Source organism: Sphingopyxis terrae subsp. terrae NBRC 15098 (genome assembly GCF_001610975.1).
Classification (GTDB): domain Bacteria; phylum Pseudomonadota; class Alphaproteobacteria; order Sphingomonadales; family Sphingomonadaceae; genus Sphingopyxis; species Sphingopyxis terrae_A.
In genome coordinates, this window is sequence record NZ_CP013342.1 from 674,187 (window position 1) to 728,189 (window position 54,003).

Sequence of the window (54,003 nt, forward strand, 5' to 3'; positions counted from 1 at the left end):
TGGGCCTATGATTTCTGGAAGCGCCAGCAGCAGATCCACTGGATGCCCGAGGAAGTGCCGCTGGGCGAGGATTGCCGCGACTGGGCGCAGAAGATCAGCGACCATGAACGCAATCTGCTCACCCAGATCTTCCGCTTCTTCACCCAGGCCGATGTCGAGGTGCAGGATTGCTACCACGACAAGTACGGCCGCGTGTTCAAGCCGACCGAGGTCAAGATGATGCTGACCGCGTTCAGCAACATGGAAACCGTTCACATCGCCGCTTATTCGCACCTGCTCGACACGATCGGCATGCCCGAAAGCGAATATGGCATGTTCCTCGAATATGACGAGATGCGCGCCAAGCACGACTATCTCGGCACCTTCGGCGTCGACAGCGACGAGGATATTGCGCGCACGCTCGCGATGTTCGGCGGCTTTACCGAGGGGCTGCAGCTGTTCGCCAGCTTCGCGATGCTGATGAACTTCCCGCGCTTCAACAAGATGAAGGGCATGGGCCAGATCGTCAGCTGGTCGGTGCGCGACGAAAGCCTGCACTGCGAAGGCATCACGCGCCTGTTCCACGCCTTCGTCAAGGAACGCGACTGCCTGACCAAGACGGTGAAGGAAGACATCATCGATTGCTGCCAGAAGACCGTGCGGCTCGAGGATGCGTTCATCGACCTTGCCTTCGAACAGGGCCCGGTTCCCGGCATGACGCCCAAAGAGATCAAGCGCTACATCCGCTACATCGCCGACTGGCGCCTGGGACAGCTCGGTTTCCAGCCGATCTACATGATCGACGAACACCCGCTGCCCTGGCTCGCCCCGCTGCTGAACGGCGTCGAGCATGCCAATTTCTTCGAAACGCGCGCCACCGAATATTCGAAGGCCGCGACGCGCGGCGACTGGAACACCGTGTGGACCAGCTTCGACAGCCGCAAGAAGGCCAAGGCGAACGACGACCCGGCCGCCGCGAGCAGTGACGATGGCGGCGACGACATGTTCAAACAGGCCGGCATCGCCGCGGAGTAACCAACGAACCCCTCTCCTTCAGAGCCTGCCCCGACGCAGGCCGGGGGGAAGAGCAGCGAAGCTTGCCGGCTTGCTGGCTTGACGAAGCGGGGTGGGCCACACGGCCCGAAACGATAATCGAAAAGAGAAGTCGCAAATGACCGACAAGAAAAAACTGAAATTGCTGATCCTCAGCCAGCCGCAACGCGCCTGCCTGGAGGGTCTGTCGAACCGCCGCCCCCAACTCCTCACCGACCCCGTCCGCGACGAACTCGTCGAGCTGGGTCTGGTGGCGCAACAGGGCGCGAAATGGACGCTGACCCCGACGGGCAAGAAGGTGCTGGCGGCGGGGTCGAACCGGCGGAACAAGGGCGGGTTTTCGGTTTGATCCGAAACCTGCGACGGTTATTGCGGCAGACATGACATTATAGCCGACGCAATGGCCCATGGATGCCGGATCAAGTCCGGAATGACGATGGGGAGGAAGCCAGACCGCTTAGCGTCTTCGTGTGAAATCCGAAAGGCCCGCCCCCGGCCACCCTCAATTCACCGTGACCCCGCTCGGCACCGCTTTCACCCCCGCCGCCGCGAACAGCACGCCACCGCGCACCGCTTCGGGGGAGCCTTCGAGCAGCGGCAGCTTCACCAGCTCGCGCGTTGTCTCGCTGTCGTCGTCTACGACCAGCCGCAGCGAGGCGATGCCGATGTCACTGCGTTCAACAACCACATCGCGGATTGTCGCCAGAGGCCACGACAGGCTGTTGCCGCGATAGAGGCGCATACCGTCGTGAAAGATCCAGGCGTCGCGCTGGCGCCACAGGCGGAAACAGGTCGACAGGCCGATCGCCGCGGCGATCATCGCCGTCGTCGCCACCGCATCGCCGAAGACCAGGTTCCGCAGCATCGCGCCCATGCCGTCGCCGCGCACCGGCTCCGCCTGCCCCAGCGCCAGCGCCGCCAATATCAGCGCGCAAACGATCGCCCCCGCCAGCAGCGGTTTGGGCTTCAGCCGCGCGATCACGACGATCCTTCTGTCCCCATTGCTCATCAACCGCACAAATAGGGACAGCTGCGCCCCGACGCCAGCCCCGCCAGCGCAACCCCGCCGCTTCCCGTTTCCACGCCCCCGGCCCCGTGATCCCAGGCGAAGGCCGGGGCACACAGCAACAGTCCCACCCGATCCTCCCTTTGGCGAAGCCATGGGGAGGTGGCAGCCCGCAAGGGCTGACGGAGCAGCCGCTGGCGCTGCGCGCCGTCTGCGATTCTCCATCGCTGCGCGGCAGGGGGGATCGCGTACACGCCGCTTGCGCCCCGCCGAGTCCAGCCGTATTATACAAACAACACAGCAAGGAGCTTCGACCCATGTCCCTCGCCCTTCTCCTCGCCGCCGCACTGGCGCCCGCGCCGCAGGCCCCACCTGCACCCCCGCCCGCCGTCGCTGCGCAGTCCGCGCCGATGCCGACCGGCGCCGCGCTCGACGCGGCGATTGCGGCAAACGATGCGCGGCTGTTCTGGGCGGTGTTCGAAGGCTGCGATCCCGCCGCGCTGCCCGATCTGCTCACCCCGGATTACCGGATGCTCCACGACAAGGACGGGCTGGCTATCGCCGACCGCGCCGATTTCGTCGCGGGGATGGAGAAAAATTGCGCCGCACGCGCGCCCGGCGGTGCGCAGGCGGGCTATCGCAACCGCCGCCTGCTCGTCCCCGGATCGCGCGTCATCCGCGCGCTCGGCGACTGGGGCGCACTCGAAGAGGCGGCGCATGTCTTCTTCGAATGGAATGCCAAGGACGCGCGCTGGGACATGGTCGGCGGCGCGCGCTACATGCACGTCTGGCAATGGATGCCCGCCGAAGGCCGCTTCCGCCTGTCGGAAAGCCTGAGCTACGACCACGGCGCGGCTGCCCCCTATCCCCCGACCGCGGCCGACTGATCCGTCGTTCTTCCGAATCCGGGACCGCGCGCCGCCAGCCGGTCCGCCCCGCCCGCGGGGTGAGCGGTGCGCAGGCGGGCCGCCGCCATGCTATGCTGCGCGCCTGAAAGGAGAAAGCCCATGCAACCCGTGACCGAAGGCGACCGTCGCAAGGAACTCGGCACTCTCCTCCGCCAGATCGCGGCGCATCCCGAACGCGACTGGAGCGCGGCTCGGCGGCGGATCGCGACGCTCAACAAGCTGATCGCGCGGCGGCCCACCCCCGCCTGATCGCTCCGTCGCGCGCGCCGGTCGATCCGCCGCCCGTGCGGCAACGAACGCCCGGCGCGCCGGTTTGTCGTCGGCAAGGCCGTCCATCTCCCCTTCCCCCCTCCGGGCGGCCTTGATCGGACAATAAGGAGAAACCCGATGCGCAAGACCGTTATGACGCTCGCCGCTAGTGCCGCGATCGTCGCCGTTCCCGCCGTCGCGCAGGTCGGCCTTGGCGGCGCGGCCAATGTCAACGCGGGCGCCGCACTCGATCCCGCGACCACCGTCGGCGGCGTGACCGACCGCGTCGGCCAGACGGTCGCCAGCGTCGATGGCGCCGCGAACGATGCGGTCGATTCGGCGAAGCTGACGCTCGCAACGCGCGAACAGGTGCGCGCCGGTGCACAGGTGACCGACGCCAAGGGCGCGAGCATCGGCACGGTGCAGGGTATCGACGGCGACAATGCGATCGTCGTCGACGGCGGCAAGCTCTACAATGTCCCGCTTTCGGCGCTCTACAGCCAGGCCGACAGCGTGACCGGGCCGCTGGTGACGAAGCTGCCCAAGGCCGATCTGTCGGTCCGCGCGGCGGGTGCCGCAGAAGCGCGCTAATACGCTGTCGGCCTTTCGGGGCCACAATCGATGATCGCCGTCCCGTGGGTCGCGGGACGGCGACCGGAACGGAGCCGGGCGATGTGCCCCGGCTCCGTTTTTGACTCAGCGCAATGCACGCCGGCGCATTGGGGGTAAGATCGGCGGATTATCGAAGCAGGAGGAAGGCCCCATGTCGCATACCCCCCACGAACTGGCCGACGCATTTCCCGACGATGCCGCGGCAATCCACCGGCTCAAGGAAAGCGACGCACATTTTGCGGCGCTGGCGGAGCACTACCATGTCGTCAACCGCGCCATCCACCGCGCCGAGAGCGAAGTCGAGCCGGTGTCCGACGAACATGCCGAGGAACTGAAGCGGCAGCGGCTGGCGCTGCTCGACGAGATCGCCGCGATCATCGCGGCGGAGCAGACGACATGAGCCGCGGCGGTGACAGCTTCGCCTCGGTGCGCACCGGGCTGATCCTGCGCCTCGCCGACCTCAGAGCGCGCGGGGCGCGGGTCGCCTCCGACCTTACCGCGCCGATCAGCGCCGACGCCGAAGATGCAGCGATCGAGCGCGAGGATGACGATGCGCTGGCGAGCGAGGATGCGCTGCTGGCGCGCCAAGTCGCGGCGGTGACGGCGGCGATCGCCCGCATCGACGAAGGGAGCTACGGCATCTGCACCAGCTGCGGCAAGGATATCGGCGAGGAACGGCTCGCCGCCAAGCCCGAGGCGGCGCTCTGCATCGAATGCGCGCGCAAGCTTTCGGCCTGATGCGCACATGAAATGGCCCGCCCGGAGGCAGCTGGGCGGGCCAGTTTCGGTGCCGGGCGCCCGATTGCGTCCCGGCCATCTGTTATCGGGGTGTCGGTCAATCCGCCTCTTCGAACAAATCGGCCGCATTGGCGGCGGTCGCCGACAGGCGCACCGTATCGCCTTCGACCGCGGCGACGAGGCCGGCGGGCAGATAATGGTGCCCGGCGCCTTCGCCATCTTCGGCCTGGGGGCTGTCGGCCTTGGTCAGCTTGATGCGTTCGCCATCGACATGATCAACGGTACCGACATGGACGCCGTCGGCGCCGATGACGGCCATATGTTCCTTGATAGCGCTATGATCGTGTTCGGCCATGGTTCTTCTCCTTGCCGCGCCGTCGCCAGCTGATCCGGCGGCCGCGACGGGGATGATACGCATGGGGCGCCGAGTCGGGTCCATCGGCTTGGACGAAGCGCTCCGAAACCGCGCCGGCTTTCCAAGCGGCGACACGCGGGCTAGCCTGGCCGCCATGCGCTTCCCCCTTCTCCTCGCTGTTTTCGCCTGCCTCGCCACGCCGCTTCCCGCCGCCGCCTGCTCGCCCGCGCCAGGCTATGCGGTGCCGACCAACATGGAACTGACCGCCGAAGCCGAGTTGGTCCTCCTCGCCACCGTCACCGGCGGCACCCCGATGGACGCGGCCGGCGCCCCCGACAACATGCGCCTCGACATCCGGCCGATCGCGGCGCTCAAGGGCAATCTTGCCGACGCGCCGAAGACGCTTCCGATCGCGCTCGCCACCGGCCGCTTCGCCACGCTCAGCAATCCCTACGAGCTCCAGCACGCCCATCCGCTCGCCTATATCGGCGGCTGCGTCCGCTACATGGTGCCGCTCGGCTCGCGCCTGCTTTTCTTCCTTGACCGCCACGATGGAGAATGGGGGCCGGCGGGCGGCCCCTTCTCGCGCTGGGCCGAAGATGTGCCCGGCGACGACGCGCCGTGGCTTACCGCGGTGCGCTTTTACCTCGAGGTGATGGCGCTGCCTGAAGCCGAGCGCGCGGCGGCGCTGACCGATCGCCGCGATACGCTGCGCGCGCGCCGCGACGACCCCGTCGCGCAATTGCTGGCCGACGATCTCGACGCGCAGCTTGCAGGACCGAACAAGCCGCTGCGCGAGGCCTTACCCCCTGCGCCCGGCGGCGACTAGCACCACGGGCGCCGATACCCTTCCCACGGCCGCGCCAGCCCCGCATCGATGAGCACGCTGCCCACGCTCACCCCGTCGCGGGTGGCGATGCGCAGCTTGCGCCCGTAACGATCGCTGTCGCGTCCGTTTTCTTCGAGCCGGAAGGCCCCGGAATTGAGCCAATCGCGCAGCCGCTCGGTCGCCCGCGTCCCCAAACGCGCCTCCTGCGCGCAACGCGGCGGATGCGTCTCCGGGGTGTCGATGTCGGCGAGGCGGTATTTCTAGCCCTCGAACCAGAAGGTGTCGCCATCGACGACGCAATTGCGCCCGCCTCCGGTATGACAAAATCCGAAATGCGCCGAATGCGGTTCCGGCGCGGCAGTGGGCCATGACAGCTCGGCGTGGGCCGGCGCGGATGCCTGCATCTGCAAGCCGCCAAAGTTCCCGCAAAGGCTCCGGCTGCCGCCACCAGCACCCACATCCCCCCAGATCGGCGGGCGCGGATACGGCGACGACACGAAGCGGAACGGATATCTGTCGGGTGCGGCATGCAGGCGAATTTGCCAGCGCAGGCATACCAAAGTAATGACGAGTGCGGTCCGAACCGCCAGCGACGACCGGCAGACGCCGCCACTGCGGCGCCACATTGATCAGGATCAATGCCGCCGCGCCGCCGCTCATTCATGTCAGGGCTTCCGAACCACCAAGGAGCCCCAGACATGACCGATCCCTTGACCCAAACCCCCGTTCTTCTTTTCGCGCTGATGATGGTGAGCTTCATCGTCGTCGTCGGCGGCCTCGCGACGGCGGATATGATGCGCAAACGGCGCGATTGACGGGCTCGCGGGCTGGTGCAGCCTGAAGCGGAACGGTAGGCTGCGCCATCAATCCCGATCCGAGAGGAACCTCACGATGTCACCGTCCCGCCCGCTCGCGCTTGCCTTCGCTGTTGCCGGCCTTGCCCTTCTGTCGCCGTTGCATGCCGCTGATATGGGTAAGGCGTCGCCCGACCCGATGGCATCTTTTCATAGCGGTACGGCCATCCCGGCGTTCGGCAAGGTCGCAAGTGTCACCGACGCCGATATGCGCATTCCCCCCGGAACCGAATTTCACATCGCGTTCGACGTTGCCACGGCGAAAGAGGCGACACTCAATCGCACGCTGGAATCGGCCGCCCGCTTTCTCAACATGCAGGTCGAAGCCGGGGTACCGGCGGAACGCATCCATCTCGCAATTGTCGTGCATGGCCCCGCAACCTTCGATGTGGCGGGCGCCGAAGCCTATGGGCGTAAGTATCCCAGCGCGGAAAATCCCAACGCCGCGCTTGTCGATGCCCTGATCAAGGCCGGTGTCCGTGTTATCGTGTGCGGCCAAAGCGCGGCGGGACAGGGCGTCAAAAAGACCGATCTGCTCCCGGGCGTCGAACTGGCATTATCGGCGATGACCGCCCACGCGCTGCTTCAGCAGCAGGGCTATACGCTCAATCCCTTTTAGGCCGTAGACTCATAAACGCGGAGCCAAAGCCGCATTGACGCAAGTTGGACCATGGCCAGGAAGTTTTCGGCGAGCTTGTCATATCGGGTGGCCACCCTACGGAAGTGCTTCAGCTTGGAGAAGAAGCGCTCGATCAGGTTGCGCTCGCGGTACAGCCATGTGCTGAAGTACGGTTTCGACCTCCGGTTTGCCTTGGGCGGGATATTGGCGAACGCTCCTTTTCCGTGGAGAGACGCCCGAATGCGATCGGCATCATATGCCTTGTCCGCCAGCACGATCGTTCCGGCGCTGACATGATTGAGTAGTTCGTCAGCAGCTTGGCCGTCATGGCTTTGCCCGGCGGTCAGACTCAGCCGGATCGGGAGGCCTTGCCCATCGACGACCGCGTGGATTTTGGTCGTGAGGCCGCCTCGGGAGCGACCGAGACAATGATCTCGATCCCCCTTTTTGCCGTCGCAGCCTGCTGGTGCGCCCGGATGGAAGTGCTGTCGATCATTTGAATGTCGCCATCATGCGCGGCGGTGATGGCGTCCATCATCCGATCCCACACGCCAGCTTTCCGCCATCGTATGAAGCGGTTGTAGCAAGTGGTGCGTGGACCATAGCGTTCGGGCAAGTCTCGCCACGGCGCACCGGATCGCAGCACCCAGAAGATGCCGTTCAGCACCCGCCGGTCATCAACGCGTGGCACGCCCCTGGGTTTGTTGGGCAGCAGCGGCTCGATCACGCGCCACTCGAAGTCGGTCAGGTCATATCGGCTCATGCCGACGCTGAATCAGAGAAACTCCCTGAGGGAAAGATCTTCCGTTCAAAAACCGTAGGCCTTTGGGTTGGCGAGTACGGTGTCGACCGTAAAATGCGGATCAGTAACTTCCACTTGCTCCAGCAGCGCGAGCATCTCCTGCCGATCTCGCCGCCTCACCGCAGCATCCCACTGACCGAGAATGCCACCATGAAATAGCCGCTCATTGACCGTCATACCCATCAAGCTGGGATCGTGCTGCTCATCCATAAATGCAGGGTGGCACAGCCGAGCCCCAACGCCAACGTTTTATGGGTTCACGGCCTAGTACCGCCGATATTCAGGGAGCGCCGCGCGGTTCGTCGTCTTCTACCCCGCCCGGTCCCAATTCGTCATCCTCGTCATCGTCGCTGCGTTCGCCGCGATAGGCGTCCATGTCGATGCGGCCCGATCGTTCCATCTGCCGCATATGATCGACCAGATCCTGCGCGTCGTCGCCCTCGTCGCGCGCGGGCACTTTCCGGCTGTCTTCGAGGGGACGCGCCTGCCGCGCCGCCGCGGCGACAGTTTGCGCCTGTGCGGGTTCGTCATCCTGTTCGCGGTTGACCATTTCGGGGGCATCTTCGTCGGGGGAAGCGGGCATCGAACCATCTCCTTGATTGCGCCTATCGGCCCCAATAGCCTGTGCGGCGGGAATGGATCGAAAACGCCCGTGCGGCGGGGACAGTTCCTCAGGCGGCGCTCGCCAGAACCTTGTTTTCGATGACCCGAATGAAGGCTTCGGAATCCTGTGCACCAGGGATCAGCATGCGGCCGCCAAGGATGAAGGCCGGAACGCCGGTGACATTATTGTCTGCCCAATAAGCCTCTTCCATCCGCACCATCTCGGCATAGTCGTCGCCGTCCAGAATCGCGGCGGCGCGAGCCGCGTCGAGTCCGACCGAGGCCGCGACATCGATCAGGACGGCGGGATCGCCGACGTCGCGATTGTCGGTGAAATGGGCGCGGAACAGCGCGAGTTTCAGCGCGGTCTGAACGCCGGTCGCTGCCGCCTGATCGGGCTCTTCCAACGCTCCGGCCCAGGTGAGCAAACGATGCGCATCGAAGCTGTTGCGCATCCGAAAACCCGGCCCCCGATTGAATGCAAAGCCGAGGTCGGCCGCAATCGCCGCCAGTCGCCCGCTATTGGCCCGGCTCTGTTCTTGGGTAATCCCGTATTTCCGGATGACGTGTTCGACCGCGTCTTCGCCCTCGGGGGGCATGTGCGGATTGAGTTCGAAAGGGTGCCATTGGACACGGAAGGCCAACCGTCCCTCAAAATGCGCCATGACCTTCTGAAACTTCAGCCAGCCGATAATGCACCAGGGGCACATCACGTCGGACACGATATCAACGCTGAGGCGCGGCAATTCTGTTCGGGTCACGGTCATTCTCCTGAACCGTGCCGCCAGCCTGCCCGATCGGTCAGCCCCCGGTACGGCGTTCCTTGCCCGACCGCCGGTCGCCCTGACGGCGCTCGGGGCCATTGTAGTCGGGATCGTCCGCGACGCGCCGATCGCTCTGGCGCCGGTCCGAACGGTCCCGCTTGTCGTCATCGGATGTCATGTGCGGCCCCTTTCACACAGGAAACAGAAGCGCGACCCGATATAAATTTACGCATAAACCGGCCCGCAACACAACAGGACCGAATTTCTCGTTACCGATCAGCTCATTATGACGAAATCTCGACCCCCGAAGCCGCAGCCGAGGCGCGCGAGAGCATATAATAGGCCGTGATCATCAGGCCGACCGACAAGGCTTCGATAATCATCGCCTGCACGATGCCGCCATTGACCATGTCGCCGCTCGCCACCCCGATCAGGCGGCCGACTAGCGCAGTGCCGTAAAGCGCAGCGGGAACCAGCAGCGCGCGCGACCAGCCGCGCAGCAGCCCCCCGAGCGCCGCGCCACCGGCGGCCACGAGGAAAAAGGCCGACATGTCGGCACGCACCGTGTTCGCGGCGACGCCATCGGCAATGATTCCGAAGGTTTCGGTAAAGCTGGCAGGGTTCAACACGCCGCGAATGCCGACGATGAAAAAGAGCAGCGCCCAGAGCAGGACCGCGCCGCGCAACACCCAATTGACCATGATCGTCTCTCCCCTTGCTTAGCGCCGAAGCTGCGGCATCGGGACAGAAAGTGCAATCTATTCCGTCGGCTCGGCCGCGAAGCTTTCCTCTATCCAGCCGCCGCCGAGTACGCGCGTGGGTTCGGCTGCATCATAGAGCACCGCCGCCTGGCCGGGCGCAACGCCATATTCGGGCGCGGCGAAGACCAGCCGGTCGCCGTTCATCTGCGCCGGCACGGGCTTCGCCATGCTGCGCACCTTTGCCAGAACCGGGCGACGATCGACCTCGGCAAGCCAGTTCGCTTCGCCGATCCGCGCGCCTGCGACGGCCAGCGCGCGGCGCGGCCCCACGATGACGCGCTTTGTCGCCGCATCGAGGCGTATGACATAAAGCGGTTCGGTCTGCCCGCCGATGTCGATGCCGCGGCGTTGGCCGACCGTATAATGGATAAGCCCCTTGTGAGCGCCCAGCACCGTGCCGTCGATATGCACGATCTCGCCGCGATCTTCCGCCTCCGGACGCAGCTTGCGCACCAGCGTCGTATAGTCGCCGTCGGGGACGAAACAGATATCCTGGCTGTCGGGTTTGCCCGCGACGCCAAGGCCAAGATCTCGGGCGATTTCGCGCACCACGCTCTTTTCGAGCCCGCCGAGCGGGAAACGCAGAAAGTCGAGCTGCTCCTGCGTGGTGGCGAAGAGGAAATAGCTTTGGTCGCGGGCGGGATCGACCGCCCGGTGCAGCTCGGCACCGGCCGACCCCATGATGCGGCGGACATAATGGCCGGTCGCAAGGCAATCGGCACCCAGATCTCGCGCGAGCTGGAAAAGATCGGTGAATTTCACACCCATGTTGCAACGGACGCACGGGATCGGAGTCCGGCCCGCGAGATATTCGTCGGCGAACTGATCGATCACCGTATCGCGGAAGCGGCTTTCATGGTCGTGGACATAATGGGCGAAGCCAAGCCGGTCGGCGACCGCGCGGGCGTCACGAATATCCTGCCCCGCGCAGCAAGCCCCGACGCGCTTGGCCTTGGCGCCATGGTCGTAAAGTTGCAGCGTCACGCCGATCACCTCGGCGCCCGACCGCGCGGCAAGCGCGGCGACGACGCTCGAATCGACTCCGCCCGACATCGCGACCACGATTCGCCGATCCTTTAACGGACCGGCGAGCTGGAAGTCGGCCTGGGCGAGGCCCGCGGGTGAAATTACGGTTGCCATGATGCGCGCCATCTAGGGAGCGATCAGGCAAAATGCCAGCTTTTCCGCGGCGGGTGTCAAGATATTGACGCGAGTTAAGCTTCGCTAACAAGCGATGAAATGGGCATTTACTGGACCTTAGGCCGCACGCGCTAGACAGGCAGCATGAACTTGCTTCCCTCCGACCTTCCGCATCCAGCCGATGCGACGAGCCTGTCGAAGCCCGGCTTCGACATTTTGCTCGCGGTGTCGCGGGCGCGGCAGGCAGCGCTTCCGACCGTTCGCTTGCTGCGCGAGCGCGAGACCGACGAATCGCATGCCGCAGCGGTCGGCGCGGTGCGCGAAATGCTGGGCGGCGGGGTGCAGGCACTGGACGACGGAATGCTTCGTCCCGCGCGCTTCTTCGACTTGTCCGACGAAGCGAACGGGCTGCCCGAAACTGTGAACAGCGCGTTTACCAGAGGGTTTCAGCCGATGTTGAACCCCTCTTCTATAAAAGCACGGACGTCGGCTTTGCCGATCCCCCACGACGAAGATTTTATGGAATGAGCATGATCGAGAATCAGAAAATCCGGCCCGCCCAGGTCATCGGCCCCCTTGGGGAACCGCTGACGCTGGACAGTCTGCCGCCTGCGAACACCACGCGCTGGGTCGTTCGCCGCAAGGCGGAAGTGGTTGCAGCCGTCAATGGCGGCCTGTTGACCGTGGACGAAGCGTGCGAGCGCTATTCGCTGACGCTCGAGGAGTTTGCCGGCTGGCAGCGGTCGATCGACCGCAGCGGCATGCCGGGCCTGCGCGTCACGCGTATCCAGCACTACCGCGATCTTTACGAGCGCCAGCAGCGCTTCTGATCGCATCGCGTGCGATACATGATGAAGGGGGCGCCTGCGGGCGCCCCCTTTTTTGCGTCGGAGCGGGACAGGAGCGGCGTGGAATCAAAAAATAGCATTGCGAAAGCATAGGCTTGCAAATTTTGTTGCAACCGATGCCAGCGGCGCGGCGTTGCCCCCCCTGTAACAAGGGAGAACTGTTATAATGCGCAAGATTGCTCTTACCCTCACCGCCGCTTCGGCTCTCGCGCTCGGCGCTTGCCAGAGCCCCGCCGCCGACAGTGTCGAGGATCAGGCCGAATCGCGGGCCGACGCCATTGATGATCAGGCCGACACCATGCCCGATGGCCCCGCCAAGGAAGCCATGGAAAACAAGGCCGACCGGGTCGAAGAAATGGGCGAGGAAAAAGCCAACGCGATGGACGACAATGGCGAGGTTGCCCCGTCCGAAACCGGCGTCGGCGACACGCAGAAGAAGTAAGACTGTCCCCGACCTGCGCCCCCCGCGGGTCACGGACAGCCTGGAAAGGGCGCCAGCGCATGCCGCTGGCGCCCTTTCGCTTGTTCGCGACATAAAAGATTGGCCCCTGTGACGCCGGTCACGGTGACGTCATGGCAGCGCCGCTAGAGCGATGTGCGTGGGACACGGGAGCTCCGACACCCGCGTTCTTCACCTTCCCGCCGCCGGTCGCGACCCCCGGCGGCGGGGAGGACCACCGGCCTATCCGGCACCGAGCTGCTTCAGCACATCCTGAACCCCGCGTGCGTCCGCGTCGCTGCGCAGCGCCTCCAGCGCCGCCGCGACGTCGATCACATATTCGGCGACGCCGCGCGATTCCTCCTTGCGCGTGCCGCCCATCGCCTTGATCAGCCCCAGTGCGGCGTGATTTTCGGACAGGATATTGACGTCGAGCGTCGTCAACCCTTCGGCGAGACAATCGACGAGCAGCGCCGCGGTCATCATCCGGGCGAGGCCCTGGCCGTGAAAGGCGTCGAGGATTGCGATCGAATATTCGCCGACACGCATCTCGCCCCCGCCGGCCCCTGCCTTGTGCCGGACGGCATGAACCGCACCGATCGCCGGCTCGCCTTCGCATTCGGTGCAAATCGCGCCCCAGGCGATATGGTCGTGGCCATCGACATCGACCAGCCGCTCGATCACCGCATCGGGCATGGCCGGCGCAGGCGAAAAGAAGCGCAGATAGCGCGATTCGGCCGAGAGTTTCTGGATTCCGGCGCGGAGCAGGCCGGCGTCGTCGGGCCGGATCGTCCGCAGGCATACCGCGGTTCCGTCGTTGAGCACGCTGTGCACGACGATGTCGTCGATCGGCCTTGCGGGAGCGTGCACGCTTCGTCCTTTCCCGGCTGTCGTCGGTGTTCGGCAAGCTATCGCCGCCCGGGCCGAAAGACAATCGCTCCTGCCGGAGGGTGCAGCCCCTTATTTTTGCGTGAGAAGTTGAAAGTAGCCGGTGGCGGGCTTTGATATTCGGGGCGGCCAAAAAGCAAAAAAGGCCGGGTCGTGTATATTATGGATCTCAATCCCCTCAAAACGTCGGGGGCGGCAGCCTTTCCCGAAACGCTTGGCGGGCGGCTGGCGCAGTTGCGCAAGGCGCGGCAGCTGACGCAGCGGGATATTGCCCGCCAGCTTGGCGTTGCGGTGACGTCGGTCTGCTATTGGGAGCAGGACCGGTCGCGCCCCAAGCCGGCGCGGCTGCGCCGGCTCGCCGATGTGCTCGGCACCCCGCTTGCAGACCTGAACGGCCTCGACGGTCCGCCTCAGTCGGCGCATCTTGGCCAGTTGGTCGCGCAGGCGCGCCGCGAGATCGCCGAGGCCGCCGGCACGACGCCGGCGAAGGTCAAGATCATCATCGAGATGTAGCGCGCACCCTCAGGCGTCGTCGCCCATTCGCAGCGCCGCGATGAACGCCTCCTGCGGGATGTTGACGTTGCCATATTCGCGCATCCGCTTCTTGCCCTCCTTCTGCTTTTCGAGGAGCTTTTTCTTGCGGGTCGCGTCGCCGCCATAGCATTTGGCGGTGACGTCCTTGCGCAGCGCCGCGATGGTTTCGCGCGCGATCACCTTGCCGCCGATCGCCGCCTGGATCGGGATCTTGAACATGTGGCGCGGGATCAGATCCTTGAGCCGCTCGCACATCCCGCGCCCGCGTGCCTCGGCGCTGCCCCGGTGGACGATCATGCTGAGCGCATCGACCGGCTCATTGTTGACGAGGATGCTCATCTTGACGAGATCGCCGGGGCGGTGGCCGATCTGGTGATAGTCGAACGAGGCATAGCCGCGGCTGATGCTCTTCAACCGGTCGTAGAAATCGAACACGACTTCGTTGAGCGGCAGTTCATAGGTGATCTGTGCGCGGCCGCCGACATAGGTCAGATTCTTCTGGATGCCGCGGCGGTCCTGACAGAGCTTGAGGATCGAACCCAGATATTCGTCGGGGACATAGATAACCGCCTCGATCCACGGCTCCTCGATTTCCTCGATCCGGTTCGGATCGGGCATGTCGGCCGGATTGTGGAGCTCCATCTCGGTGGGGCCGCCTTCCTTCGACCGGGTGAGCTTGAGCTTGTAGACCACCGACGGCGCCGTGGTGATCAGGTCGAGGTCATATTCGCGGGTCAGCCGCTCCTGAATGATCTCGAGGTGGAGAAGACCCAGAAAACCGCAGCGAAAGCCGAAGCCCAATGCGGCGCTCGTCTCCATTTCGAAGCTGAACGACGCATCGTTGAGCCGCAGCTTCTGGATGCTTTCGCGCAGCTTCTCGAAATCATTGGCATCGGTCGGGAAGAGGCCGCAGAAGACGACCGGCTGAACCTCCTTGAACCCCGGTAGCGGCGCCGCGGCGGGCCTTTTGGCGTCGGTGACCGTATCGCCGACACGCGCCTGCGCAACGTCCTTAATCTGTGCGGTGATGAAACCGATCTCGCCCGGGCCGATCTCGACAAGGTCGGTCCGCTTCGGGGTGAAACAGCCGACGCGGTCGATCAGATGGGTCGTCCCCGCCTGCATGAACTTGATCTGCTGACCCTTTTTCAGCACCCCGTCGACGACGCGGACGAGAATCACGACGCCGAGATAAGGGTCGTACCAGCTGTCGACGAGCATCGCGACGAGCGGCGCCGCGGCATCGCCCTTCGGCGGCGGAATCCTGGCGACGATGGCTTCGAGCGTTTCTTCGATGCCGATCCCCGACTTGGCGCTGGCCAGCACCGCATCGTCGGCGGGCAGGCCGATGATATCCTCGATCTCCGCCTTCACCTTGTCGGTGTCGGCGGCGGGCAGGTCGATCTTGTTGATGACCGGCACGATTTCATGGTCATGCTCGATCGACTGATAGACGTTGGCGAGTGTCTGCGCCTCGACCCCCTGCGCCGCGTCGACGACGAGCAGCGCGCCCTCGCACGCCGCCAGGCTGCGCGAGACTTCATAGGCGAAGTCGACGTGGCCGGGCGTGTCCATCAGATTGAGCTGATAGGTTTCGCCGTCGTGCGCCTTGTACGTCAGGCGCACCGTCTGCGCCTTGATCGTGATCCCGCGCTCCTTCTCGATGTCCATATTGTCGAGAACCTGCGCCGACATTTCGCGCTCGGTCAGCCCGCCAGTGAACTGGATCAGCCGGTCGGCGAGCGTCGACTTGCCATGGTCGATATGCGCGATGATCGAGAAATTACGGATATGCGAGAGAGGAGTCGTCATCGCGCGCCGTTAGCAGGGGAATTGCGCGCTGTCAGCACCGCCGCGCAGCCGCGCGCAGCCACCGGCGCGAAAGGCGCAGAAAAGCGTGTAACTTCACACGCGATTGCAGCGCTCGCAGCGTCCCGAAGGCGCCGCAGGACCGGGCGATGCCCGCGGCGCGGTGCCATTCGAAAAATGGCGGAAAATTGCGCTACTTCACGCGCGATTGCACCGGGCAGGCCGTTTCGGGGCGGAGACGCTGCGGCAGTGCGTAGGGCGCGAAGCCGCAGCCGCCGCGATGGTCGCGCAGGAAAGGATGGCACGGAAGGCATGCGGCGAGGCTGACACGCCGGAACAATGCAGGAAAGCGATTTCAGGCCGCCGGGTGCGGCGGTTCAGCCCGTCGTGCCGCGGTTCAGGCGGTGCAAAGTGCTGAGCGCGGCTTCGAGCGCGAAGTCGATTTCTTCGTCGGCATCTTCGTTGGCGGCGACATCGGGCACCGGGACTGCGGCGGTTGCCGTCCTGGTTTCGCGGCGCCGGGCGAGCCCTGCCTCGAAGCGCGCAACCATCGCGCCGAGCGATTTGTCGGCGGGATCGGGCATCGCCGGTCCAGCAATCTTCGCGGGCTGAAGCCAGGGTTCGTCACCGGGTGTTTCAACCTCGACGGGCGCAAGATCGGCGAGGATCAGTTCATCCTCTTCGTCCGGCGCAGCGTCGGCTGCGGGCGGCGTGTAGGGTGCCACGGCCGCTTCGACGATCTCGACAGCGTCCACATCCTCGACGACATCGGCACCGGCGAGCGCGTCGGGTTCATATTCAAGAAGATAGTCCGCCGCGACCTCGGGCGCCGCATCGACCGGCCCCAGCCCCTGTTCGGGAAGGTCGCGTCCGGCGCGCAGCGGCGCGCGCGGCAGATCATCGGGGTGGAGGTCGGCGCGGCGGCGCACCGGAATATCATCGTCGACAGCCTCCTGGCGGCGGCGCAGACGGCGCCCGAGCGCGGCAAGGCCCGACGCCTCGGGCTCGGCGATCAGCAGCGCGACAAAGGCCGCAACCAGCGCGGCGACAAGCGCCATGCCAAGCGCCAGCGCGAGACGGGCGCCATTGCCGACCGGCGGCACGAACAGGTCCGACAGACGGTCGAGATAGAGATTCCAGCCAATGCCGAATACCCAGGCCATCGGCATGATCGCGGCGAAGAGGAAGGTCAGCGCCGCGGCGCCGATGACCGCCGGCATCGCCGGGCGGAGCGCGCGCATCCAGGCGGCGGCGCGGGCCTTGCGATGCGAAACCTTGTCGGAGCCGTCGGCGCTATCGTCCATATCGTCCAAATCCGTCGCTCCCGAAGAGGAGCCTGTCCTATATCATCAAGCCGCGAGCGATGCAGCGCCGCGGCGCAACAATCTCTGGTAAACGGGCTCGTAACGCAAAATGTTTGACGACCAGTTACGATCGGCCTCGACGAACGCCCGCGCGGTCCGGCGGCGTTCATCCCAGATGTCGCGATCGCGCAGCAGCCCGGCAAGGGCCGCGGCGATTGCCGGTGGGTCGTCGGGCGCGAACAGCGTGCCCGTGACGCCGTCGGCGATCAGTTCACGGTGGCCGCCGACATCGGATGCGGCGACGAGCTTGCCCTGCGCCATTGCCTCAAGCGGTTTCAGCGGCGTGACGAGATCGGTAAGCCGCATCTTCTTGCGCGGATAGGCCAGGATGTCGATCAGCGAATAATAGCGCTCGACCGCCTGGTGCGGCACCCGTCCGACGAACAGGATGCGGTCGGCGACGGGCGACGCCGCGGCCTGGGCCTTGAGCGCCGCCTCCATCGGCCCGCCGCCGACGAGCAGCAGCCGCGCGCCGGGTTCGGCAGCGACGAGCGCGGGCATCGCGGCGATCAGATCGTCGATCCCCTCATAATCATAGAAGCTGCCGATGAAGCCGATCACCGCGTCGCCCGGCATGAGGCCGAGGTCGGCGGCGAGCGCATCGTCGCGCGGCGGCGGGTCGCCGAACAGGTCAAGGTCGACGCCGTTGGGCGACACGACGATCTTGGCGGGATCCACCCCGCGCGCGATGAGGTCGCCGCGCAGCCCTTCGCAGATCACCGCGACGGCGTCGGCGGCGCGGACGGCATGACTTTCGAGCTGACGGGTCAGAAAATAGCGCGCGCTGCCCTCGCGGCCCGTGCCGTTACCGACCGCGGCATCCTCCCAGAAGGCGCGAATTTCGTAGATCACCGGAATTCCGAGCCGTTTGCCGACGCGCAGCGCCGCGAGCCCGTCGAGGACCGGTGAGTGGGCGTGGAGCAGATCGGGGCGCCATTCGTCGACCAGCGCCGCGACGCGGTCCGCCAGCGCGCCGATTTCGCGCCATTCGCGCCACGGCGAGCGCGCGGGCGCGATCGGCGGCGTGCGATAGAAGGTCAGCCCGTCGACTGTTTCGACGGGCGGTCCGGGGTCGGGATGGCGGACCCCCGTCACCCCAGCGACCGCCCACCCCTTCGCCGCCTGCGCCTTCATCAGCGCCCGGGTACGAAAGGTGTAGCCGCTGTGCGCCGGCAGGCTATGGTCAAGGACGTGCAGGATCCGGGTCATCGGCCAAGCCTTTGCCATACAAGCCTTAACGCCGCGTCAACCCCGATCGGGTAATGCCGCCGAAACGGGCCTGCGGGCCGGAGGGGAAGCCAGGTGCGCAGCAGATGATCGACAATTTTGCGATTGCCCTGACGCATGTGCTGATGGCGATCGCCCTCTGGCGCCTGCTGCACCGCGACGACCTCGACCGTGAGGTCGGCCCGCGCATGCTGTGGCAGCAACAGCGCGACGCCGAACGCATGGCGGCGATGGCGGCCGAGGCCGCGGAGGATCGCCGATCCGATGCGTGACCTTGCCTTCGTCGCCTTTCTGTTCGCCTTCATCGGGGTCGGCTTTCGCAAGCCGTTCCTGTTCGTGCTGTGCTTTTGCTACATCGACATCGTCGCACCGCAGCGGCTCAGCTATTTCCTGATCAATTCGATTCCGATCTCGCTGATCGTCTTCATCCTCGCGATCATCGGCTGGCTCGCCTTCGACGACAAGCGCGACACGCGCTGGTCGGGGCGGCAGACGTTGATGCTAATCCTGCTCTTTTATTGCTGGATGACGACGATGAGCGCCGACTTTCCGGTCGAGGCGCTCGATAAATGGGGATGGGTTTGGAAGGCGCTGGTCTGGGCGATCTTCCTGCCGCTGACGCTGCGCACGAAGCTGCGCATCGAATCGCTGTTGCTCTTCATGCTGCTGTCGGCCGCGACGATCGCGATCGCGGGCGGGATCAAGACCGCGGCGGGCGGCGGCGGCTATGGCGAACTGCAACTGCTGCTGTCCGAAAATTACGGCCTGTACGAAGGCAGCACCATGTCGACGGTCGCGGTGTCGATCATCCCCGCGATCCTGTGGTTCCGCCGCCACGGCACCGTCTTTCCGCCCGACTGGCGCGTCTCGCTGTTCTGCTTCGCGCTCTGCTTTGCCTGCATGCTGCTGCCGGTCGGGACGCAGGCGCGCACGGGGCTGATCTGCCTCGGCGTGCTCGCGCTGCTGTCGCTGCGCGCGGTCAAGCACCGGCTGCTATATATCATGGGGGCGGTGCTGCTCGTCGCCGCGGCGATCCCCTTCCTGCCGCAAAGCTATACCCAGCGCATGGAAACGCTGCAGGATTATCGCACCGACCAGTCGGCATCGACGCGCGTCGCGGTGTGGGCGTGGACGTGGGACTATGCGAAGGACCATCCGTTCGGCGGCGGGTTCGAGGCCTATATGCAGAACCGCCTGCGCGTCGAAACCACCGGGTCGAACGCCGATGCGGGTCGTCCGGGCGCGGGCGATCCGGTGATCCATGACGAACAGTCGCGCGCCTATCATTCGGCCTATTTCGAAATGCTGGGCGAACAGGGCTATCCCGGCACGCTGCTGTGGCTGCTGCTCCACATCACCGGCATCGTCCAGATGGAGCGGGTGCGCCGCCGTTACCTCAAGACACGCCGCGCCGAGGAGCAATGGATCGCGCCGCTCGCGACCGCGCTCCAGCACGGCCATATCGTCTATATGGTCGGGTCGCTGTTCGTCGGAATCGCGTTCCAGCCTTTCATCTACATGATGCTGGCGCTCGAAATCGGGCTGTCGACCTATTGCCGCCGCCGCGAGCAGGAATCGGGACGCAACTGGATGCGGCCGCGCGCGCAGGGATTTGCCGCATGATCGCGGCGCAAAAGCCCCGCATGCTGCCGACGCTGACCGGGGTGCGCGGCTTTGCGGCGCTCGCGGTGCTGTTCTATCATATCCGGGGCGGCATGGCGGGCTATCTGCACGGCGCGGTCATCGACGGTTTCGCGCACGGCTATCTTGCGGTCGATCTCTTCTTCGTCCTGTCGGGCTTCGTGCTGTGGTGGAATTACGGTCCGGCGTTCGTTGCCGAGGGGACGCGCGCCGCGCCGCGCTTTCTGGTCCGCCGCATCGCGCGTATCTTTCCGCTGCATCTCGCGATCCTGGCGGCGATGGCGCTGTTCGCGGTCGCGCTGCTCGCCAGCGGGCGCGATCCGGGGCCGCATTACGGCTTTGCCACGCTGCCCGCGCACGCGCTGCTGGTCCAGAATTGGGGCTTCACCGCCGATCTGCGCTGGAACGACCCGGCCTGGTCGATCTCGACCGAATGGGCGGCCTATCTGCTGCTCGCCGCGACCGGCGGCTGGGCGGCGCGATTGCCCGCGGGGCGGTGGAGCTTTCCGCTCTTCGCGCTGCTGCTCGCGGCAGCGCTCGGCGGCTGGTTCGCCGCGACGGGGCGCGCGGGGATCGGCGACGATATCGCGGCGACCGGCCTCGTCCGCTGCCTCGCCGAATTCTTCCTCGGGGTCGCGCTCTGCCAGTGGTGGACGGCGCAGCGCGCGCGCGGCGACGGGAGCCGGGTCATATATGCGACCGCGGCGATCTTCGCGCTGCTCGCGGCGCTGATCCTGTTCGCCGGCCTGCCCCAGCCTGCGGCGATCCCGCTGGCGATGGCGGCGGTCGTCATCACCGCGCTCCAGGCGTCGCTCGCACCGCATCCGCTGCTGTCGGGACGGCTCGCCCAGTGGCTCGGCGACATCAGCTACGCTGTCTATCTGTCGCACTTCTTCCTGTGGATCCTGTTCAAGCTGGTCCTTGTCGACGATCCGGCGATGGTCGCGCCGATAAAGATCGCCGCCTTCGTCGCGCTGACGCTCGCCGTCTCACACCTGCTCCACCGCTGGCTGGAAGTCCCGGCGCGGCGGATCGTCCAGCGCGGCGGCGACGCTCTCTTGTCGCGGCTGGCGGCCGGGCGGCAGGCGCAAACCCGCCAAAGCTGACGCCTGCCCGCTGCGCCGGCGGAGGGAACCATCGCCCGGCCAGGACGCTTAACAAGGCATGCCGTCGCCGCGTGCCGCCCCCCGCCTGATCCATGTCGACGACAGCCTGCCCGGCATCCGCCGCGAACGGGCCGCATCGGGCTGGCGCTATCGCGACGCCGCGGGCAAGGTGATCCGCGACCGCGCCGAGATCGAGCGCCTCAACGCGATCGCGCTGCCCCCCGCCTATGAGGATGCCTGGTTCTGCCCGGCCGCGAACGGGCATATCCTTGCGACCGGCTATGACGCGCGCGGGCGCAAGCAATATCGCTACCACCCCGATTTCCGGGCCGCGCGCGAGGCGGACAAATATGATCGCTGCGCCAGCTTCGGCCAGGCCCTGCCGCTGCTCCGCGCGCGGCTGGAAAGCGATTTGCGCCGCCGATCGCTGTGCGCGGATCGCGTCGTCGCGGCCGTCGTCCGCCTGCTCGACCTCGCCGCGCTGCGCGTCGGCAACGAACAATATGTCGCCGCAAACAAGAGCTTCGGCGCGACGACGCTGCGCCGGCGTCACGCGCGACTGGAGGGGCAGCGCCTCCGGCTCCGCTACCGCGCCAAGGGCGGCGCGCGGCGCGAGGTGACGATCAGCGACCGCAGCCTGGCGACCCTGGTGCGCCGGTTGCAGGACCTGCCCGGCCAGCATCTTTTCCAATATGAGGATGCGGATGGCCCGTGCGCGGTCGGGTCCGACGAGGTCAACGCCTATATCCGCGAGGCGATGGGCGCCGATTTCAGCGCCAAGCATTTCCGCACCTGGTGGGCGAGCGTCGAGGCGTTCGCCTGTCTGTACGACGCCGAAGAGCCACCCTCGCTCAAGGCGATGCTGACGCGCGTCTCCGACCGGCTCGGCAACACGCCCGCCGTTGCGCGGCGCGCCTATGTCCACCCGGCGATGATCGCCGCTGCGCAGGATCGCGGAGATTTTGCCGCGGTCGCGGGGCGCCTGCCGCGCGCGACCAAATATCTTTCGCGTTACGAACGCGGATTTTTGACCTATCTGGAGCGCGCGCCCGATGCCGGCGCGCTGCTCCGTTCCGCCTGACCGACCGACCAGACCAAGAGGACCGACGTGACTTTGCCTTTCCTTGCCACCGCGACCGCCAACCCCGCCGCGCAGATCCGCGCCTGGTGGACCAGCAGCGTCGCGTGGGTCGATACGCACTGGCTGCAGATCGGCATCGCGATCGGCGCCGGGCTCCTCATCTATTTTGCGCTGTCGCTGATCCGCGGTTTCGCGCTCAAGAAAGCGCAGTCGGCGCCGGGGCAATTCACGCTGACCGACATTGTCGGGCGGGTGATCCACAAGACCAAGTCGCTGGTGCTGGCGATCGTCTCGGTCCGACTGGTCGCGGCATCGGCCAATCCGCCGGTCGTCGTCCTGCATATCATCCAGTTGGTCTTCACCGTCGCGGTGGTGCTGCAAGTCGCGATCTGGGCGCGCGAGATCGTCCTCGGGCTGATCCAGCGCCGCGCCGCCGATGGGCATAACGAGACGCTGGTCAACGCGATGGGCATCATCCGCCTGCTCATCAGCATCGCGCTGTTCGCGGTCGCGGCGATCGTCATCCTCGACAATATGGGGGTCAATGTCACCGGCCTGATCGCCGGCCTGGGCATCGGCGGCATCGCGATCGGCCTTGCCGCGCAGGGCATTTTTTCCGACCTGTTCGCGTCGCTGTCGATCATCTTCGACCGGCCTTTCCGCGTCGGCGAAGCGATCAAATATGACAATAGCGTCGCGACCGTCGAGCGCATCGGGCTGAAAAGCACGCATCTGCGGTCGGTCAACGGCGAGCTGCTGGTCATTTCCAACACCAATTTGCTATCGAAGGAAATCACCAACTATGCCCATCTCGAACGCCGCCGCGTCCAGTTCGCGATCGGTGTAATCTATCAGACCACGCCCGCGATGCTGCGCGCGCTGCCCGACCTGCTGAAGGCGCAGGTCGAAGCCGAGGGGCATGAGTTCATCCGGTCGAGTTTCATCGGCTTCGGCGCCTCTAGCCTCGACTTCGAACTGGTCGCCGACATTCCGAGCGCAGACTATAACGAGGTCATCGCGGCCCGCACCGCGATCGGCATCCGCGTCTTCGAAGAGATGACCAACGCCGGCTACGACTTCGCCTATCCGACGCAGACGACCTTCACCGCGGCGCCCGACGGGACGATGATTCTCCCCTATGCCGAAAGCGTCACGATGAAGACGCCGAAGTCCGCACAGTCCTGACGCTACGGCGCCGTAGCGCAAAGCCCTAGGCTCTTGTGCTACCCCGCCCCGCGGGCCTAGAACGCGCCCCTCGACAGACATAGAGGGGATAAAGGATGAGCGCGATGACGCCGCAGGAAATGAAGGAACTGGTCGGCAAGCCGCTCGGCACGTCGGAATGGGTGCTGGTCGATCAGGAGATGATCAACAAGTTCGCCGACGCGACCGGCGATCATCAGTTCATCCATATCGACGAAGAAAAGGCTAAGCTGACGCCCTTCGGCGGCACCATCGCGCACGGCTTTCTGACCCTCTCTCTTTTCCCCATGTTGATGGCCAAATCCGACTGCCCGCGCCCCGCAGGCGTCAAGATGGGCGTCAACTATGGCGGCAACAAAGTGCGCTTCCTTGCCCCCGTGCGCTCGGGCAAGCGCGTGCGCGGCCATTTCAAGCTGCTCGAGCTCGACGAAAAGCGTCCGGGCCAGTGGCAGCAGACGCTGGAATTCACGGTTGAGATCGAGGGCGAAGAAAAGCCCGCGCTGATGGCCGAATGGATCAGCCAGTTCTTCGTCTGACATATAAACCGGCATTCCGGCCGAACCTCCCCCGAAAAGACAACCGGAACCAAGCAGAAGGAAGTTTATCATGCGTGACGCCGTCATCGTTTCCACCGCCCGCACCCCGCTGACCAAGGCGGCGCGCGGATCGTTCAACAACACGACCTCGCCGACGCTGGGCGCCTATTCGGTCGCCGCCGCGGTCGAACGCGCCGGGGTTGAAGGAGGCGAGATCGACGACGTCCTGTTCGGCGCCGCAATGCAGCAGGGATCGCAGACGATGAACGTCGCGCGCCTAATCGGCCTGCGCGCCGGCCTGCCCGTCACCGTCCCCGGCATGTCGATCGACCGCCAGTGCTCGTCGGGCCTGATGACGATTGCGACCGCCGCGAAGCAGATCATCGTCGACCGCCAGGACATTTGCGTCGCCGGCGGCGTCGAAAGCATCTCGAAAGTCAGCGGCAGCGGCAAGACCTTCTTCGAGGCCGACCAGGAACTGCTGGCGATGCACAAAGACATCTACATGCCGATGATCGGCACGGCAGAAGTCGTTGCAAAGCGTTACAATATCAGCCGTGAAGCGCAGGACGAATATTCGCTCCAGTCGCAGCAGCGCACCGCCGCGGCCCAGGCCGCTGGCAAGTTCGACGACGAAATCGTCCCCTGCAAGGCGACGATGGCGGTGGTGAACAAGGAAACGAAGGAAGTCACCTTCAAGGATGTCGTCGCCGACAAGGACGAGTGCAACCGTCCCGACACCACGCTCGAAGGTCTGCAGAGCCTGAAGCCGGTGATGGGCGAAGGCCACACGATCACGGCAGGCAACGCCAGCCAGCTTTCGGATGGCTCGTCGGCCTGCGTCGTCATGGAGGCCAAGGTCGCCGAAAAGCGCGGGCTTCAGCCGCTGGGCCGCTATGTCGGCATGGCCGTTGCCGGCACCGAGCCCGACGAAATGGGCATCGGCCCCGTTTTCGCCATCCCGAAGCTGCTCGAACGCTTCGAGCTCAAGATGGACGACATCGGCCTTTGGGAACTCAACGAAGCCTTTGCCGTGCAGGTGCTCTACTGCCGCGACAAGCTCGGCATTCCGAACGACCTGCTCAACGTCAACGGCGGTTCGATCTCGATCGGCCACCCCTTCGGCATGACCGGCGCGCGCTGCGTCGGCCACGCGCTGCTCGAAGGCAAGCGCCGCGGCGTCAAATATGCCGTCGTCACCATGTGCATCGGTGGCGGCCAGGGCGCAGCAGGCCTGTTCGAGGTCTTCTGATTTGCGGCTGAAAGCTCCGCGTGTCGAGCCGGTCGATCTCGACCGGCTCGATGCCGACCAGCGCGCGGCGCTTGAACCCTTTCTTGCCTCCGATGGCGGCAAGGTGGGCGGCGGCAGAATCCTCAATATCTTCCGCACGCTGGCGCAGGCGCCCAAGGCGCTGACCGCTTTCCTCGGCTGGGGCAATTATATCCTGTCGAAGCGCAATGCGCTTACCCCGCGGGATCGCGAGCTCGTCATCCTGCGCACCGGTTATAATTGCCGGTCGGGCTATGAATGGACGCAGCATAAGCGCATCGGACTCGACTGCGGCCTGACCGAAGACGAGATCGAGCGGATCAAGGCCGGACCCGACGCTGCGGTCTGGAGCGATATCGACCGCGCGATGCTGCGCGCGACCGACGAGTTGACCGCGAACCATTTCGTTGCCGACGCGACCTGGGCGGCGCTGGCGCCGCTCGGCGACAAGGGACGCATGGATCTGGTGATGACCGTCGGTCAGTACACACAGGTTTCGATGATGCTTAACAGCTTCGGCATCCAGGTCGAGGCGGGCTGGGAGGTCGATCCCGACCTGCACGCCTAACCATTTGAGCCTGACTATTTTCTGGGGAGAGACGATATGAGCGGAATCGGCATTATCGCCACGCTGCGCGTGCAGCCGGGCAAGGAAGCGGAATTCGAAGGCGTGTTTGCGGAGCTGGCCCCCGCGGTGCGCGCGAACGAGAAGGGTAACAGCTTCTACAAGCTCTTCCGTACCGCGGAAGCCGGCGTTTACAAGGTGCTCGAATGCTATGACGACGAGGCCGCGGTCGCCGCGCACCGCGCGTCGGACCATTTCCGCACCCTCGGCGCGAAACTCGGCCCCTGCCTCGCCGGAGCACCTGAAATCGAAAGCCTGCCGGGGGTCTGATCGCTCAGGGTCAGAGCGTCAGCCATCGTTCGCAATCGTCCCTGACCCGCGCATCGGCGTCGCGCCGGCCGAGCTCGAGCGCCGCCGTTCGCCCCCTTATCGTCTGCGACAGCAGCGAGCGCGGCGATGGCGCTGGCGCGCGCCCGCGGAACCGGATGGCTGACCGCCATATGGTCGGCGATGTCGCGGGCATTGTCGGTCAGGCGGATTGCGCAGCGGAGCAACGCTTTGGGGGGCGTCAGCGTCGGCCGGCTGGCGATCGTGCCCCACCGCGCGGCGTCGCGCCGGCGGCGGCGCGAACTTCGGGGCGCGGATCGGCGTCGGCCATCGCAGCGGCGTGCAGGGTGGCCGGTTCGAGCGCGACATGGCGTGCGATCCGGGCCGACGCAGAGACAGTACACCGCGTCAGCGCGCGGACAGTTGCAGCCGACCGTCGCGATGGTCACGGCGATGTCAAAGACCGACCCGTCGGCCGTCGATCCGTACAGGCCCGCCGCGGTGTCGAGCAGCGGGAGCGCGTCGATGGCAATGGGCGGAAATTCCATAACCTCTCCTGGCTGAAACGGCGGCGACGATGCCGCCGGCGACAGGGCTAGGAAGGCGACTGAGCGAAGCCCAATTAGCTTCGCGTAATCGCCGATGCGAGCCAGAGCGACAGGCCGGGGGGCGGATCGGCGGGCGGCGTTTCGGTGCAGTGTCGCACCGCATCGGCTCGCGCGCGGGCCAGGATCGCGGGCGGAGTCGCAGCGGGGTGGAAGATATGATCGGCCTCGCCCAGCAGGCGCGCCGCGCGCAGCGTCAGATCGTCGGGATCGTCGCTGGCGAGCGCGATCATTTCAAGGCGCGCGGGCGCCGCCAGATGATCGGCGGCGAGCCAGGCAGCGACAGCGCCTTGGTCCGGCCCGGCAACCGGATCTAGCGCGCCGCCGGGCGCAAGCGCGGCATCGATGGCGCGGCGGCGGTCGGCGGCATCGGGCCAGCGCGCTTTCATCGCACCGCGCGCCGCGAACAGGGCGGCGGCGAGATTGCCGAGGGTGGCGGGCAGCAACGCCTCAATCCGCTGGCGCACCGCCTTGGCAAGCCCGGCGGACGCGCCGCCGGTGCCGACCGCGATCGTCACCGGCGCGCGATCAACGATCGCGGGGGTGGTGAAATCGCAAAGATCGGGCCGGTCGACGACATTGACGAGGAGGCCGCGCGCGCGCAGCTCCGCCGCCGCTTCTTCAGCTCCCTCGTCCAGCGCAACAAAGGCGATCGCCGCGCCGTCTTCCCACTGCGGCACGATCCGCCCGCCGGCGCGCGCAATCAGCCGCGCCTTCGCATCCGCAGCCTCCCCCTCCCCGACCAGCACGACCGTGCGGCCTGCAAGGTTCAGGAAGAGAGGAAACTGGCGCATCAGTCGATCCAGTCGGGGACGCGTTCGGCCGCCATGATCGTACCGGCGGCGATGCGATCGGCGACGACGATATAGCGGTCGCCGTCGACGAGCACTTCGGGAACCAGGCTGCGGCTGTTGTAGGTCGATGCCATCGTCGCGCCATAGGCGCCCGCGGTACGGAAAACGGCGAGATCGCCCGCCGCAACCTTGTCGATCACGCGGTCGCGCGCGAAGGTGTCGCCGGTTTCGCACACCGGGCCGACGATCGAGGCGGTCATCGTCTCGCCGCTCGGACGCACTGCCTGGAAATCGTGCCACGCATCGTAGAGCGCCGGACGTGCCAGATCGTTCATGGCTGCGTCGACGATGACGAAATCGCTCTGCGCTCCCGGCTTGACCCACAGCACTTCGGTGAGCAGCACGCCCGCGTTGCCGGCGATGACGCGCCCGGGTTCGAACATCAAGGTGACGTCCCAGTCGCGGGTGACGCGCGCGACCATCGCGCCATAATCGGCGGGGCTCGGCGGGTTGTCGCCCTCCTTGTAAGGAACCCCGAGCCCGCCGCCGAGATCGACATGGGTGATGTCGTGTCCCGCCGCTCGCAGATCGGCGATCAGCCGCCCGACGCGGACGAACGCCGCCTCGAGCGGGTCGAGGCTGGTGAGCTGACTGCCGATATGGAGTGCAATGCCGCGCAGCTTGAGGCCAGGTAGCCGCGCAAGGCGGTCGAATATTTCGGGCGCGACGTCGATGCCGACGCCGAACTTGTTTTCGGCCTTGCCGGTCGAGATCTTGGCGTGGGTGCCCGCATCGACGTCGGGATTGACGCGCAGCACTGCCTGCGCGGTCATTTCCTTTCGTGCGGCGATCTCTGCGAGCGCGACACCTTCGGGTTCATGTTCGATGTTGAACTGGCCGATGCCGCGGTCGAGACCGAGCGCCAGTTCGGCCCGCGTCTTTCCGACGCCCGAAAAGACGATATCTTCGGGCGCCATCCCCGACGCGATCGCGCGTTCGAGCTCGCCGCCCGACACGACGTCGGCGCCATAGCCCTGCCGCGCGAGGACACGCAGCACGCCGAGGTTGGGGTTGCACTTGATCGCAAAGGCAATGTGCTTGCGCGGAATGTCGGCAAGCGCGTCGCGAAACACCTGCGCATGGCGTTCAAGCGTCGCGCGCGAATAGACATAGACGGGGGTGCCGATTTCCTCGGCAATGCGCGGCAAGGCGATGTCTTCGGCGTAGAGAACGCCGTCACGATAAGCAAAATGATCCATGGAAAAGGTCCTGAACTCAGCCCGGAGGCGGCAAGTCGAAATCGTCGGGTTCGCGCTTTTCGGATCGTTTAAGAAGGTCGTCGCTGCGCGCGGGCCGGGCCTGCGCGTCAGGCGTCGTGAGCTCCTCCGTGGTCGGCTGGCGCTGTGCCCCGATGGGTAGCGCGGGCGGGGCCGAACCCGCCACCGGCTTCAGATCTTCCTTCTTGCCGCACGCGCCAAGCGCCACGAGCGCAGCGCCCGAGGCGGCCAGCAAAATCGTCGTGCGGATCTTTGCCATCACCTAAATCTCCAGCGCCGCGCGCGCCGCGGCAACAGCCTGCCTTACCCGTTCGGGCGCGGTGCCGCCATAGCTCATGCGGCTGGCGACCGACGCCTCGACGGTCAGCGCCGCGAGCGCGGCGGGCGTGACCGCGGCATGGATCGCCGCCGCTTCGTCCGCCGGAAGCGCCGACAGTTCAACGCCGAGCTCTTCCGATCGTTTCACGCAGGCACCGACGATATGGTGCGCGTCGCGGAACGGCACCCCCGCCTCGCGCACCAGCCAGTCGGCCAGATCGGTCGCGGTCGAAAAGCCCGATGCGGCGAGCGCGCGCATCCGGTCGGTGCGAAAGGCCAGCGCGTCGACCATGCCGGTCATCGCGGCGAGCGAAAGCGCTAGCGCGTCGAAGGCACCGAAGACCGTTTCCTTATCGTCCTGCAAATCCTTCGAATAGGTGAGCGGCAGCCCTTTCACGATCACCGAAAGCCGCTGGAACGCACCGAGCAGCAGGCCTGCGCGGCCGCGCACCAGTTCGGCGGCATCGGGATTGCGCTTTTGCGGCATGATCGAGCTGCCGGTCGACCAGGCGTCGGGCAGACTGACGAAACCGAAGGGCTGGCTGGCCCAGATCACGATCTCTTCGGCGAGGCGCGAGAGGTGAATCGCGGCAATCGAGGCGGCGGCACAAAATTCGAGCGCGAAATCGCGGTCCGATACGGCATCGATACTGTTCGCCATCGGCCGGTCGAAACCGAGCGCCGCCGCGGTCGCCGGACGGTCGAGCGGGAAGCTGGTGCCCGCAAGCGCCGCGGCGCCGAGCGGCGATTCGTTGAGCCGCGCGCGCGCATCGCGGAAACGGCCGCGATCGCGGCCGAACATTTCGACATAGGCGAGCAGATGGTGGCCGAGCGTCACCGGCTGTGCGACCTGCAAATGGGTGAAGCCGGGCATGATGCTGTCCGCATGTTCATCGGCGCGCGCGAGCAGGGCGCCCTGAAGCGCCTTCAGGCCGGAATCGATACGGTCGCAAGCGGTGCGCACCCAGAGCCGAAAATCGGTCGCGACCTGATCGTTGCGCGAGCGCGCGGTGTGGAGCCGCCCGGCGGCTTCGCCGACCAGTTCCTTGAGGCGCGATTCGACCGTCATGTGAATATCTTCGAGCGCAAGATCGACCGGCACACCGTTCGCGGCGAACTCGTCGGCGATCTGCGCCAGCCCGCGATCGATGGTCGCCGCGTCGGCGGCGGCAATGATCCCCTGCGCGCCGAGCATCGCGGCATGCGCGCGGCTGGCGGCGACATCCTCTTCCCAAAGACGTTTGTCGACGGGGATCGAGGCGTTTATCTCTTGCATGATCGCCGCAGGTCCGCCACCGAAGCGGCCGCCCCACATGCTGTTGCTATCGGGAGTATTCGCCATCCGCCGCGTTCCAAATCTTCGTCTTGCCGTGCTGGCCCTGCTGATCGCCGGTTCCTTCGCGGGGTGCGATAGGCAAAAGGAGGCCTCGGAGCAAGCAGGCGCGGGGCAAGCAAATATTTCGCCCGGCGAAGCGGCGCATGGCCGCGACCCCGCCACCTTTCAGCATGTCGTCGAGCGCGGCAACGCCGGCAAGGCCGGACCGGCCGCCGTCTTTCGCGGCCCCGACGACGCACCGGTGACCGTCGCGTCGTTTCGCGGCAAGCCGCTGCTGGTCAATCTGTGGGCGACCTGGTGTGCGCCCTGCGTCGCCGAAATGCCGACGCTCGATGCGCTTGCCGCGCAAAAGGCAGGCAAGCTGACGGTCGTCGCGGTGGCGCAGGATCTGCAAGGCGCTTCGGTCGTCGATCCCTGGTTCCAGAAGGCGGGGCTGAAGGCGCTGCAACCCTATCTCGATCCGCAGAACACTTTGTTGGACGCAGCGAATACCGCGCTGCCGACGAGCATCCTCTACGATGCGAACGGGCGCGAACTGTGGCGCGTGGTGGGCGCCATCGACTGGCAGGGCGAGGAAGCGAAGGCGCTGCTGGCGGAAGGCGGAGTGTAGAATGAAGACGGCGGACGCATAGCGCCCGCCGCCTTTTGAAACTCATTTCGACGATCAGCCTTCGATCGAGACGCGCCCCACAGGGTAGCCCTTCTTGCGCATCACCTTGGTATAATCCTTGTCGGCGTCGACGACTTCGGTCGCCCACTCGTCCCATGCATCCCAGCGATCCTCGCGATCGGTTGCGCGGCCCAAGTCACTCTTGAGCTCCTTTTCAGCCTCCAGAATATCGGTGCGATAATTGTACCAATATTTATTATAGACCCCCGCAATCGGCACGCTGCGAACCGGTGGGCGATCGAAACCCGGCGGAATCGACCCATAGGGAACCGTCGCCATTGCAGCACCGGCGGGAAGAGCCATAAGCGCCGCCAAAGTCGTCCTTTTTTTCATCGTTCGTCTCCTTGGTGGACCCTGCTGGTCAGGAGAAAGAACGAAAGAGAACCGGCTTTTCTTCACGGACCGACGAGGATTCGACACGCCTTGCGGCGGAACCGTCCACGGCCGTCCCCGCAGGCAAGGCGGCGCTTTCATCCGACGCCGAAGCTGACGGCGGCATCGACGATTGCCCCTACCCCGGATGCGCCTCGTCACCGACGCTCGATTTGAGCAGCCCGCGGAACACATCCTGCGCGGTCCGTTTGCCCTGCGTCACGTCGAAGACGTCGCGCGCGATCGGCATCGCGATGCCGTGACGGTCGGCGAGCGCCATCACCGTGGGGGCGCTTTTGACGCCTTCGGCGACCATGTGCATGTCGGCGATGATCGCGTCGATATGGCGCCCCTTGCCGAGTTCGACCCCGACGTGGCGGTTGCGCGACAGCGGGCTGGTGCAGGTCGCGATCAGGTCGCCCATGCCCGTCAGACCGGCGAAGGTTTCCGGGCGCCCGCCCATCGCGACGCCGAGCCGGGTGATTTCGGCCAGCCCGCGCGTCATCAGCCCGGCGCGCGTATTGTCGCCCGCGCCGAGCCCGTCGCCCATGCCGACCGCAATCGCGATGATATTCTTGAGCACCCCGCCGAGTTCGCAACCGAGCAGATCGGTGTTGGTATAGACGCGGAACAGCCCCGAATGGAAAAGCGGGTGCAGTGCGCGCACGACGATTTCATCCTCCATCGACAGCACGCTCGCCGCCGCCTGGCCGCTCATGATCTCACGCGCGAGATTGGGGCCGGTGAGCACGCCGACGGGGTGGCCGGGCAGCACCTCCTCGATCACCTCGGTCATCCGCTTGCCCGTCGCGAGTTCGAGCCCCTTGGTCAGGCTGATCACCGGCACCCAGGGACGCAGATGATCGCGCGCCTCCTCGAGCACCGCGCGAAAGCTGTGCGACGGCACGCCCATGACGAGGACGTCGGCGCCCGCCACAGCTTCGCCGAGATCGGCCGTCGCGCGCAGCGCCGCGGGCAGGCGGATGCCGGGCAGATATTTGCGGTTTTCCTGATCGCGGTTGATGCCATCGACCATTTCGGCGTCGCGCGCCCACAAGGTGATCGGCGCGTTGCGCGATACCGTCGCGGCGACCGTCGTCCCCCAGCTCCCCCCGCCGAGCAGGCCCACTTTCAGGCGCATAGCCCCTCCTTCTCCCTGCCCGTCATTGCGAGCGAAGCGACGCAATCCAGTGCTGGCTCGAGCCAGTCTGGATTGCTTCACCCGGCTTTGCCGGGTTCGCAATGACGCATGGTTTGACCAGCGGATCAAGTCCGACGTAATAGGCGGCTAATCGAGCGGCCCGAGAAAATCCTTCATCAGCGCGGCGGTGGCCTTCGGATCCTCGACCATCGGGACATGGCCGACATGATCGAGGACATGCGCGCGGCTGTTTGCGATACCCGCTTCGAGCACGGGGACGCAGCTGATGTCGATCAGCCGGTCGTGGCGGCCCCAGATGATCAGCGTCGGCACCGTCACCTCGCCGAGCCGGTCGTTGAGCGGGCGGTCGCGCATCTCGGTCGCAATGACCCAGAAGGCGGTGTCGAGCTGATCGCGATATTTGAGCGCGTCGGCATAGAGCACCGGCTTCAATCGCGACGGCACGAAGGGCGGTTTGTGGACGACCATCGCGACGAGGCGGTCGGCATCCTCGATACCGGCCAGGACGAGCGGGTTATAATCCTCGTTCGCCGCCTGTTTCTGAAGATCGCTCTCGTTCGCGCCCGCCACCCCGGCATTGTCGATCAGGATCAGGCTGGCGAGCGCATCGGGAAAGTCGAGCGCGTAGCGCAGCGCGATCCAGCCGCCCATGCTATTGCCCGCGATATGCGGCTGCCGCAGTCCGAGCGCATCGACGAATGCCTTCAGCCGCGCGGTCTGCGCTTCGATGTCATACGCAAGATCGGGGTTGCGTTCATTCTCGCCAAAACCGGGGAGATCGGGTGCGACGACGTAATAGTCGCGCGTCAGAAAGGGCGCGAGAAAGGACCAATTATCCTTGTCGCCCGAAAAGCCATGGACGAGCAGCAGCGTAGGCTTGGCGGGATCGCCGCCCTCCAGATAGGGCCAGGCGCGGCCGTCGACGGTAACGCTTTTCTGCACCGTGCCGCCGCGCCGGCGGAGCAGCGCGCGACCGATCGCGACCAGGCGGCCGGGGAATACGAAATAGAAGATCGCCAGAGCGATCAGCGGAGCAAAAAGCAGAATGAGGAGGAGCTTCATGACGTGCGGAATTTCCCTGTCGATCCGTTGGCTTCAGGCTGACACATGCGCATCGAACCAGCCGATCAGATCGTCCAGCACCGCATCGCGTTCGGGCTCGTTATAGATTTCGTGGAACAGGCCGGGATAGATTTCGAGCCGCTTGTCGGTCGATGCGACATGGTCGAACAGATAGTGCGAGCCCGCCACCGAGGCGAGGCTGTCATGGTCGCCATGCTGGAGCAGGATCGGCAGCGTGATTTTCGGTGCGCATGCCTGCGCAACCGCCATCGCGTCCATGAATTCCTTGCCGAGCCGCGCGCCGATCTTTCCCGTATAGACAAGCGGATCGGCAAGATAGGCGGTGACCACCGCCGGATCGCGGCTGACCCCGTTGGGATCGAGCGCCAATACGCCGAGGCGCGGAAAAAAGCGTGACAGAAAGCGGCTGATCCAGACGGTGAAGCGCGAAGGCGGCGTACCGGGGACAATCGCCGGGCCGGACAGTGCGGCGGCGACAAAGGCGTCCTGCCGATCGATCAGGAACAGCGTCGCGATCAGGCCGCCCATGCTGTGTCCGAGCAGCAGGCGCGGCGCGCCCGGATGGTTGACCTCGACGAGCGTGAGCAATTCGGCCATGCCGTCGGTGAAAGCCGAGAAGCGCGGCACATAGCCCCCCTCGCCATCCGACTTGCCATGGCCCCAATGGTCGACCGCATAGACGGCATAGCCGGCGTCGGTCAGCCGTTTTGCCACATGGGCGTAACGCCCGGCGTGCTCGGCATAGCCGTGCGCGAGGAGCACCACGGCCTTGGGCGCCGCAGCAGGAAGCCAATGGGTGACGTGCAGCGTCGCGCCCGCGCCCGCCGATCCCGGCGGCAGCATCACGCCCGCCATGCTCACCGGACCGGCTTTTTCAGCGCCGCGCTGCGGTGGCCGGGGCCGTCGTCGCCGCCCTTGTCGATGCGCGCCAGGATGGCGTCGAGCGCGCGGCTTATCGCGGTCTGGGTGCGCACCATCTCGATCTTCGGCCAGGCGGTGCGCATGCCGGTGTCGATCAGCTCGTCGATGTCCTCCTGCGACAGATCGGACAATATCTTTGTGGGCGACCAGAATTTGGGCGGCCGGATGATGTTGATGTCGCCGGTATATTCCTGATTGATCAGCGAGCGCGCCATATTGGCGAGGCTGTTGAGCGGCGGCACCAGTTCGAGGGGCTTCTGGAATATCACCATATTGGCGTTGAGCCATGCCTTGAAGGTCGCCATCGAGGCATGCTGAATGGCCTCTATCGGCGCCATCTGCTTGCGCGTGTCGGTCGCGAAAGGCAGCGCGAGCGGGTTCGCCTGGCTGACGATATGATGGTTGACGCCGTAGAGGCGTTCGAGCCGCTTGGTCGGGATGTCGTGCGTCACCGACCCGTCGACCCAGCGCCGGTCGGGCTGATAGGGCACGCGCTTGCCCGCTTCGTCGCGCGCCATCAGCATCACCGGCGGAAAGACGCCCGGCACCGCGCACGAGGCGAGCACCGCTTCGCGGATCAGCACATTGGGCGCGGTGATCGCGTTGAGCAGGCGGCCGTTCTGATATTTTTCGGCGGGCGCGACTGACACGTTGAGATGTCGGCCGCTGACCTCATAGGCTTCCTGAAAGGTCAGGTCGGGGATGAGCTCGGCGAGGCGCGCGGCGACCTCGTCAGGGGCGAGGCGGCGCACTTCGGGATCGCGGTCGGCGCTGGCAAGCTTGTCGCTGGCCAGGAAGGCGCCGACCTCGGCATCCTTGCGCGTGCAGACGACCGCGGCGACGATCGAACCGCCGCTCGATCCCGCGAGGATCGTCGGCAGCACGCCCTCCTCCCACAGCGCTTTCACGACGCCGACATGGAAATAGAGAAAGCTGCCCGACCCCGACAGCAGCAGCGCCGAGCGGCCGTAGCAATGCTGGGCGCGGCGGAAGAAATCGCGCTTTTCGTCGCGCGGGATGCTGCGCGCCGCGGCGATCTTGCCCAGCGCGGAGACGACCTCTGCCACATAATCCTCGATCAGCCTTTTGGTGCCGAAGCGCGCCTTTTGATACAAGCGTTCGTGGCCCATGCCGTCGATATTGCCGTGAATGCCTTCGTTGAGGACGAAGAGCAGCCCCTTCACATCGCCCGCCGCCGACAGCTTGCGCAGCCGTTCGAGGCGGGCGCGGATCGCGCGATAGTCGAAATGCTTGCTTTCGTCGGCGTCGCGCCACGCCTGCATCCCCGATTTGCCGTCGGCGGCAATCGCCGCTCTGATCCAGGCGGCATAGTCGGGCGCCTTCGCCAGATCGGCGTCCACGCTGAGCGTCGGGGAAAAGATCATTCGGTGGTCCTGCACTATTTCTATTTTCAGTGATTCTTGCGGGTTACGTTGCCTTTGGCAACTGTTTTGACGCCAGCTTCCACACCTTCGTCATCCCGGACTTGATCCGGGATCCATTGACCCGGCGCCGCGCGAATGGACCCCGGATCAAGTCCGGGGTGACGAAGGAGGTGATGCCTTCTTCCGCTTCGTCGGCGTTTTTGGTTTCGCTTTCGCCTTGGGTGTCGTTTTGGATGAAGTCTTTGTCTTCGAAGCGGGCTTTTCTGCAGGCTTCGGTTTGACCGCCGCCTTTTCGGGCTTAGGCTGCGCGGCGAGCAGGTCGGCGAAACTTTCGTCGATGCACGTGCGAAAGAAGGCGATGTCGGGCATGATCGCGCGTTCGGAGATGATCGAGAAGCCGACCTGACCGTTATAGCTGGGGGTCGCGATGAACAGCCCCATATTGTTGGCGAGCGGGCCTGCGCCGTATTGCTGCACAAGCTGCGCCCCCGCGAGATAGAGCGGCACCTGCGCGCCCGGGACGTTCGAGATGAAAAGATTGGTGCCGCGCACCGCGAAGCGCTCGCTCGTCAGGATGCGCGCAACCGCCGCCATCGTCGCGCCCGGAATATGCTGCGACAGGTCGGTCATGATCCGCGCGCTGACGCCCGCCTTCGCCTCCTTCGCCTCCACCGTATAGTCACGGATCGCCGCGAGCCGCTTCAGCGGGTCGGCAATGTCGGTGCGCAGCGGCACGCTCATCGCGGTCACCTGATTGCCGGGACTGTCGGCCTTGCCGCCCTTGCCGCGCCGGTTGATCGGGGCGACCGCGACGACGCTTTCCTTGGGCAGTTCGCCATGCGCCTGAAGATATTTGCGCAGCGCGCCCGCGCAGGTCGCAAGGATGACGTCGTTGACCGTCGCGCCGGGCACCTTTGCCCGCACCTTCGCGATATCGGCGAGCGCAACCCGGGTCGCGTCGAACATCTTGTGCGGGCCGACGGGTGCGTTGAAGCGCGTTTCGGGGACGCCCGCGGTCATCCCCTGATCGCTGAGCATCGACTTGCGCGCCGCGGTCATCAGCGAGGGCGACACCTTGAGCAGCGCGTTCATGAATTTGACCGGCGATTGCATCGACGCGGTCCAGGCGCGCGTGGCGACCTCCGCGCTCGACGGCGCGCGCCCGAGATCCTCCACCGGCGCGCCGGGGATTGCCGGCGTCCCCTTGGCGTCGATGTCGCTCATCGCGATGAAGGCATGCGCGCCCGATGCGCCGTCGACCGCGGCGTGATGGACGCGGTGGAGCATCGCGAAGCTGCCCTTCGGGATGCCGGGGATACGGTCGAGCCCCTCGATGATGTAAATGTCCCAAAGCGGCCGGTTCATATCCATCGGCTTCGAGAAATAGCGCGCGACCGCGATGCAGAATTGCCGCCAGTCGCCGGGTTCGGGCAGGCGCGCGTGGCTCATATGCGCTTCGATGTCGAAATGTTCGTCCTCGACCCAATAGGGGTGGTCGAGATCGAGCGGCAGCCGGTGGAGCCGGCGCTTGAACAGCGGCGATGTGTCGACGCGCGACTGGACGTGCGCGATGATATCCTTGAACCGCACGAAGCCGCCTGGCGCCGTCGACGGATCGTAAATGTAGATACCCATGATATGCGTCAGATTGTTCGCGGTCTGGGTATAGAGGAACTGGGCGTCCTGGGCGCTGAGTTGCTTAAGCATGCGAACCTCCATCCAACATCGATGATCCCGTCCTTGCGAGCGGAGCGAAGCAATCTCCCGTCACCGGCCGGGCGCCGGGACAAAGGCGAGCGATTGCCGCATCGCCTGCGGCTCCTCGCCATGACGAACGCGGTGTCATGTCATTCTCCCGTCCCCGGCAATCGGTCGGCGAGCGCGAGCGTGGCCAGCCGCATCGATTCCATGACGTTGGCGAGCCCGCGGAGTTCCACGAGCAGTGCGCGGCGCGCGCGCAATCCGTCAGGGGTCGCGGTTTCCGCCAGCCCCATATGGCGCATCTGCGACAGGGCGTTGGCGAAGAGCAATTTTCCGATCGACGCTTCGCTGCTGATCCGGCGCAGGAGCCAGGCCTGACGCCCCTCGATCAGCGCGGCGTCGAGCAGCGCCTTTTCATCGACCGGATCGCCGGGGCGCGCGCGCGCCAGAATGTCGGCAACGACCGAATAGGCCTCGGCAAAGGGTAGCAGGATCGCATGGCCGACCATCGGCTGACAGCGGCGAATGAGCTGCGCAACGCCGCGGTCGCCGCTCGCCAGTCGCTTGGCCCAGGCAGGGTCGATGCGCGCAAGTTCAGCCTCCAGCGCGGCCAGATGTTCGCCGCGCGGCGGGTAGAAGAATTCGAATTTGAACAGATCGCGCAGCCGGTCGATCCGCGCCCAGAAGGCGGCGGTCGAATCCTTGCTGTCGGCATCGCGCAGCTCGAACAGCGCCAGCTCGATCATCGCGCGGTCGAGGAAATGATGCGCGATGATGTTGCGATAATAGCTCGCCATCGGATGCTTGGCGGGGTCGATCGAATAGACGGTCTCGCTGCCGGCCTCGAACCGCGTGAGCAGGCCGCCCTCGACGAGCGTGTCGAGCGTCGCCGCGAGCGCCGCGGCGTCGCCGCCTTCGAGCTCGCGGCTGAGGCGGATGCCGCGCTCGCGCGCCCAGGCGGTGATGCGCGCGATCGTCGCGATCATCTCTGCCTCGGTCACGCCGCGCGGCGCGGTGCCGAGCAGGATGAGGCACATGACCGAGGTGACGGTAAGCGGGGTGACGCGGTTCGCCTCGACCGCGACGGCGAAGGCGATACGCTCCAGCGCGCGCCGGTCGTCGGGGGCTGGCGCCTCCGGAATGACGACGGGCTCGCCGATGTCGAGACGGATGCGCCCCGACGGTTCCTTGAGGCTCTTCATATAGCCGATGAACCAGGCGAGGCTTTCGGGTTTCTTGGTCCGCCCGGTCTGTTCGGCGGCATATTCCTCGACATCGCGGATCAGGTCGAAACTGGTGACGAAGGGCACGAAATGTACCCCCTGCGTCCCGGTCGCATGCGCGGCGTCGAGGACATATTTCATCAGGCCATATTTGGGCGGCATCAGCTTGCCGAGGCGCGAGCGCGTCCCTTCGAAGGCCCAGGACAGCGGGAAGCGCTTGGCGAGCAGCCAGGCGATATAGTGGCGCAGCACCAGCTTGTAGACCGGCTGATCCTGAAAGCTGCGGCGAATGAAAATCATTCCCGAGCGGCGGAAGAATTGGCCCATGATCGCGAAGTCGAGGTTGGCGCCGCCAAAGCTGTGCAGCATCGGCAGGTCATTTTCATAGGCGAGGCGGCTGGGGGTCGCGCCGTCGATATAGGTTTTGTGTGTGAACAGGATCGCGGTCGGATGTTCGCGCAGCACCGAGCGCAGCTTTGCAAGCTCGGCCGCGTCGACCTCCATCTCGGGCGCATAGCCGCCGAACATCATCCGGTCGAGCCGCGCGCGCAGGTCGAGGAACAGCGCACTGGGGGTCGCGATGACCTCCTTCATCAGCGGGCGCGCCTCGCGGTAGAGATCCGCGACGGGACGGCCGAGCTGGCCGGCAAGATCGGCAAGCGCGGCGCGGAATTTGGGGTTGGTGCGCAGCGAGTCGGCAACGAAGCGCGGCACCTTGTAGCGGCTGCCGCGGATGCCGCGTTCGGCGACGTCGAGCGCGAGCCCCGCCTGCCGCGCGACGAAGCCGGCAAATTCGCTGCTTCCCTCCTCGCAGCCGTCACCGCCGCCGGTCTGCGCGAGATAGCGTGCCTTCAGCTCTGTCTGTGTTGCCGCTTCGCCGACCAGGATCTGCGCCCGGCGCCGGTCGCGCCACAGGATGAACCGCGCGCGCAGCGGCCCCGGACGGCGCGGGTCGCCGAAGATCAGATGCCGGAATTTCAGCGCGCGATCGCGCTCGAAACCGGGGATGCGCCACGCGACGCGCAGCGGCACCACCGTACGCGCAGGGTCGCCCGCCAGCCGCGCCTTGAGCGCATCGAGGTCGAGGGCATGATCGTCATCGGCGATCGCGAGGCTGACCCAAATCGGCGCGCCCTCCCCGCCCGGATCGACCGAGGTCGCGTGGATCCAGTCGAGCAATATCTGCCGCTCGATCCGGTTGTGCGCGTCAATGATGTAGAGCCGGTCGGCCAGCTGCTCCGCGACGAATTCGCTGCGGGGCGTGCCGTCGGCCATGGCCTTAAACCACCGTCATTGCGAGGAGCGTAGTGACGCGGCAATCCAGCGCGGCGTAACCCGCCCTGGATTGCTTCGCTTCGCTCGCAATGACGAGGTGAAACATGGGCTAGGCCTTCTTTACCTTTCGGGGCGTCGGCTTTTTCTTGGCGGCAGGCTTCTTGGTAGCCGCTTTCTTCGGCGCCTTTTCGGGGTTTGCCGCTGGCGCCGCCTCCTTCGCAACCGATTCCGCGACAGTCTCCTCGGGCTGGCCGAGGGTGCGCAGGAACATGTTGCGCACGTCGCGGACATGGGTGTTCAGCGTCTTCACCTGCCATTCGGACGTATCGACGGGCGGCAGGACGGTGACGCGCACCGTCGCGGGGCGCATCACGAATTCGTTTTTCGGCGCGACGTCGGTCGCATTGTGGATGACGATCGGGACGATCGGCACGCCCGCCTGCATGGCGAGGTGGAAGGCGCCCTTCTTGAAGGGTTCGAGCTTCGGGGTCAGGCTGCGCGTCCCCTCGGGCGCGATGCAGATCGACTTGCCTTCCTTCTGAATGGCTTCGACCAGCGGTTCCATAGCCTTGATCGCGCTTTTGCCGTCGGCGCGGTCGACGAAGACGGTGCCGCCCCATTCCATCAGCTTCCCCAAGATGGGAATTTCCTTGATCTCCTTCTTCCCCACCCCGCCCATGTCGCGGCGGATGAGCTTGGCAAGGATCATGACGTCCGCCTTGCTCTGGTGGTTGAAGATGAAAATGCACGGGCGCGACGACCAGAGGTGGCGTTCGTCCTCGACCTCGAGCTCGACGCCGGTGATCGCGGTCGCGAAGTCGCCGAACAGCCCCATCGAGAAATTGACCGCCTCGCGCTGTGAACGCGTCAGCGCCCAGATCGGCAGGCCAGCCGCGAAGGCGCCGATCAGCGAGCCGGTGGCGTAGATGGTGCGCGTATAGTCGACCCACGACGGCGTGCCGCGGCTCGCGAAGCGCTGCACCGGCCAGCCCCGCTCGTCGGCGATCGCCTTCAATTTCATATTGGGATTGAGCGGCCGCGGCTTGCCGACGCGTTCGAGCAGTTCGATGTCGTCGTCGCTGTCCGAATAGAAATAGCTCTGATCGAGGTCGAAGCCATAGTCTGCGGCAAGCTCCTCGGCGGCAAGCACCTTGCCTTCGCCGAAGCAGAGCGGGCGGATGATGTCGCCGGTGAACACGCCATCTTCGATTTCATAGGCGGAGCATTTGATGTCGGATATGCCGAGGTCGCGCGCGGTCGGTTCGATCTGGTAGATCGTCGCCGACGAGATGATCGCGACGCGGTGCCCCTTGGCCTGATGCGCCTCGATGATCGCGCGCGTCTCGGGATAGATTTTGCGCGCGATATGCTTCTTGTAGAGTTCTTCGCCGAACTGGACGAAGCTTTCCTCCTCGACGCCCTTCATGAATTTGGCGGCGCCGCTCATCAGCCCCGAAAAGCCGATCGCGCCCAGACTGTGCTGCGCGATGACATTCGCGGTCTCGGCGATTTCCTCGACCGACATTTCGCGGCGCTGCAGCTTTTCGCGCAGCATCGCCGTCGCCGAATAGCCTGCGATGATCGTTCCGTCGAAATCGAAGAGCGCGGCGATATGCGATCCGGGTTCGGACGCGAGAACTTCTTCCAAATGCGGCTGCGGCCTTGGCACGCGCATCTCCCCCACTGGCGGCTGTACCGCCTTATCCCTGCACGATGACAGGTAAAATGGGGTTAATCAATGGCGCGAAAGCGCCGACGCCTCGCGCGCGAGTGTCTCGATCCGGGCCGGATCGAGCGGCCCCGCGGGGACGACCCAGCTGCCGCCGACGCACAGCACCGCGTCCAGCGCGAGCCATTCGGGTGCGGTCGCGGCGGTGATGCCGCCGGTGGGGCAGAAGCGCGCCTGCCCGAACGGCCCCGCGAGCGCCTTGAGCGCAGGGATGCCGCCGCTTGTCGCGGCCGGGAAGAATTTGAAATGCGAGAGGCCAAGATCCATGCCGCGCATGATGTCGCCGGCATTGGCGGTGCCGGGGAGGAAGGGAATGCCGCTCGCGACCGCCGCCTTGCCGAGATTGTCGGTCAGCCCCGGCGAAACGATGAATTTGGCGCCCGCATGGATCGCGCCCGCCAGCATCGCGGGATCAAGGACGGTCCCGGCGCCGACGACCGCGCCCGGCACCGCCTTCATCGCCGCGATCGCAGCGAACGCGGCAGGGGTGCGCAGCGTGACCTCGAGCACCGGCAGGCCGCCCGCGACGAGCGCCTCGGCCATCGGGACGGCGTTCTCGACGCGGTCGATGACGATTACCGGGATGACGGGGGCTAGCGCCATGATCTGGTCGATGGACTTGTCGGACATCTTCTAACTCCGTTCGCCCTGAGCTTGTCGTAGGGCTGTTCTATTCCGAATCCGTTGAAAGGAAGAGCGGTCCTTCGACAAGCTCAGGACAAACGGTTTTCGCATCAGACGACGGTTTCCATCGCCGCGAGCATCGCCGACCCGCCCTTTTCGGCTTCGTCGGCGTGGTGACGGAACAGCGCAAACAGCTCGCGCCCGACGCCGAGTGCGGGCGGCGGGGCGATGGCGGGCGACCGCGCGGCCCATTCAGCGGGATCAACGAGCGCCGTCACCTCGCCGTTTACCGCGCAGACGCGCACCATGTCGCCGTCCTGCAGACAGGCAAGCGGGCCGCTGACCCCGTCGGGGCCGGGCAGCGCCTCGGGCGAGAGGTGGATCACCGCAGGCACCTTGCCGCTCGCCCCCGACATGCGGCCATCGGTGAGCAGCGCGACGCGGTAGCCGCGGTCCTGCAGCACGCCGAGCGCCGGGGTGAGCTTGTGGAGTTCGGGCATGCCGTTGGCGCGCGGCCCCTGGAAGCGCACGACGACGACGCAGTCGCGGTCGAGTTCGCCCGCCTTGAATGCAGCGAGCACCTGATCCTGATCGTCGAAGAGGCGCGCCGGGGCTTCGATCGTCCAGCGATTCGGGGCAACCGCGCTCGTCTTGATGATCGCGCGGCCGAGATTGCCCGACAGCAGCCGCATGCCCCCGTCGGACGAAAAAGGAGCGGAAACGGGACGCAACATCGTTTCGTCGCGCGACGTCTCGGGTGCGGCCTCCCAATGAAGCGCATCGTCGACCAGCACCGGCTGTCCCGAATAGTCGGCCATTGACCCGCCCACCGTGAGCACATCGCCGTGGAGCAGTCCGGCGCCGAGCAGTTCGCGCACGACATAGCCGATCCCGCCCGCGGCGTGGAAATTGTTCACGTCGCCCGCGCCATTCGGATAGACGCGCGCGAGCAGCGGCACGGCGCGGCTCAGCTCGTCGAAATCCTGCCAGTCGATGATGATCCCCGCCGCCCGCGCGATGGCCGGCAGGTGGATGGCATGATTGGTCGAACCGCCGGTCGCGAGCAGGCCGATCGCGGCATTGACGATTGCCTTTTCATCGACGCAGCGCGCGAGCGGGCGATAGTCGTCGCCGGTCCAGCCGATTTCGGTCAGCCGGTGCGTCGCGGCACGCGTCAGTTCCTGCCGCAGCTTGGTGCCCGGATTGACGAAGGCGCTGCCGGGAATGTGCAGCCCCATCAATTCCATCATCATCTGGTTGGAATTGGCGGTGCCATAGAAGGTACAGGTGCCTGCGCCATGATAGCTGGCCGCCTCCGCCTCGAGCAGCGCGTCGCGGCCGACCTTGCCCTCGGCATACAGCTGACGGACGCGGACCTTTTCCTTGTTCGCGAGGCCCGACGGCATCGGCCCGGCCGGAATGAGGATCGTGGGCAGATGGCCGAAACGCAGCGCGCCGATGAGCAGGCCGGGAACGATCTTGTCGCAGATGCCGAGCAGCAGCGCGCCCTCGAACATCGCGTGGCTGAGAGCGATCGCGGTGCCCTGCGCGATATTGTCGCGGCTGAACAGCGACAGGTCCATGCCCGCCTGTCCCTGCGTCACCCCGTCGCACATCGCGGGAACGCCGCCCGCGACCTGCGCGGTGGCGCCGGCTTCGCGCGCGAAAATCTTTATCTGTTCGGGGTAGCGGCCATAGGGCTGATGCGCCGACAGCATGTCGTTATAGGCGGTGACGATGCCGATATTCATCTCGGCGCCCGCGCGGATCGCGGGCTTGTCCTCGCCCGACGCCGCGAAGCCATGCGCAAGGTTGCCGCACGACAGATTGCCGCGATTGGTTCCGGCCTCGCGCTGCCGCTGCATCAGATCGAGGTAGGCGGCGCGGCGCGGCGCGCTACGGCGGGTGATGCGGTCGGTGACGGCGGCGATCGTGGGGTGGAGATCAGTCATGGCTATTCCCGTCAATCATGCCAGCTCGCTCCGTCGCGTTCGATGAGCGCGATCGCGCTCGACGGGCCCCAGCTTCCCGCGGTGTAGGTCTGCGGCGCCAGATCGACCGATGCCCAGGCGTCGCGGATCGAATCGATCCATTCCCACTGCGCCTCGACCTCGTCGCGGCGCACGAACAGCGTCTGATCGCCCTCGATGAAGTCGAGCAACAGCCGTTCGTAGGCGATGCGCCGCCGCTCGCCCTCGAAACTGTGCGAGAGCGACACGTCGAGCGTGACCTCTTTGAGCTTTACCCCGTCGCGGTCGAGTCCCGGCTGCTTCGCCATCACCTTGACCCGGATATTCTCTTCGGGCTGCAGGTTGATGATCATGCTGTTGGCGTCGAGTCCCCCCGCGCCGACGCGCGCGAAGATATTATGCGGCACCGGCTTGAACTGGATCAGCACTTCCGACTTGCGCTGCGGCATCCGTTTGCCGGTGCGCAGGTAAAAGGGCACGCCCTTCCAGCGCCAATTGTCGATATAGGCCTTGAGCGCAACGAAGGTTTCGGTGTTCGACGGATGGCCCAGCTCGTCGGCATAGCCCGTGACCGCGCCGCCGTTCACCGCGCCGCTCGTGTACTGACCCTTGACGCTGTGCGCCTTGACATCGTCGGCGCGCATCTTGCGCAAGGACCGCAGCAGCTTGACCTTTTCGTCGCGCACCGCGGTCGCCGAGACGCTCGCCGGCGGCTCCATCGCGATGATCGCGAGGAGCTGGAGCATATGGTTCTGCACCATATCCTTCAATGCACCGACGCCGTCATAATAGGACACCCGGCCTTCGAGGCCGACGGTTTCCGCCACGGTGATCTGGACGTGGTCGATCGCCTGCGCGTTCCACAAAGGTTCGAACAGCATATTCGCGAAACGCAGCGCGAGCAGGTTCTGGACCGTTTCCTTGCCCAGATAATGATCGATACGGAAAACGCGATCCTCGGCAAAGGCGCTGCCGACCTGTTCGTTGACCGCACGCGACGAGGCGAGATCGTGGCCGATCGGCTTTTCCATCGCGATCCGGCATTCGGCGCAGGCAATCCCGGCCGCGGCGAGCCCCTGCGCGATCGGGCCGAACATCGATGGCGGGGTCGACAGATAGGCGCCGATCGGGCGGCTCATCCGGTCACCGAGCATTTCGGCGAGCCGGTCGTACCCCGTCGCTGCACCGGCATCGACCGCGCAATAGTCGATCCGCTCGAGGAAAGCGGCAATCACCGCTTCGTCGATGCGATCGCCCGCGAGGTGATCGTCGAGCGCGGCGCGTACCATCGCGTGCGCCCCTGCCCGATCCATCTGCGAGCGGCCCGAGGCGACGATCGTCATCGCATCGTCGAGCAGCCCGTCCATGTGCAGATTGTAGAGCGAGGGGAAGAGCATGCGATGGGCAAGATCCCCCGTCGCCCCGAACAGCACCAATGTTTCGACTTTGACGCTCACAAATATCCCCTTGGATAACGGACAGGGACGCTGGCGAAAGCCCCTGGCGATTGCAACGCGCATACGTAAGCCGCATAGCTTTGCATCGCCATTGGCAAGCCGCCCGCATCTGGCATAGGAACGCGCCATGACCGACGCGCCCATCCCCTATGATGTCATCGTGATTGGCGGCGGCGTCAATGGGGCCGGCGTCGCGCGCGATGCCGCGGGGCGCGGCGCGCGCGTGCTGCTGATCGAACAGGGCGATCTGGCGCAGGGCACCTCCTCGGCCTCGACCAAGCTGATCCACGGCGGGCTGCGCTATCTGGAGCATTATGAATTCGGCCTGGTGCGCGAAGCGCTGGCCGAGCGCGAGATATTGTGGGGCATCGCACCGCACATCATCTGGCCGATGCGCTTTGTCCTCCCCTATCGCGACGGGCTGCGGCCGCGCTGGCTGCTGCGGCTCGGCCTGTTTCTCTACGACCATATCGGCGGGCGCCGGAAATTGCCGCCAACGCGGTCGATCGACCTGGCGCGGCATCCGGCGGGCGCGCCGCTGCAGCCGCAATATGCCAAGGGTTTCGAATATTCGGATGGCTGGGTCGACGATGCGCGGCTGGTGATGCTGAACGCGCGCGACGCCGCCGACCGCGGGGCGCGGATCAAGACGCGCACCCGCGCCGACCTGATGCGGGTCGAGGACGGGCTATGGGTGGTCGAGGCGACGGGCGCGAACGGCCAAGCCTATCGCTTTACCGGCCGCAGCCTTGTCAATGCCGCCGGCCCCGCCGTGCTTGATCTGCTGCGCCGCGCCGCCGCGCCGCCCGATTATCAGATGCGGCTGGTGCGCGGATCGCACATCGTGGTGCGCAAGCTGTTCGACCATGATTTCGCCTATTTCTTCCAGCTTCCCGACGGCCGCATCTTTTTCGCCATCCCCTATGAGCGCGATTTCACGCTGATCGGGACGACCGACCAGGATCATGAGGGATCGCTGGCCGACGTGCATGCAAGTGCCGAGGAAATCGCCTATCTGTGCGAGGGAGCGAACCAGTATTTCGCCGCGCAGATCGGCCCCGACGATGTCGTGTGGACCTATTCGGGGGTGCGGCCGCTGGTCGAGGACGGATCGGGCAAGCCCGAGGCGGCAACGCGCGGATACCGCATCGACCTCGACATGGAGGAAGGCGCGCCGCTGCTCACCATCTATGGCGGCAAGATCACCAGCTATCGCCATGTCGCCGAACATGCGATCGACGATCTGGCGGCGCATGTCGCCGCGCTGACCGGCGCGCGCTGGACCGCCAGCGCGCCGCTGCCCGGCGGCGATTTTCGGACCGACGGCGCGGCGACGCTGAAGGCCGACTATCGGCTAGCCCACCCCTTCCTCTCCGCCGCGACGGTCGACCGCATCGTCAAGGCGTATGGCACCGACGCGCGGGCATGGCTCGGCACAGCCCAAAGCTGGGACGATCTGGGAGGCGAGATCGCGCACGGACTGTCGGCCGCCGAAATCCGTTGGATGATCGACCGCGAATGGGCGCAGACGAGCGACGACATATTGTGGCGGCGCAGCAAGCTGGGGCTGCATTTCACCGCCGAGGACATCAAGCGGCTCGACGCCTTTCTGGACGGCATCGCCGTCAAGCCCGCGCTGCCCGAGTAATCGCCCGTCCGCCTTTGCCGCCGCGGCGATCGCCAGCGCATCGGCGCCCGCCGGAAAATGGCTGCGTCCCGTCTGGTCGTGCACCGCGTCCCACACCGCCGCCGCGACGTCGGCCTCGGTCGTGAAGAGCGCGGGTTGCGCCATGCCCGCAAGGATCGGCGCGGCATGGTTGCCATAGGGTTCGGGCAGCACGTCGGCGAGCGCGACATCGGTGTTCGCGCTAAAGGCGGTGGTCGGACCATAGCCGGGCTCGACGAGTTTCACCCCGATACCCAGCGGTTCGAGTTCGTGCGCGAGGCTGCCGGTGAAACCCTGGATCGCGGTCTTGCTGCCCGTATAGGCGGCTGCATAAGGGAAGGAGGCAAGCGTCGCCGACGAAGTGACGTTGACGATCGTTCCCGACCGGCGTTCGCGCATCTGCGGGATCACCGCCTGCGTCATGGCGATAGTGCCGAGGCTGTTGGTGGCATAGACGTCGCGGATGCGCCGCAGCGGCGCATGTTCGAGCGCGCCGAACAGGCCGATCCCCGCATTGTTGACCAGAACGTCGATCGGCCCGGCGGCGGCGATGGCGGCGGCGATGCTGTCGTCATCGGTCACATCGAGCGGCAGCAGGCGAAGCCGCGCCGAAGGTTCGAGCGGCGCGGCGGCCGGGTTGCGCATCGTCGCGATCACGGTCCAGCCGCCAGCATGAAAATGGCGCGCGGTTTCGAGGCCATAGCCCGACGAGCAGCCGGTGATCAGAATCCGTTTCATCATTCTTCCTTTCATCAGGGTGATGGAAAGGATCTAGTCAGCAGAAGAGATACTATCTATAATGTAAAATCCGCATTTCTTTACCAATAGTCCTGATATGGCCGATCCGCTCTCCGATCTCATCGCGCTGCTGCGCCCCAGCACGGTCTTCGCGAAAGGGATTGGCGGACGCGGGCAGTGGGCGGTGCGCTATTCATCCTTCGGCGACCCGAGCTTTTGCACGGTGCTGCAAGGTCACTGCCGACTGACGGTCGATGGCGCCGATCCGGTCACGCTGATTGCCGGCGATTTCGTGCTGTTGCCTGAGACGCCCGGCTTTACCATTTCGGCCATCGACGCAGGGGCTACGTGCGATCCGGTCACGATCGATCCCCATGACACCACCGCCTTTTCGGGCGATATGCGGCATGGCGAGCCCGACGGTGAGCCCGACGTCCGGATGCTCGGCGGCTATTTCGCCTTTGCTTCGCCCGACGCCGGCCTGCTGGTATCGCAGCTTCCCGCCCTGATCCATTTGCACGGGGCCGAGCGGCTGGCGGCGCTAGTGCAGATGGTGCGCAGCGAAGCGGGCGGCGACAGGCCGGGGCGCGATCTGGTGCTCGCGCGGCTGGTCGAGATACTGCTGGTCGAGGCGCTGCGGGCCGCGGGCGGTGACGAGGCGCCGCCGGGGATGCTGCGCGGCCTAGGCGACCCGCGGCTGGCGAGCGCGATCCGCTGCATCCACGATGCCCCCGCGCACGCCTGGACGGTCGCGGCGCTTGCGCAGGAAGCGGCGCTGTCGCGATCGGCCTTTTTCGACCGTTTCGCGCGCACCGTCGGCGTGCCGCCGATGGAATATGTGCAAAGCTGGCGCATGAGCCTGGCCAAGGACATGTTGCGCCGCCGCGCGGGCAAGATCGACGAAATCGCCGAGCGTGTGGGCTATGGGTCGGCGAGCGCGTTCAGCACCGCCTTTGCGCGCGCGGTGGGCGTGCCGCCGCGGCGCTTTGCGATGACGGCCGGCTAGCGCGGTTTGCGCGTCGGCTTTGCGGCCTTGCGTGCCGCTTGCTCGCGCAGCCTGTTCTCGCGCTCGGCCAGTTCCTCGAAACGGCAGAGCGGAATCGGTGCGGGCGGCTTCTTCTTGTCGGTCATTCTTCTCTCGTCACCCCGGACCTGGTCCGGGGTCCATGCGAGTTTGCGCCGCGAATGGATGCCGGATCAAGTCCGGCATGACGAAAATATGGCGCTCACGCCGCTTCGACGTCCACATCCGCGGGCAGGCGGATCATGTAATCGAAGGCCGACAGCGCCGCCTTAGATCCTTCGCCCATCGCGATAACGATCTGCTTGTAGGGCACGGTCGTGCAATCGCCCGCGGCGAAGATGCCGCGCTGGCTCGTCTCGCCGCGATGGTCGACCTCGATTTCGCCGTGGCGCGACAGGGTAACGCTGTCCTTGAGCCATTCGGTGTTCGGCACGAGGCCGATCTGAACGAAGATGCCTTCGAGTTCGACCTGGTGCGGCGCGTCCGAATTGCGGTCCTTATAGGCAAGCCCGGTCACCTTTTCGCCGTCGCCGAGCACTTCGGTGGTCAGCGCCGAGGTAATGATCCGGACATTGGGCAGGCTCGCGAGCTTGCGCTGGAGGACGGCGTCGGCGCGGAGCTGGCTGTCATATTCGATCAGCGTGACGTGCGCGACGATGCCGGCAAGATCGATCGCCGCCTCGACGCCCGAATTGCCGCCGCCGATCACCGCGACGCGCTTGCCCTGGTAGAGCGGGCCGTCGCAGTGCGGGCAATAGGCGACGCCCTTGTTGCGATAGGCATCCTCGCCCGGCACGCCGAGCTGGCGCCAGCGCGCGCCGGTCGAGAGGATAACGGTGCGCGCCTTGAGCGACGCGGCGTTCGCCAGCACGATTTCGTGCAGGCCCCCTTCGGCCTTCGCCGGGATCAGTTTCTCGGCGCGCTGCAGGTTCATGATGTCGACGTCATAATCTTTGACGTGGCTCTCGAGCTGCGCAACGAGCTTCGGCCCTTCGGTGTGCTGGACCGAGATGAAATTCTCGATTGCCATGGTGTCGAGCACCTGACCGCCGAAGCGTTCGGTGGCGATGCCGGTGCGGATACCCTTGCGCGCCGCGTAGATCGCAGCCGCGGCGCCCGCGGGGCCACCGCCGACGACGAGCACGTCGAACGCCTCCTTAGCGCCGATCTTTTCCGCCGCCTTCGCTTCGGCGCCGGTGTCGAGCTTGGCGAGGATCTGTTCGAGCTCCATGCGGCCCTGACCGAAATTCTGCCCATTCAGGAAGATCGTCGGCACGGCCATGATCTTGCGCTCCTCGACCTCGGCCTGGAACAGCCCGCCGTCGATCGCGGTGTGGGTGATGCGCGGGTTGACCACGCTCATCAGGTTCAATGCCTGCACGATGTCGGGGCAATTCTGGCACGACAGCGAGAAATAGGTTTCGAAGTGGAAGTCGCCATCGAGCTCCGCCACTTGCCCGAGCACCTCGGCGCTCACCTTCGGCGGGTGGCCGCCGACCTGGAGCAGCGCGAGAACGAGCGAGGTGAATTCATGGCCGAGCGGGATGCCCGCGAAGCGCACCGCGACACGGGCGTCGCTCGCGCGGCGGATCAGGAAGCTGGGCCGACGCGCATCGTCGTCGGTGCGCGTCACGCTGACCTTGTCCGACAGCGCGGCGATATCGTTGAGGAGCGCCGCCAGCTCGGCCGACTTCGCATCGTCGCCGAGCGACGAGAGCAGTTCGATCGGTTCACGAAGGTTCGTGAGGAGGCCCTGAAGCTGCTGCTTCATATTGGCGTCGAGCATGGGGAGAGTTCCTGCCTGGTTTCAAAGAAAATCCGTGTGCTCCCGCGAAGGCGGGAGCCCAGCGCTGTAGAGCGCAAGTGTAGCGACCTAACGCTCTGGGTCCCCGCCTTCGCGGGGACACACGGACGATTACACCTTAGATCTTGCCGACGAGGTCGAGCGAGGGCGCGAGCGTTTCGGCGCCTTCTTCCCACTTTGCGGGGCAGACTTCGCCGGGGTGGCTGACCCAATATTGCAGCGCCTTGATCTTGCGGAGCAGTTCGGCGGCGTTGCGGCCCACGCCTTCGGGAGTGATTTCCAGAAGCTGGATTTCACCCTGCGGGTCGAGCACGAAGGTGCCGCGGTCGGCAAGGCCGACGCCCTGGCGCAGAACTTCGAAATTGTTCGACAGATTGTGGTTCTGGTCGCCGACCATATAGTAATTGATCTTGCCGATCGCCGGCGAGGTGTCGTGCCATGCCTTGTGGCAGAAATGCGTGTCGGTCGACACCGCGAACACTTCGACACCCATATTTTGCAGCGTCGGATAGATGTCGGCGAGGTCTTCGAGCTCGGTCGGGCAGACGAAGGTGAAGTCGGCCGGATAGAAGAAGAAGACGGCCCACTTGCCCTTGACGGTTTCGTCGCTGATTTCGACGAACTTGCCGTCCTTGTACGCGGTCGCGTTAAAGGGCTTGATGGTGGTGTTGAGCACGGACATGGAGAGCCTCCTTTTGTTTGTGGAGCCCTCCCCTAGCGATTTATGTTGCAGTGCGGAAATTGGAAATCCGCGCGGCCATGATCGATTTTATCGATCAAAAAGGTCTTGAATTGTCAATCTTTCGAACACATGTCGCGCCGCTTGCATCACTGTCAGGACCAGCTGCGCGCCAGCTTCTCCGCCGTCGCGTCGATCGCGCCCGGCCCGGTATTGCCGACCAGCGCATAGGACATGTCGCCGCGGCGCCAATAGGCCACCGATTGCGCGCCTTCTCGCACCGCGTCGGGGCGTTCGGGCGCCCCCGAACGCTGGTGCAGCGCAAAGAGCGACAGCGGATCGCCCGCCTGGGTGCGCACCGCAACGAGCAGGGCCGGGCCGCGCTCGGTCGGGAAAAGCTGAACGTCGGTGATCTTCCAGCTCTTCGGCACGCTGGGGATCGCGATATTGGTGCTACTCGCAATCTCGCGCGCGTCGTAATGGGGCGTTTCGGCCTGCGAATCGAGCCCGGCGCGCATCATCGCGATGCGGTGCGACGAGATCGCATAATCGACGTAGGCGGGCGGTCCCTGGGTTGCGACGAACAGCAGCGCGACAACCGCCGCGGCGACCGAGGTACCGCCGACCGACATCCAGCGACCCCAGCGCCGCACCGGCTCTGCCAGATCGCGGCCGAGCGCCGCGACCGCGGCGGGCATCGCGCGCTTGTCCTGCGCCAGAAGCTGCAAGGCGCTGCGCGCGCCGAGATCGCCCATCACGCGTGCGGCGAGGTCGGGGTGACGGCGCAGATGATCCTCGACGGCGAAACGCCCTTCGACATCGAGTTGCCCGTCGACATAGGCGGCGAGTTCGCTTTCGTTCGGCCCGTCAGTCATCCTGTCCTCCAACCAGTCGCAGCGGCGCGGCGCGGCGCCGTCCGTCTGTGTCCTCGCGTCCATTTTCGAGATCGCGGAGCGCCGCGCGCGCGCGCGCAACGCGCGACATCACCGTTCCGATCGGGACGGCCAGAAGGTCGGCGCATTGCTGATAGCTGAGGCCTTCGACCGCGGTCAGGTGCAGCACCGCGCGATGATGGTCGGGAAGCGCGGCGAAACTGTGCGCAATCTCGCGCAGCCGCGCATGATGTTCCTGAGCCGCGTCGGCCTGCGTCGCCAGCGTATCGGCGAAACGATCGTTGCGCCGCGCCTCGGCCGCGCGGCGCCGCGTGCCCGATACGAAGACATTGTGGACGATCGCGAGCAGCCAGCCCCGGCGGTTGCCCTCGGCCCGAAAGGTGTCGCGCCGTTCGATCGCGCGCAGCAGCGCATCCTGCACCACATCGTCGGCATCCTGATCGTCGCGCGCGAGCGCGCGCGCATAGCGCCGCATCGCGGCGAGATCGCCGTCGATATCGGGGTCGGCGTCGCGGCCCTTGCGCATCGAAACTCCTCAGGCGACTCTCGCCAGCGCCGCGATAGTAGCGGTTCCGGCGAGCCGGCCATAGAGCGCCGCGACCCCGGCGAGAATATCGTCCCAGCAATAGCGGTCCGCGGCCGCCGCAGCAGCGCGGCGCAGCACCGCGAGCTGCGCGGGTTCGTCGATAAGCTGCGCGATCGCATCGGCATAGGCCGCGGCGTCGTGCGGCGGGACCAGCAGGCCGGTGCCGCCATGCACGATCAGCGACGAGGCGCTGGGAACGTCGGCCGACACCACCCCGATCCCCGATGCCATCGCCTCCAGATTGACGTTGCCGAAAGCCTCGGTCACGCTGGGATTGACCAATATGTCGGCGCTCGCCACCGCGCAGCCAAGGTCGGCGCCGGCCAGATGGCCGAGGAAGGCGACATTGGGCAGTCGCCGCGCGAGCCAGTCGCGCGCCGGTCCTTCGCCGACGATCATCGGGCGCACATTATAGCCGCGCGCGCGGAGCGCCTCGATCGCGTCGGCAAAGACGCCGAGCCCCTTTTCGAGCACGAGCCGCCCGAAGAAGAGCGGCACCACATCGCCGGGTGCATAGCCGAGCCGGGCGCGAAAGGCGTTGCTGCGCAGCGCGGGATGAAAGGCGGTGCGGTCGACCCCGCGCGACCAGATCGACACATTG

At 65.8% G+C, this 54,003-nt stretch carries 60 protein-coding genes and 2 pseudogenes (2 of these 62 running past the window's edge); 25 read left to right on the top strand and 37 right to left on the bottom strand.

Translation table 11 applies throughout. The features are described from left to right. Nucleotides 1-1,014, top strand: the 3' portion of a protein-coding gene (locus AOA14_RS03235) for a ribonucleotide-diphosphate reductase subunit beta (protein ID WP_062900734.1). It extends 48 nt beyond the left edge of the window; the window shows 1,014 of its 1,062 coding nt (coding positions 49-1,062); its start codon lies beyond the left edge, outside the window; it ends in the stop codon at nucleotides 1,012-1,014. Nucleotides 1,015-1,150: 136 nt separating this feature from the next. Then, nucleotides 1,151-1,381, top strand: a complete 231-nt coding sequence (locus AOA14_RS03240; protein WP_062900735.1) for a hypothetical protein — start codon at nucleotides 1,151-1,153, stop codon at nucleotides 1,379-1,381. A 153-nt stretch (nucleotides 1,382-1,534) separates the two neighbouring features. Here the strand turns inward: AOA14_RS03240 and AOA14_RS03245 are convergent, their stop codons facing one another. Then, on the bottom strand, nucleotides 1,535-2,041 hold the full coding sequence (locus AOA14_RS03245) for a hypothetical protein (RefSeq protein WP_234178538.1): 507 nt from the start codon (nucleotides 2,039-2,041) through the stop codon (nucleotides 1,535-1,537). 314 nt (nucleotides 2,042-2,355) lie between these two features. On the opposite strand from AOA14_RS03245, the gene AOA14_RS03250 reads away from it, so the two are divergent. From AOA14_RS03250 to AOA14_RS03265, 5 genes are all read left to right on the top strand, one after another. Beyond that, a complete protein-coding gene (locus AOA14_RS03250) occupies nucleotides 2,356-2,925 on the top strand; it encodes a DUF4440 domain-containing protein (protein ID WP_062900737.1) in 570 nt (189 codons plus the stop codon). A 120-nt stretch (nucleotides 2,926-3,045) separates the two neighbouring features. Further along, nucleotides 3,046-3,195, top strand: a complete 150-nt coding sequence (locus tag AOA14_RS19605; RefSeq protein ID WP_162928312.1) for a hypothetical protein — start codon at nucleotides 3,046-3,048, stop codon at nucleotides 3,193-3,195. A gap of 138 nt (nucleotides 3,196-3,333) precedes the next feature. Then, a complete protein-coding gene (locus AOA14_RS03255) occupies nucleotides 3,334-3,786 on the top strand; it encodes a hypothetical protein (RefSeq protein WP_062900738.1) in 453 nt (150 codons plus the stop codon). A gap of 172 nt (nucleotides 3,787-3,958) precedes the next feature. Beyond that, complete coding sequence (locus AOA14_RS03260; RefSeq protein ID WP_062900739.1) at nucleotides 3,959-4,207, top strand: HP1242/YdcH family protein; 249 nt, start codon at nucleotides 3,959-3,961, stop codon at nucleotides 4,205-4,207. After that, complete coding sequence (locus AOA14_RS03265) at nucleotides 4,204-4,545, top strand: TraR/DksA family transcriptional regulator (protein ID WP_062900740.1); 342 nt, start codon at nucleotides 4,204-4,206, stop codon at nucleotides 4,543-4,545. Before AOA14_RS03260 ends, AOA14_RS03265 begins: the two co-directional genes overlap by 4 nt. 97 nt (nucleotides 4,546-4,642) lie before the next feature. Here the strand turns inward: AOA14_RS03265 and AOA14_RS03270 are convergent, their stop codons facing one another. Further along, nucleotides 4,643-4,900: a DUF2171 domain-containing protein gene (locus AOA14_RS03270; protein ID WP_062900741.1), complete on the bottom strand. Its 258-nt coding sequence runs from the start codon at nucleotides 4,898-4,900 to the stop codon at nucleotides 4,643-4,645. 154 nt (nucleotides 4,901-5,054) lie between these two features. Between AOA14_RS03270 and AOA14_RS03275 the strand changes: the two genes are divergently transcribed. Then, a complete protein-coding gene (locus tag AOA14_RS03275) occupies nucleotides 5,055-5,729 on the top strand; it encodes a hypothetical protein (protein ID WP_186402973.1) in 675 nt (224 codons plus the stop codon). Here AOA14_RS03275 and AOA14_RS03280 read toward each other — a convergent pair. Together AOA14_RS03280 and AOA14_RS20285 are read right to left on the bottom strand one after the other, a co-directional pair. Then, a complete protein-coding gene (locus AOA14_RS03280; RefSeq protein ID WP_322787190.1) occupies nucleotides 5,726-5,971 on the bottom strand; it encodes a thermonuclease family protein in 246 nt (81 codons plus the stop codon). The genes AOA14_RS03275 and AOA14_RS03280 overlap by 4 nt on opposite strands. Before the next feature lie 18 nt (nucleotides 5,972-5,989). Continuing rightward, nucleotides 5,990-6,355 carry a hypothetical protein gene (locus tag AOA14_RS20285; protein ID WP_263587719.1) on the bottom strand — a complete coding sequence of 122 codons (366 nt, stop codon included), beginning with the start codon at nucleotides 6,353-6,355 and terminating at the stop codon, nucleotides 5,990-5,992. Between the two features lie 265 nt (nucleotides 6,356-6,620). On the opposite strand from AOA14_RS20285, the gene AOA14_RS03285 reads away from it, so the two are divergent. Continuing rightward, a complete protein-coding gene (locus tag AOA14_RS03285; protein ID WP_062900743.1) occupies nucleotides 6,621-7,202 on the top strand; it encodes a DsrE family protein in 582 nt (193 codons plus the stop codon). Here the strand turns inward: AOA14_RS03285 and AOA14_RS19120 are convergent. From AOA14_RS19120 to mnmA, 7 genes are all read right to left on the bottom strand, one after another. After that, a protein-coding gene (locus AOA14_RS19120; protein WP_202988304.1) for an IS5 family transposase occupies nucleotides 7,199-7,965 on the bottom strand; the annotation gives its coding sequence in 2 pieces (ribosomal slippage) (nucleotides 7,199-7,653 and nucleotides 7,653-7,965; 768 coding nt in all). The genes AOA14_RS03285 and AOA14_RS19120 overlap by 4 nt on opposite strands. 45 nt (nucleotides 7,966-8,010) lie before the next feature. Then, nucleotides 8,011-8,214, bottom strand: coding sequence for a hypothetical protein (locus tag AOA14_RS03300; protein ID WP_062900746.1), 204 nt, complete (start codon nucleotides 8,212-8,214; stop codon nucleotides 8,011-8,013). Nucleotides 8,215-8,284: 70 nt separating this feature from the next. Continuing rightward, entirely contained in the window at nucleotides 8,285-8,587 is a 303-nt protein-coding gene (locus AOA14_RS03305; RefSeq protein ID WP_062900747.1) for a hypothetical protein, read from the bottom strand. Between the two features lie 88 nt (nucleotides 8,588-8,675). Then, a complete protein-coding gene (locus AOA14_RS03310; protein WP_062900748.1) occupies nucleotides 8,676-9,374 on the bottom strand; it encodes a DsbA family oxidoreductase in 699 nt (232 codons plus the stop codon). A 34-nt stretch (nucleotides 9,375-9,408) separates the two neighbouring features. Next, a complete protein-coding gene (locus AOA14_RS19610; protein WP_186402970.1) occupies nucleotides 9,409-9,549 on the bottom strand; it encodes a hypothetical protein in 141 nt (46 codons plus the stop codon). Between the two features lie 106 nt (nucleotides 9,550-9,655). After that, nucleotides 9,656-10,072: a hypothetical protein gene (locus AOA14_RS03315; protein ID WP_062900749.1), complete on the bottom strand. Its 417-nt coding sequence runs from the start codon at nucleotides 10,070-10,072 to the stop codon at nucleotides 9,656-9,658. Nucleotides 10,073-10,129: 57 nt separating this feature from the next. Continuing rightward, a complete protein-coding gene (gene mnmA / locus AOA14_RS03320) occupies nucleotides 10,130-11,272 on the bottom strand; it encodes a tRNA 2-thiouridine(34) synthase MnmA (protein WP_062902981.1) in 1,143 nt (380 codons plus the stop codon). 144 nt (nucleotides 11,273-11,416) lie between these two features. Between mnmA and AOA14_RS03325 the strand changes: the two genes are divergently transcribed. The 3 genes from AOA14_RS03325 (at nucleotide 11,417) to AOA14_RS03335 (ending at nucleotide 12,562) form a co-directional block, all read left to right on the top strand. Then, nucleotides 11,417-11,800: a hypothetical protein gene (locus AOA14_RS03325; RefSeq protein WP_062769927.1), complete on the top strand. Its 384-nt coding sequence runs from the start codon at nucleotides 11,417-11,419 to the stop codon at nucleotides 11,798-11,800. Between the two features lie 2 nt (nucleotides 11,801-11,802). Continuing rightward, nucleotides 11,803-12,102: a CtrA inhibitor SciP gene (gene sciP, locus AOA14_RS03330; RefSeq protein ID WP_003038785.1), complete on the top strand. Its 300-nt coding sequence runs from the start codon at nucleotides 11,803-11,805 to the stop codon at nucleotides 12,100-12,102. 184 nt (nucleotides 12,103-12,286) lie between these two features. Continuing rightward, nucleotides 12,287-12,562, top strand: coding sequence for a hypothetical protein (locus AOA14_RS03335; RefSeq protein ID WP_062900750.1), 276 nt, complete (start codon nucleotides 12,287-12,289; stop codon nucleotides 12,560-12,562). Nucleotides 12,563-12,802: 240 nt separating this feature from the next. Here AOA14_RS03335 and AOA14_RS03340 read toward each other — a convergent pair whose 3' ends face one another. After that, entirely contained in the window at nucleotides 12,803-13,429 is a 627-nt protein-coding gene (locus tag AOA14_RS03340) for a GNAT family N-acetyltransferase (RefSeq protein ID WP_062900751.1), read from the bottom strand. A 180-nt stretch (nucleotides 13,430-13,609) separates the two neighbouring features. On the opposite strand from AOA14_RS03340, the gene AOA14_RS03345 reads away from it, so the two are divergent. Next, entirely contained in the window at nucleotides 13,610-13,960 is a 351-nt protein-coding gene (locus tag AOA14_RS03345) for a helix-turn-helix domain-containing protein (protein WP_202988370.1), read from the top strand. A 9-nt stretch (nucleotides 13,961-13,969) separates the two neighbouring features. On the opposite strand, the gene lepA is transcribed toward AOA14_RS03345, so the two are convergent. From lepA to AOA14_RS03360, 3 genes are all read right to left on the bottom strand, one after another. After that, on the bottom strand, nucleotides 13,970-15,793 hold the full coding sequence (gene lepA / locus AOA14_RS03350) for a translation elongation factor 4 (protein ID WP_058812482.1): 1,824 nt from the start codon (nucleotides 15,791-15,793) through the stop codon (nucleotides 13,970-13,972). A 374-nt stretch (nucleotides 15,794-16,167) separates the two neighbouring features. Beyond that, entirely contained in the window at nucleotides 16,168-17,094 is a 927-nt protein-coding gene (locus AOA14_RS03355) for a hypothetical protein (protein ID WP_062900753.1), read from the bottom strand. A gap of 45 nt (nucleotides 17,095-17,139) precedes the next feature. After that, entirely contained in the window at nucleotides 17,140-18,363 is a 1,224-nt protein-coding gene (locus AOA14_RS03360; RefSeq protein WP_062902982.1) for a TIGR04063 family PEP-CTERM/XrtA system glycosyltransferase, read from the bottom strand. A 104-nt stretch (nucleotides 18,364-18,467) separates the two neighbouring features. Between AOA14_RS03360 and AOA14_RS03365 the strand changes: the two genes are divergently transcribed. The 9 genes from AOA14_RS03365 to AOA14_RS03405 all read left to right on the top strand — a co-directional run bounded on the left by AOA14_RS03365 (nucleotide 18,468) and on the right by AOA14_RS03405 (nucleotide 26,113). Then, nucleotides 18,468-18,653, top strand: coding sequence for a hypothetical protein (locus AOA14_RS03365; protein ID WP_003038799.1), 186 nt, complete (start codon nucleotides 18,468-18,470; stop codon nucleotides 18,651-18,653). Then, nucleotides 18,646-20,004 (top strand): putative O-glycosylation ligase, exosortase A system-associated, encoded by a 1,359-nt coding sequence (locus tag AOA14_RS03370; protein WP_062900754.1) that lies wholly within the window; start codon nucleotides 18,646-18,648, stop codon nucleotides 20,002-20,004. The genes AOA14_RS03365 and AOA14_RS03370 overlap by 8 nt, the downstream gene beginning before the upstream one ends. Further along, nucleotides 20,001-21,128, top strand: coding sequence for an acyltransferase family protein (locus AOA14_RS03375; RefSeq protein ID WP_062900755.1), 1,128 nt, complete (start codon nucleotides 20,001-20,003; stop codon nucleotides 21,126-21,128). Before AOA14_RS03370 ends, AOA14_RS03375 begins: the two co-directional genes overlap by 4 nt. Nucleotides 21,129-21,186: 58 nt before the next feature. Beyond that, complete coding sequence (locus AOA14_RS03380; RefSeq protein ID WP_062900756.1) at nucleotides 21,187-22,209, top strand: DNA topoisomerase IB; 1,023 nt, start codon at nucleotides 21,187-21,189, stop codon at nucleotides 22,207-22,209. A 33-nt stretch (nucleotides 22,210-22,242) separates the two neighbouring features. Continuing rightward, entirely contained in the window at nucleotides 22,243-23,394 is a 1,152-nt protein-coding gene (locus tag AOA14_RS03385) for a mechanosensitive ion channel family protein (RefSeq protein WP_062900757.1), read from the top strand. 95 nt (nucleotides 23,395-23,489) lie between these two features. Then, the gene (locus tag AOA14_RS03390) at nucleotides 23,490-23,948 is read left to right on the top strand and encodes a MaoC family dehydratase (RefSeq protein WP_082813397.1); all 459 of its coding nucleotides are present in this window, start codon (nucleotides 23,490-23,492) and stop codon (nucleotides 23,946-23,948) included. 70 nt (nucleotides 23,949-24,018) lie between these two features. Then, complete coding sequence (locus AOA14_RS03395; RefSeq protein WP_003038814.1) at nucleotides 24,019-25,200, top strand: acetyl-CoA C-acyltransferase; 1,182 nt, start codon at nucleotides 24,019-24,021, stop codon at nucleotides 25,198-25,200. Between the two features lies 1 nt (nucleotide 25,201). Further along, entirely contained in the window at nucleotides 25,202-25,786 is a 585-nt protein-coding gene (locus AOA14_RS03400) for a carboxymuconolactone decarboxylase family protein (RefSeq protein ID WP_062900758.1), read from the top strand. Nucleotides 25,787-25,822: 36 nt separating this feature from the next. Next, a complete protein-coding gene (locus AOA14_RS03405; RefSeq protein WP_062900759.1) occupies nucleotides 25,823-26,113 on the top strand; it encodes a putative quinol monooxygenase in 291 nt (96 codons plus the stop codon). A gap of 619 nt (nucleotides 26,114-26,732) precedes the next feature. Here the strand turns inward: AOA14_RS03405 and AOA14_RS03415 are convergent. Genes AOA14_RS03415 through argH form a run of 4 tightly spaced genes read right to left on the bottom strand, consistent with a single transcriptional unit; the run spans nucleotide 26,733 to nucleotide 30,446 of the window. Further along, complete coding sequence (locus AOA14_RS03415; protein ID WP_062900761.1) at nucleotides 26,733-27,509, bottom strand: precorrin-2 dehydrogenase/sirohydrochlorin ferrochelatase family protein; 777 nt, start codon at nucleotides 27,507-27,509, stop codon at nucleotides 26,733-26,735. Beyond that, nucleotides 27,509-28,768, bottom strand: a complete 1,260-nt coding sequence (gene lysA, locus AOA14_RS03420) for a diaminopimelate decarboxylase (protein ID WP_062900762.1) — start codon at nucleotides 28,766-28,768, stop codon at nucleotides 27,509-27,511. Before lysA ends, AOA14_RS03415 begins: the two co-directional genes overlap by 1 nt. 16 nt (nucleotides 28,769-28,784) lie before the next feature. Next, nucleotides 28,785-29,045 (bottom strand): hypothetical protein, encoded by a 261-nt coding sequence (locus AOA14_RS03425; RefSeq protein ID WP_062900763.1) that lies wholly within the window; start codon nucleotides 29,043-29,045, stop codon nucleotides 28,785-28,787. Nucleotides 29,046-29,048: 3 nt separating this feature from the next. After that, on the bottom strand, nucleotides 29,049-30,446 hold the full coding sequence (argH, locus tag AOA14_RS03430) for an argininosuccinate lyase (protein WP_234178532.1): 1,398 nt from the start codon (nucleotides 30,444-30,446) through the stop codon (nucleotides 29,049-29,051). On the opposite strand from argH, the pseudogene AOA14_RS03435 reads away from it, so the two are divergent. Beyond that, nucleotides 30,418-30,948: pseudogene (locus AOA14_RS03435) on the top strand (TlpA family protein disulfide reductase); the annotation flags it as partial. The gene argH and the pseudogene AOA14_RS03435 sit on opposite strands and share 29 nt — an antisense overlap. 156 nt (nucleotides 30,949-31,104) lie before the next feature. On the opposite strand, the gene AOA14_RS03440 reads toward AOA14_RS03435, so the two are convergent. From AOA14_RS03440 to zwf, 11 genes are all read right to left on the bottom strand, one after another. Then, nucleotides 31,105-31,443, bottom strand: a complete 339-nt coding sequence (locus tag AOA14_RS03440) for a hypothetical protein (RefSeq protein ID WP_082819802.1) — start codon at nucleotides 31,441-31,443, stop codon at nucleotides 31,105-31,107. 178 nt (nucleotides 31,444-31,621) lie between these two features. Continuing rightward, the gene (locus tag AOA14_RS03445) at nucleotides 31,622-32,623 is read right to left on the bottom strand and encodes an NAD(P)H-dependent glycerol-3-phosphate dehydrogenase (protein ID WP_062900767.1); all 1,002 of its coding nucleotides are present in this window, start codon (nucleotides 32,621-32,623) and stop codon (nucleotides 31,622-31,624) included. 147 nt (nucleotides 32,624-32,770) lie between these two features. After that, nucleotides 32,771-33,706, bottom strand: coding sequence for an alpha/beta fold hydrolase (locus AOA14_RS03450; RefSeq protein ID WP_062900768.1), 936 nt, complete (start codon nucleotides 33,704-33,706; stop codon nucleotides 32,771-32,773). Nucleotides 33,707-33,739: 33 nt separating this feature from the next. After that, nucleotides 33,740-34,582 carry an alpha/beta hydrolase gene (locus tag AOA14_RS03455; protein ID WP_062900769.1) on the bottom strand — a complete coding sequence of 281 codons (843 nt, stop codon included), beginning with the start codon at nucleotides 34,580-34,582 and terminating at the stop codon, nucleotides 33,740-33,742. A 2-nt stretch (nucleotides 34,583-34,584) separates the two neighbouring features. After that, nucleotides 34,585-36,033, bottom strand: coding sequence for a DUF3336 domain-containing protein (locus AOA14_RS03460; protein WP_062900770.1), 1,449 nt, complete (start codon nucleotides 36,031-36,033; stop codon nucleotides 34,585-34,587). Between the two features lie 147 nt (nucleotides 36,034-36,180). Next, nucleotides 36,181-37,740, bottom strand: coding sequence for a wax ester/triacylglycerol synthase family O-acyltransferase (locus AOA14_RS03465; RefSeq protein ID WP_234178528.1), 1,560 nt, complete (start codon nucleotides 37,738-37,740; stop codon nucleotides 36,181-36,183). A gap of 140 nt (nucleotides 37,741-37,880) precedes the next feature. Continuing rightward, nucleotides 37,881-40,232 carry a glycerol-3-phosphate 1-O-acyltransferase gene (locus AOA14_RS03470; RefSeq protein WP_062900772.1) on the bottom strand — a complete coding sequence of 784 codons (2,352 nt, stop codon included), beginning with the start codon at nucleotides 40,230-40,232 and terminating at the stop codon, nucleotides 37,881-37,883. Nucleotides 40,233-40,341: 109 nt separating this feature from the next. After that, nucleotides 40,342-41,880 (bottom strand): HAD-IB family hydrolase, encoded by a 1,539-nt coding sequence (locus AOA14_RS03475; protein WP_234178525.1) that lies wholly within the window; start codon nucleotides 41,878-41,880, stop codon nucleotides 40,342-40,344. Nucleotides 41,881-41,967: 87 nt separating this feature from the next. Beyond that, complete coding sequence (eda, locus tag AOA14_RS03480; RefSeq protein WP_062900774.1) at nucleotides 41,968-42,591, bottom strand: bifunctional 4-hydroxy-2-oxoglutarate aldolase/2-dehydro-3-deoxy-phosphogluconate aldolase; 624 nt, start codon at nucleotides 42,589-42,591, stop codon at nucleotides 41,968-41,970. Nucleotides 42,592-42,695: 104 nt separating this feature from the next. Further along, the gene (edd, locus tag AOA14_RS03485; RefSeq protein WP_062900775.1) at nucleotides 42,696-44,537 is read right to left on the bottom strand and encodes a phosphogluconate dehydratase; all 1,842 of its coding nucleotides are present in this window, start codon (nucleotides 44,535-44,537) and stop codon (nucleotides 42,696-42,698) included. A gap of 11 nt (nucleotides 44,538-44,548) precedes the next feature. After that, nucleotides 44,549-45,952, bottom strand: a complete 1,404-nt coding sequence (gene zwf / locus AOA14_RS03490) for a glucose-6-phosphate dehydrogenase (RefSeq protein ID WP_062902983.1) — start codon at nucleotides 45,950-45,952, stop codon at nucleotides 44,549-44,551. A gap of 187 nt (nucleotides 45,953-46,139) precedes the next feature. Between zwf and glpD the strand changes: the two genes are divergently transcribed. Beyond that, a complete protein-coding gene (gene glpD / locus AOA14_RS03495; RefSeq protein ID WP_062900776.1) occupies nucleotides 46,140-47,660 on the top strand; it encodes a glycerol-3-phosphate dehydrogenase in 1,521 nt (506 codons plus the stop codon). A 270-nt stretch (nucleotides 47,661-47,930) separates the two neighbouring features. On the opposite strand, the pseudogene AOA14_RS20045 reads toward glpD, so the two are convergent. Further along, nucleotides 47,931-48,431 (bottom strand): annotated as a pseudogene (locus tag AOA14_RS20045) (SDR family NAD(P)-dependent oxidoreductase); the annotation flags it as partial. An 82-nt stretch (nucleotides 48,432-48,513) separates the two neighbouring features. Between AOA14_RS20045 and AOA14_RS03505 the strand changes: the two are divergent. After that, nucleotides 48,514-49,422, top strand: a complete 909-nt coding sequence (locus AOA14_RS03505) for an AraC family transcriptional regulator (RefSeq protein ID WP_062900778.1) — start codon at nucleotides 48,514-48,516, stop codon at nucleotides 49,420-49,422. Here the strand turns inward: AOA14_RS03505 and AOA14_RS20245 are convergent. The 6 genes from AOA14_RS20245 to AOA14_RS03530 all read right to left on the bottom strand — a co-directional run. Next, nucleotides 49,419-49,547: a hypothetical protein gene (locus AOA14_RS20245; protein WP_260834170.1), complete on the bottom strand. Its 129-nt coding sequence runs from the start codon at nucleotides 49,545-49,547 to the stop codon at nucleotides 49,419-49,421. The two genes, AOA14_RS03505 and AOA14_RS20245, sit on opposite strands and share 4 nt — an antisense overlap. A gap of 95 nt (nucleotides 49,548-49,642) precedes the next feature. Next, nucleotides 49,643-51,226 (bottom strand): alkyl hydroperoxide reductase subunit F, encoded by a 1,584-nt coding sequence (ahpF, locus tag AOA14_RS03510; RefSeq protein WP_062900779.1) that lies wholly within the window; start codon nucleotides 51,224-51,226, stop codon nucleotides 49,643-49,645. A 136-nt stretch (nucleotides 51,227-51,362) separates the two neighbouring features. Further along, complete coding sequence (gene ahpC / locus AOA14_RS03515; protein ID WP_062769850.1) at nucleotides 51,363-51,926, bottom strand: alkyl hydroperoxide reductase subunit C; 564 nt, start codon at nucleotides 51,924-51,926, stop codon at nucleotides 51,363-51,365. A gap of 152 nt (nucleotides 51,927-52,078) precedes the next feature. Beyond that, entirely contained in the window at nucleotides 52,079-52,798 is a 720-nt protein-coding gene (locus tag AOA14_RS03520) for an anti-sigma factor family protein (protein ID WP_062900780.1), read from the bottom strand. Further along, on the bottom strand, nucleotides 52,791-53,342 hold the full coding sequence (locus AOA14_RS03525) for a sigma-70 family RNA polymerase sigma factor (protein ID WP_062900781.1): 552 nt from the start codon (nucleotides 53,340-53,342) through the stop codon (nucleotides 52,791-52,793). Before AOA14_RS03525 ends, AOA14_RS03520 begins: the two co-directional genes overlap by 8 nt. 9 nt (nucleotides 53,343-53,351) lie before the next feature. After that, nucleotides 53,352-54,003, bottom strand: partial view of a glycosyltransferase family 4 protein gene (locus AOA14_RS03530; protein WP_062900782.1) — the 3' portion only. Its footprint extends 563 nt past the window's final position; the window shows 652 of its 1,215 coding nt (coding positions 564-1,215); its start codon lies beyond the right edge, outside the window; its stop codon occupies nucleotides 53,352-53,354.

Excerpts from the sequence above, each read along its gene's own strand:
- AOA14_RS03240 (WP_062900735.1), top strand. The coding sequence starts at position 1,151 with ATGACCGACAAGAAAAAACTGAAATTGCTGATCCTCAGCCAGCCGCAA.
- AOA14_RS03245 (WP_234178538.1), bottom strand. The coding sequence starts at position 2,041 with ATGAGCAATGGGGACAGAAGGATCGTCGTGATCGCGCGGCTGAAGCCC.
- AOA14_RS03250 (WP_062900737.1), top strand. The coding sequence starts at position 2,356 with ATGTCCCTCGCCCTTCTCCTCGCCGCCGCACTGGCGCCCGCGCCGCAG.
- AOA14_RS19605 (WP_162928312.1), top strand. The coding sequence starts at position 3,046 with ATGCAACCCGTGACCGAAGGCGACCGTCGCAAGGAACTCGGCACTCTC.
- AOA14_RS03255 (WP_062900738.1), top strand. The coding sequence starts at position 3,334 with ATGCGCAAGACCGTTATGACGCTCGCCGCTAGTGCCGCGATCGTCGCC.
- AOA14_RS03260 (WP_062900739.1), top strand. The coding sequence starts at position 3,959 with ATGTCGCATACCCCCCACGAACTGGCCGACGCATTTCCCGACGATGCC.
- AOA14_RS03265 (WP_062900740.1), top strand. The coding sequence starts at position 4,204 with ATGAGCCGCGGCGGTGACAGCTTCGCCTCGGTGCGCACCGGGCTGATC.
- AOA14_RS03270 (WP_062900741.1), bottom strand. The coding sequence starts at position 4,900 with ATGGCCGAACACGATCATAGCGCTATCAAGGAACATATGGCCGTCATC.
- AOA14_RS03275 (WP_186402973.1), top strand. The coding sequence starts at position 5,055 with ATGCGCTTCCCCCTTCTCCTCGCTGTTTTCGCCTGCCTCGCCACGCCG.
- AOA14_RS20285 (WP_263587719.1), bottom strand. The coding sequence starts at position 6,355 with ATGTGGCGCCGCAGTGGCGGCGTCTGCCGGTCGTCGCTGGCGGTTCGG.
- AOA14_RS03285 (WP_062900743.1), top strand. The coding sequence starts at position 6,621 with ATGTCACCGTCCCGCCCGCTCGCGCTTGCCTTCGCTGTTGCCGGCCTT.
- AOA14_RS03300 (WP_062900746.1), bottom strand. The coding sequence starts at position 8,214 with ATGGATGAGCAGCACGATCCCAGCTTGATGGGTATGACGGTCAATGAG.
- AOA14_RS03305 (WP_062900747.1), bottom strand. The coding sequence starts at position 8,587 with ATGCCCGCTTCCCCCGACGAAGATGCCCCCGAAATGGTCAACCGCGAA.
- AOA14_RS03310 (WP_062900748.1), bottom strand. The coding sequence starts at position 9,374 with ATGACCGTGACCCGAACAGAATTGCCGCGCCTCAGCGTTGATATCGTG.
- AOA14_RS19610 (WP_186402970.1), bottom strand. The coding sequence starts at position 9,549 with ATGACATCCGATGACGACAAGCGGGACCGTTCGGACCGGCGCCAGAGC.
- AOA14_RS03315 (WP_062900749.1), bottom strand. The coding sequence starts at position 10,072 with ATGGTCAATTGGGTGTTGCGCGGCGCGGTCCTGCTCTGGGCGCTGCTC.
- mnmA (WP_062902981.1), bottom strand. The coding sequence starts at position 11,272 with ATGGCAACCGTAATTTCACCCGCGGGCCTCGCCCAGGCCGACTTCCAG.
- AOA14_RS03325 (WP_062769927.1), top strand. The coding sequence starts at position 11,417 with ATGAACTTGCTTCCCTCCGACCTTCCGCATCCAGCCGATGCGACGAGC.
- sciP (WP_003038785.1), top strand. The coding sequence starts at position 11,803 with ATGATCGAGAATCAGAAAATCCGGCCCGCCCAGGTCATCGGCCCCCTT.
- AOA14_RS03335 (WP_062900750.1), top strand. The coding sequence starts at position 12,287 with ATGCGCAAGATTGCTCTTACCCTCACCGCCGCTTCGGCTCTCGCGCTC.
- AOA14_RS03345 (WP_202988370.1), top strand. The coding sequence starts at position 13,610 with ATGGATCTCAATCCCCTCAAAACGTCGGGGGCGGCAGCCTTTCCCGAA.
- lepA (WP_058812482.1), bottom strand. The coding sequence starts at position 15,793 with ATGACGACTCCTCTCTCGCATATCCGTAATTTCTCGATCATCGCGCAT.
- AOA14_RS03355 (WP_062900753.1), bottom strand. The coding sequence starts at position 17,094 with ATGGACGATAGCGCCGACGGCTCCGACAAGGTTTCGCATCGCAAGGCC.
- AOA14_RS03360 (WP_062902982.1), bottom strand. The coding sequence starts at position 18,363 with ATGACCCGGATCCTGCACGTCCTTGACCATAGCCTGCCGGCGCACAGC.
- AOA14_RS03365 (WP_003038799.1), top strand. The coding sequence starts at position 18,468 with ATGATCGACAATTTTGCGATTGCCCTGACGCATGTGCTGATGGCGATC.
- AOA14_RS03370 (WP_062900754.1), top strand. The coding sequence starts at position 18,646 with ATGCGTGACCTTGCCTTCGTCGCCTTTCTGTTCGCCTTCATCGGGGTC.
- AOA14_RS03375 (WP_062900755.1), top strand. The coding sequence starts at position 20,001 with ATGATCGCGGCGCAAAAGCCCCGCATGCTGCCGACGCTGACCGGGGTG.
- AOA14_RS03380 (WP_062900756.1), top strand. The coding sequence starts at position 21,187 with ATGCCGTCGCCGCGTGCCGCCCCCCGCCTGATCCATGTCGACGACAGC.
- AOA14_RS03390 (WP_082813397.1), top strand. The coding sequence starts at position 23,490 with ATGAGCGCGATGACGCCGCAGGAAATGAAGGAACTGGTCGGCAAGCCG.
- AOA14_RS03395 (WP_003038814.1), top strand. The coding sequence starts at position 24,019 with ATGCGTGACGCCGTCATCGTTTCCACCGCCCGCACCCCGCTGACCAAG.
- AOA14_RS03405 (WP_062900759.1), top strand. The coding sequence starts at position 25,823 with ATGAGCGGAATCGGCATTATCGCCACGCTGCGCGTGCAGCCGGGCAAG.
- AOA14_RS03415 (WP_062900761.1), bottom strand. The coding sequence starts at position 27,509 with ATGCGCCAGTTTCCTCTCTTCCTGAACCTTGCAGGCCGCACGGTCGTG.
- lysA (WP_062900762.1), bottom strand. The coding sequence starts at position 28,768 with ATGGATCATTTTGCTTATCGTGACGGCGTTCTCTACGCCGAAGACATC.
- AOA14_RS03425 (WP_062900763.1), bottom strand. The coding sequence starts at position 29,045 with ATGGCAAAGATCCGCACGACGATTTTGCTGGCCGCCTCGGGCGCTGCG.
- argH (WP_234178532.1), bottom strand. The coding sequence starts at position 30,446 with ATGGCGAATACTCCCGATAGCAACAGCATGTGGGGCGGCCGCTTCGGT.
- AOA14_RS03440 (WP_082819802.1), bottom strand. The coding sequence starts at position 31,443 with ATGAAAAAAAGGACGACTTTGGCGGCGCTTATGGCTCTTCCCGCCGGT.
- AOA14_RS03445 (WP_062900767.1), bottom strand. The coding sequence starts at position 32,623 with ATGCGCCTGAAAGTGGGCCTGCTCGGCGGGGGGAGCTGGGGGACGACG.
- AOA14_RS03450 (WP_062900768.1), bottom strand. The coding sequence starts at position 33,706 with ATGAAGCTCCTCCTCATTCTGCTTTTTGCTCCGCTGATCGCTCTGGCG.
- AOA14_RS03455 (WP_062900769.1), bottom strand. The coding sequence starts at position 34,582 with ATGGCGGGCGTGATGCTGCCGCCGGGATCGGCGGGCGCGGGCGCGACG.
- AOA14_RS03460 (WP_062900770.1), bottom strand. The coding sequence starts at position 36,033 with ATGATCTTTTCCCCGACGCTCAGCGTGGACGCCGATCTGGCGAAGGCG.
- AOA14_RS03465 (WP_234178528.1), bottom strand. The coding sequence starts at position 37,740 with ATGCTTAAGCAACTCAGCGCCCAGGACGCCCAGTTCCTCTATACCCAG.
- AOA14_RS03470 (WP_062900772.1), bottom strand. The coding sequence starts at position 40,232 with ATGGCCGACGGCACGCCCCGCAGCGAATTCGTCGCGGAGCAGCTGGCC.
- eda (WP_062900774.1), bottom strand. The coding sequence starts at position 42,591 with ATGTCCGACAAGTCCATCGACCAGATCATGGCGCTAGCCCCCGTCATC.
- edd (WP_062900775.1), bottom strand. The coding sequence starts at position 44,537 with ATGACTGATCTCCACCCCACGATCGCCGCCGTCACCGACCGCATCACC.
- zwf (WP_062902983.1), bottom strand. The coding sequence starts at position 45,952 with ATGCTCTTCCCCTCGCTCTACAATCTGCACATGGACGGGCTGCTCGAC.
- glpD (WP_062900776.1), top strand. The coding sequence starts at position 46,140 with ATGACCGACGCGCCCATCCCCTATGATGTCATCGTGATTGGCGGCGGC.
- AOA14_RS03505 (WP_062900778.1), top strand. The coding sequence starts at position 48,514 with ATGGCCGATCCGCTCTCCGATCTCATCGCGCTGCTGCGCCCCAGCACG.
- AOA14_RS20245 (WP_260834170.1), bottom strand. The coding sequence starts at position 49,547 with ATGACCGACAAGAAGAAGCCGCCCGCACCGATTCCGCTCTGCCGTTTC.
- ahpF (WP_062900779.1), bottom strand. The coding sequence starts at position 51,226 with ATGCTCGACGCCAATATGAAGCAGCAGCTTCAGGGCCTCCTCACGAAC.
- ahpC (WP_062769850.1), bottom strand. The coding sequence starts at position 51,926 with ATGTCCGTGCTCAACACCACCATCAAGCCCTTTAACGCGACCGCGTAC.
- AOA14_RS03520 (WP_062900780.1), bottom strand. The coding sequence starts at position 52,798 with ATGACTGACGGGCCGAACGAAAGCGAACTCGCCGCCTATGTCGACGGG.
- AOA14_RS03525 (WP_062900781.1), bottom strand. The coding sequence starts at position 53,342 with ATGCGCAAGGGCCGCGACGCCGACCCCGATATCGACGGCGATCTCGCC.